Here is a 57,365-nt window from a genome sequence, read left to right on the forward strand (position 1 = left end):
ATCGAGTACCTGTTCATGACCGTCATCGGCGGCGCCGGCCAGGTGTGGGGCGCGCTGGTCGGGGCGGGCGTGTTCACGGTGCTCAAGCAATGGCTGCAGGACTGGCTGCCCAAGCTGCTGGGCCAGACCGGCAACTTCGAGGTGATCGTGTTCGGCTTCGGCATGGTGCTGCTGCTGCACCGCTTCCGCGGCGGCCTGTGGCCGGTGCTGGCGCGCTGCGTGCCGGTGCGCAGGCGCCAGCGGCAGATCGACAGCCAGGCCGAGCCGCTGCCGCGCAAGCCGATGCCGCCGCGCGGCGAGGTGGTGCTGAAGGCGGTCGACGTGACCCGCAAGTTCGGCGGCCTGGTCGCCAACAACGCCATGAACCTGGAGATCCGCGCCGGCGAGATCCTGGCGCTGATCGGCCCCAACGGCGCCGGCAAGAGCACCATGTTCAACCAGATCTCGGGCGTGGACACGCCCACCTCCGGCCAGGTCACGCTACTGGGCCAGCAGGTGGCCGGCGCCGGCGCGCGCCGCATCGCCCGCCTGGGCCTGTCGCGCACCTTCCAGCACGTGCGCCTGCTGGGCCGCATGAGCGTGCTGGAGAACGTCGCCATCGGCGCTCACCTGCGCGGCCATCGCGGCGTGCTGCCGGCCGCCTGGCGCCTGGACCGCGCCGAGGAGGCCCGCCTGCTGGCCGAGGCGGCGCGCCAGGTCGAGCGCGTCGGCCTGGGCAAACACCTGCACGACGAGGCCGGCTCGCTGGCGCTGGGGCAGCAGCGCATCCTGGAGATCGCGCGGGCGCTGGCGTCGGATCCCTGCATCCTGCTGCTGGACGAACCAGCCGCCGGCCTGCGCTACCAGGAAAAAGGCGAACTGGCCGAGCTGCTGAAGAAGCTGCGCGCCGAAGGCATGGCGATCCTGCTGGTCGAGCACGACATGGATTTCGTGATGGGCCTGGTCGATCGCGTGGTGGTGATGGACTTCGGCGAGAAGATCGCCGAGGGCCTGCCGGCGGAAATCCAGCACAACCCCGCGGTGCTGGAAGCCTATCTGGGCGGAGTGGAATGATGAGCGCGAAACTGCTGGAAGTGCGCGACCTGCGCGTGGCCTACGACAAGGTCGAGGCCGTCTCGGGCGTCAGCCTGTCGGTGGACGAGGGCAAGATCGTCACCGTCATCGGCCCCAACGGCGCCGGCAAGACCACCCTGCTGTCGGCCATCATGGGCGTGCTGCCCTCGCGCGGCGAGATCGTGTTCGGCGGCAAGCGCCAGGAGCACGCCGAGATCGAGGAAATGGTGGCGGCCGGCATGAACCTGGTGCCGGAGAAACGCGAGCTGTTCGCCGAGATGTCGGTGGAGGACAACCTGATGCTGGGCGCCTTCGACCGCTTCCGCCGCGGCCTGCGCGACCAGGACCAGACGCTGGCCGAGGTCTACGACCTGTTCCCGCGCCTGCGCGAACGCCGCGCGCAGTTGTCGGGCACGCTGTCCGGCGGCGAACGCCAGATGCTGGCGGTGGGCCGCGCGCTGATGGCCAAGCCGCGCCTGCTGATGCTGGACGAACCCAGCCTGGGCCTGGCGCCGCGCATCGTGCGCGAAGTGTTCCGCATCGTCGAGCAGTTGCGCGGCATGGGCGTGTCGATCCTGCTGATCGAACAGAACGCGCGCGCCGCGCTGCAGGTGGCCGATTACGCCTATGTGCTGGAAACCGGCGCCGTCACCCTGGAGGGTCCGGCCGCGCAGGTGGCGGAGGATCCGCGCGTGGTCGAAGTCTATCTGGGATTGGGCCACGCCGCGCCGGCCTCGGCGTAGCGAACGCCGCGGGCCGCCGCGGCTCAGGCCACGCCGCGGCGCCGGTCGCGGCGGTACAGCGCGTACCCGAGCGGCCACATCACGCCGACCATCAGGCGCGCCCACGGGTTCGTCAGGCGGTAGGCCTGCACCGCCGTCGGCACGCCGGAATGCTTCAGGTGCAGGCGAAAGCGGGTGTAGCGCGCGGCGGCCATGACGAATTCACGCGGCCGGAAGCGGAAGAATTCCAGGTGATGCTGCAGCATGTCCCAGGCCAGCAGGTACAGGCCCTGGGCGTTGTTGCCCACCGATACCGCGCCCTGGCTCAGGCCGCCCGGGGTGTCGTGGTAGGTGCGCACCACCTGATTGATGAAGCGGCTGAGGTAGCCGGCCCGGGCGATCGCCCACCACACCAGGCTCTCGGGGACGAAGCCGGCCACGTCCTCGGGAAAGGGAAACTTGCGCAGGATGTCCGTGCGCATACAGCCGAACTTCTCGCCCTTGATGCGATAGCGGAAATACACGTCGACCGCGGTGCTGTCGAACACGTCCTGGGGATAGCGGTCGCCCACGATGCTGCCGTCGGGACGCGCGCAAAGACCGGTCACGGCCACGTACGAATCGCGGCGGGCCGGCGGAATCGCCTCCCAGGCGGCCTTGAAGGTGGCCAGCGATTCGGGCGGCATTTCGTCATCGCTGTCCAGGGCGACGATCAGCTCGCCGCGCGCCTCGCGCACGCCGCGGTTGAAGGCGGTTTTCTTATGCTGGTTGTTCTGCCAGAAATAGCGGATGGGAAAATCGGCGCGCTGCTGCCAGTCGAGCACGGCCTCGTGCGTGTTGTCGGTGGAGCCATCGTCCACGATCACCCACTCGAAGTCCCGGAACGTCTGGCGGGAAAGCGATTCATACACCCGATGCAGCGTGCCCGCCCGGTTGTAGGTGGGCGTCAGAACGGTGAAGAACGTCGGCGTGTCGGTCATGCGAACTGGGCCCCTTTGCGATTTCCGGATAACCGCTGCGGTCTTGGTCTGTGTTGTTTTCGCCTGAAGTGTAGGGGATATGCCCGCGCCAACTGATGCCATGGCATGCAAATTTGCAATCAAATCTGACAATCCATGGATTTCCAGACTTATCCTAGGCGGCGGTCCTGGTCATTGGGTGACTGGCCGGAGTGGCGTAAACTCGGGCGGCCCAAACCGGAATGCCTATGGAAGCTTCGACCGTCCAGCTCAATGACATCGCCTTGTTCGTAGAGGTTGCCAAGCGCAAGAGCTTCAGCCTGGCCGCCCGGGCCCTGAACATGCCCACCTCGACGCTGTCACGCCGTATCAACGAGCTGGAACGGGCGATCGGGCTGCGCCTGATCAACCGCAACACCCGGCGCCTGGACCTGACCGAGGCCGGCGCGGCCTACATGAGCCGCTGCCAGGGCCTGATCGACGAGGCGCGCCTGGCGCACGAACAGCTGCAGGCGCTGTCGGGCGGCCCGTCGGGCAATCTGCGGGTGTCGATGCCCTACAGCCTGGCGATCTGGCTGCTGCCGGAGACGATCAACGATTTCACGGATCGCTATCCGGAGGTGGAATGCGAGTTCGACCTGAGCATGATGACGGCGTCGGACGCCCAGGGCACGCCGTTCGACATCGTGCTGCGATTCGGCCGCAACAGCGACTATCCGGTTGCCAGCATCGACAATGGCAACGGCAATGGCGGCGCGCCGGTGCCGCGCAGCGATGGCGCGGTGGTGCAGGAGCTGGTGTCGCTGGACAACTATCTTTATGCCTCGGACCGCTATCTGGAACGCTTCGGCGAACCGAAGACGCCGTCGGACCTGACGCGGCACCAATGCCTGCGCACGACGATCGATGACGCGCATTCGCATTGGACGCTGCACAATGGGCGGGTGAGCGAGCAGGTGCCGGTGAGCGGGCATCTGGCGGCGAACAACATGAGTATCGCGGGGACGCTGGCGGGGCTGGACCTGGCGATCACGCGGATGCCGCATTGCCAAGCGCTGGATCCGATCATCAAGCGCAATTCGTTGCGAAGGGTGTTGCCAGGCTGGTCGGTGGATCCGATTTCGATCTACGTGGTGTATCCGTCGAGTATTCAGCCGGCCAAGACGCGGGCGTTCATGGATTTCATTCGGCCTAAGTTGGGGCCGGCTGAGTAGTCTTTGTTTTTGGGCGATGCGGGGTTCTTGAGCCGCGCGTGGCGGGATCGGCGGGGATGGCGGGGCTACGATTGCGGTCCGGAGCCTTCGCTCCGGACTGCCCCTTCCTCATCTTCGTCCAGGCCTTCGGCCTTCCCTTCAGATTCCGTCGGGCGCATCTACACGCCCCGCCATCCCCGCCGATCCCGCCACGCGCTCACGATGAGACTTAGCCTCGGGCGTTGGGGCGTTCGGCTTGCTTGGCGTGCTGGCGACTATCAGGAGTGGAGCGGAGGATCTTGCGGGGTCCGCCTCAAACCGGCCGCGCGGGCGGCCTTTTGAGGCTTACGCGGTGTCTTGCGTCGGGATGATGGCGCTCTCGCGTGTGCGAAGGGGCCAATCAGCTGGCCTGTCGATGCATGTCCTGCACACGGAGCGGACCGAAAGGGGGCTTACCAAGCCAAATGCGTCCCTATTTTTTGACGCTCCCGGCTCTCCAGGCAAGCCCCCCAAATTGGCGCCCTCGCCACTTTCAGGCTAGAATGCCGAGTTACCCAATTTCCCCGCCAGCCCAGTTTCCGGTTGTGCGGCCGGGTCGAAGACACCCGCAAGCCAAGCTTGAAGGCGGCTTCGCCCCGCTAATTCGATTTCCGCAAATTCAACAGGAGAATCAACATGGCTGAACGCAAACGCGTGCGTCGCAACACCCTGGAACGCCGTTGCTTGGGCAAGGCCTTCAAGCGCTTGTTCGTCAAGTCGCCCAAGGGTGTGTTCAAGATGCTGGAAAAGATCAAGCGCGTCTAAATGACCCGCCCGCCGCGCCAGGTTCCTGGCATGCGGCCCGATCAAAAAAATCCCCGCTGGTGCGAACCGGCGGGGATTTTTGTTTGGGCGGCGGGGCACGCCAGCGCTAGACAAACGGCCCGGAGAGGCTGTCGGGAGGGCGACCCGCGCGTTGCCGGCAGGTCATTGTCGACGGGTCGCCCATGGCGCCGGCGGTGGGTGCCGGCCCCACTCGTTGGCGCCCCCCCTTCAGCCCCAGGCCTCAACCCCGCAGCTTCGCCAGCACCTGCTCGGCGCGGGGCAACGGGTCGACCGCGCCATAGCCCAGCGTCGACAGCGCCGCCGCCACGTTGGCATAGCGCACCGCGTCGGCCCAGTCGTCGCCCTGGCAGCGGCGCGCCAGCAGGCTGCCGGCGAAGCAGTCGCCGGCGCCGGTGGCGTCGACCGCGTCCACGCGCAGGGCCGCGACCGGGGTGCGGGTCTTGCCGTCGTCGATGATGGAGCCGTCCTTGCCCAGCTTCAGCACCACCACGCCGGTGGCGCCGGCGTCGCGGATCCAGTCGAGCGTGCGTTCGGGGTCGTCGTTGCCGGTCAGGTGCTGCATGTCGTCCATGCTCGGCAGGAACAGGTCGGCGTGGCACAGCGCTTCGCGCAGCACGGCGCGGGCGCGGTCCAGCGGCCACAGGCGCAGCCGCAGGTTCGAGTCCAGGCTGACCTGCACGCCGGCCGCGCGGGCGCGGGCGATGGCGGCGAAGACCGTGTCGCAGGCGCTGGTGCTGATCGCCAGGCTGATGCCGGAGACGTGCAGGAAGCGGGCGCGTTCGATCAGGCCGCCGTCGAGGCTGGCGGGCGTCATCAGGCTGGCGGCCGAGCCGCGGCGCAGGTAACTGAAGGCGTGGCCGTCGGGGCCGTGCTGCACGAAGTACAGGCCGGTGTGCGCAGCGGCATCGACCTCGACGCCCGAGGTGTCCACACCCTCGTCGCGCCACAAGGCCAGGAACTGCGCGCCGAAGGCGTCATCGCCGACGCGCGTCAGGTAGGCGCAGCGCGCGCCCTGGCGGGCGGCGGCGATGACGGCGTTGGAGGTGTCGCCGCCAAAGCCTTGCAGGTATTGGCGCTGGTCCTGGCTGGTCTGGTTCAGTTCGACCAGCGGTTCGCCTAGCGCGACGATATCGAAATCAGCCATGGGCGGCCTCGCGGGTGCGGGTGATCTGCGCCACCAGGGCGGCCGTGTCGCGCGCGGCGAAGGCGGCCTTGTCATAGAGGTTGCTGCCGATGCCGACCAGGCCCGCGCCGGCGGCGAAATACGCGGCCATGTTCTCGGCGGTGACGCCGCCGGTGGGGCAGAACACCGTGTCCGGATACACCGAATTGAGCGCCGCCAGATGCTTGGGGCCGCCGGTGTCGGCCGGGAACACCTTGACTACATCGACGCCAGCGCGGCGCGCGGCCAGCACCTCGGTGGGCGTGAAGGCGCCCAGCAGGCAGAGGGCGTCGGCGGCATGCGCCAGGTCGACGATTTCGGTGGCCAGTGCCGGCGACACCAGGAAGTCGGCGCCGGCCACCAGGGCCTCGCGCGCCTGGGTTTCATCCAGCACCGTGCCCACGCCCAGCAGCAGCGCGGGGCCGTGCTTGTCGCGCAGCGCGCGCACCAGGTCGGTCACGCCCGGAATGGTCCAGGTCAGTTCCAGCGTGGTGCAGCCGGCGGCCACGGCCACCTCGGCGGCGTAGGCCGCGGTGGCGGCATCCTGGTAGCGCAGCACGGGCACGACCCGGGCGGCGAGCAAGGCGTCGAGTTTCGAGGCACGGGGAGCAGCGGTCATGGCATTCCTTTCGGGATGGATCGTTCAGGCGCCGCCGGATGGCAGCACGGCGAGTTTGGCGGCGGCCGCATCGCGCAGCCGCAGCAGGGGTTCGATATAGGCCGATTGCGGATCGTCGCTGCGCCGGAACATCAGCGTGCTGACGCTGACGCATGCGACCGGCCGGCCGCCGGCATCGCGCAGCGCCACGCCGTAGCAGACGATGCCGGGCTCGTTTTCCTCGTTGTCCAGCGCATAGCCGCGCGCCGCCGTCTCGGCCAGCGCCGCGCGCAGCGCGGGCAGGCTCGCCACGGTGCCGGGCATGCGCGATTCCAGCGGCAGGTCGCGCAGCAGGTGTTCGCGCGCCGGCTCGCCCAGCGCGGCCAGGTAGGCCTTGCCGACCGCGCTCGAATGCAGCGCCACCGCCGCGCCCACGCGCGAGGCCATGCGCACCGGGCCGGGGCTTTCAAGCTTGTCGATATAGATCATTTCGGCGCCGGCCGGCACCGCCAGGTGCACGGTCTCGCCGGTGGCGTCGCGCAGCGCCTGCAGGTCGGCCGCCAGCGCGGCGCGCAGGTCGAACTGCGACCAGGCGCGGCTGGCCAGGGCCAGGAGGCGCGGTCCGAGGCGATAGGCGCCGTCGGCTTCGGCCACCATGCCCTGCTCGGCCAGCGCCGCCACGATGCGGTAGACGGTCGGCCGCGGATAGCCGCTGCTGCGCGCCAGCGCCGCCGCCGTGGGCGGCCGGGGCGCGTCGGCCACCGCCTGCAACACCGTCATGAACTTGGCGAACGCGGCCGCGCCCGCCACCTTGGATTCCGACACAACCGCCCCCACCTCGGGTAGATGCGCTGCGTTAACAACGCGCCGGCGGAAAGCACTCGGCAAACCGCGCTAATTTCAGACGAATCTGCGATACTGTTTATTTGTACAGCTTCGTCGCGCATGCTTGACCACATTGTGGACACATGCCTCACGATATAGGCAATTATTCCATATCGCCGCGCCCGGAACCAGCCATTGGCCGTCGTCCGGAGCCGCCCCCTCCCTCAGGCTACGATACCGTCCATGAGCTCCCAAATCCGCATCGTTGGCGCCCGCCAGAACAATCTCAAGAACCTGGACCTGACCATCGCCACCGGCGAACTGGTGGTCGTGACCGGCGTGTCGGGGTCCGGCAAGAGTTCGCTGGCCTTCGACACCCTCTACGCCGAGGGCCAGCGCCGCTACGTGGAAACCTTCTCGCCCTACGCGCGCCAGTTCCTGGACCGCATGGACAAGCCGCAGGTGGACCGCATCGAGGGCATCCTGCCGGCCATCGCCATCGACCAGACCAATCCGGTGCGCAGTTCGCGCAGCACGGTCGGCACGATGACCGAACTCAATGACCACATCAAGCTGCTGTTCGCGCGCGGCGCGCGCCTGCACTGCCGTGGCTGTGGCAAGGTGGTGCAGCGTGACACCCCCGAATCGATCTACCGCTCGCTGGCCGAGCGCTCGGCCGCGGCCGGCGATCCGCGCCTGGTGGTGACCTTCCCCATCGCCGTGCCGGCCAACTTCACCGAAGACGAAGTGCGCGGCTTCCTCGAGCAGCAGGGCTACACCCGCGTGCACGCCGAGGAAACCGCCGTGCCGAATGCCACCGCGCCGGCCAAGGGCGCCAAGAAGGAAAAGGGCAAGGCCAAGGCCGCCACCGAGGAACGCCGCATCCTGCACGTGATCCAGGATCGCTTCCGCTTCGCCGGCACCGAACGCGAACGCGTAATGGAAGCACTGGATACGGCATTGCGCATGGGCGCCGGCCACCTGGCCGTGTACGTCATGGACGCCGAGGGCGCCGACGCGCACACCTGGAAGTACAGCGACCGCCTGCACTGCGCCGACTGCAACATCGAATACACCGACCCGCTGCCCAGCAGCTTCTCGTTCAACTCGCCGCTGGGCGCCTGCGAGGCCTGCCGCGGCTTCGGCCGCGTGATCGGCATCGACTTCGGCCTGGTCATCCCGGACGAGAACAAGACCCTGCTGGAAGGCGCCATCAAGCCCTGGACCACGCCCTCGTACAAGGAATGCCAGGACGATCTGCAGAAGTACGCGCCGCGCGCCGGCATCCCGCTGGGCGTGCCGTGGAAGAGCATGAGCGAGGAGCACAAGCGCTGGGTGCTGTACGGCACGCCCGACTGGAAGGGCGGCAATGACGCCTGGAAGCACCAGTGGTACGGCGTGCAGCGTTTCTTCGATTGGCTCGAGACCAAGTCGTACAAGATGCACGTGCGCGTGCTGCTGTCCAAGTACCGCAGCTACACGCCCTGCCCCACCTGCAACGGCGCGCGCCTCAAGCCCGATGCGCTGCTGTGGCGCCTGGGCACCAAGGCCGAGGCCGACAGCGTGCTGCCGCCGGAAGACGGCCGCTACAAGCGCTTCATGCCGGTCGGCGCCAACTGGAGCCGCGCGCAGCTCGACAACCTGGACGGCCTGTCGATCCATGACGTCATGCTGCTGCCGATCGAACGGGTTCGCGCGTTCTTCGACCAGCTGTCGTTCGAAGGCGCGCTGGACGCCGCCACCGACCTGCTCATGACGGAGGTGCGCGCGCGCCTGAAGTTCCTGTGCGACGTCGGCCTGGGCTACCTGACGCTGGACCGCCAGAGCCGCACGCTGTCCGGCGGCGAAGTGCAGCGCATCAATCTGACCACGGCGCTCGGCACCTCGCTGGTGAACACGCTGTTCGTGCTGGACGAGCCGTCCATCGGCCTGCACCCGCGCGACATGCACCGCGTGGTCGAAGTCATGCACCGGCTGCGCAACGCCGGCAACACGCTGGTGGTGGTGGAGCACGACCCGCAGGTCATGGTGGCCGCCGACCGCATCATCGACATCGGCCCCGGCCCCGGCGAACGCGGCGGCCAGATCGTGTTCGACGGCACGCCGGCGCAGCTGCGCGCGGCCCGCACGCTGACCGGCGACTATCTCGGCGGACGCCAGCGCGTCGAAGCGCCGCGCCCCATGCCGGTGGCGGCCAACACGCCGCGCCTGCTGCTCGAAGGCGTCAGCGCCCACAACCTCAAGAATGTCTCGGTCGAACTGCCGCTGGGCCGCCTGGTGTGCGTGACCGGCGTGTCCGGCTCGGGCAAGTCGACGCTGGTGCAGGACGTGCTGTTCCCCGCCCTGCTCAAGCAGAAGGGCAAGCCGTCGGAAGCGCCGGGCGCCTTCGAGCGCCTGCTGGGCGCCGAGCAGATCGCCGACGTCGTCATGGTCGACCAGACCCCCATCGGCAAGACCGCGCGTTCCAACCCGGCCAGCTATGTGGGCGCGTTCGACGCGATCCGCAAGCTGTTCGCGCAGGCGCCGCTGGCGCGGGAACGCGCCTACACCGCCGGCACCTTCAGCTTCAACGGCGGCGACGGCCGTTGCCCGACCTGCGGCGGCACCGGCTTCGAGCACGTCGAGATGCAGTTCCTGTCCGACGTTTACCTGCGCTGCCCCGATTGCGACGGCAAGCGCTTCCGCCCGGAAGTGCTGGAAGTGCGCGTCGAGCACCTGGGCAAGAGCGCCTCGATCGACGAGGTGCTGGAAATGACCGTGAGCGAGGCGCTGGAGTTCTTCAAGGGCCTGCGCGACGTGCAGACGGGTCTGGCGCCGCTGGCCGACGTCGGCCTGGAATACGTGCGGCTGGGCCAGCCGGTGCCGACGCTGTCGGGCGGCGAGGCGCAGCGCCTGAAGCTGGCCGGCCACCTGGCCGAAGCCGCGCGCAGCGGCATCTCCACCGCCAAGGTCGCCAAGAAGGGCAGCCTGTTCCTGTTCGACGAACCCACCACCGGCCTGCACTTCGATGACGTCGCGCGCCTGATGCGCGCCTTCCGCAAGCTGCTGGCCGCGGGCCACACGCTGCTGGTCATCGAACACAACCTGGACGTGATCCGCGCGGCCGACTGGCTGATCGACCTGGGCCCCGAAGGCGGCGACGCCGGCGGCCTGGTGATCGGCGTCGGCACGCCGCAGGACCTGATGGCCAACCCCGCCTCGCACACCGGCGCGGCGCTGCGCGACTACGAGGTCAGCATCCTGCCGGCCGACGTGGTGGTCAGCAGCGACATCGACGCGCAGGAAGCCGAGCAGGCCGGCCTGACGGCCCGCATCGCCGAGCCGACCGCCGCCTATGGCGCCGGCGAAGGCACGCCGCTGCAATCGGTCATGCGCAAGCGCCGCCAGGACAACATGGCGATCGAGATCCGCAATGCGCGCGAGCACAATCTGAAGAACGTCAGCGTCGAGATCCCGCGCGACAAGTTCACCGTGATCACCGGCGTGTCCGGCTCGGGCAAGTCGACCCTGGCCTTCGACATCCTGTTCAACGAAGGCCAGCGCCGCTATCTCGAATCGCTCAACGCCTACGCCCGCGCCATCGTGCAGCCGGCCGGCAAGCCGGATGTGGACGCCATCTTCGGCATCCCGCCGACCGTGGCCATCGAACAGCGCACCAGCCGCGGCGGCCGCAAGTCGACCGTGGCCACGATGACCGAGATCCACCACTTCCTGCGGCTGCTGTACGTGAAGCTGGGCACGCAATACTGCCCGGACTGCAACGTCGCGGTGGAGCCGCAGAACACCGACCAGATCGTGGCGCGCCTGCTGCGCGAGCGCAAGGGCGAGCACATCGGCCTGCTGGCGCCGCTGGTCACCGCGCGCAAGGGCTACTACACCGACCTGGCCAAGTGGGCCGGCTCCAAGGGCCACACGCACCTGCGGGTCGACGGCGAATTCATCCCGGTGGCGCCGTGGCCGCGCCTGGACCGCTACAAGGAACACACCATCGAACTGCCGGTGGCCGACGTGGTGGTCGACCCGGCCAACGAGGCTGACCTGCGCGCCGCGGTCAAGAGCGCGCTGGAAAACGGCCAGGGCGTGATGTCGGTGGTGTGGCCGGTGGACAAGCTGCACGAGGCGCTGAACAGCGAACTGCAGCAGCAGCATTTCTCGGTCAAGCGCGCCTGCCCCTCGTGCGGCACCAGCTTCCCCGAGCCCGACCCGCGCCTGTTCTCGTACAACTCCAAGCATGGCTGGTGCACCGGCTGCTTCGGCACCGGCCTGCAACTGCAGGGCTTCGACGAAGAGCAGACCGGCGAGGAGACCGCCTGGAACGCCTGGTACGAAGGCGAGGCCAAGGTCTGCACACAGTGCGACGGCCAGCGCCTGAACCGGGTCGCGCGCGCCGTGCGCTGGCGTGACAAGTCGATCGCCGAGCTGGCCTCGCTGCCGGTGTCGGACGCGCACACCTTCTTCACCGGGTTGGTGGCGCGCGGCCGCGAAGGCGAGATCGCCCGCGACATCCTCACCGAGATCCGCGGACGCCTGAACTTCATGCAGGAAGTCGGCCTGAACTACCTGGCGCTGGACCGCGCCGCGCCCACCCTGTCGGGCGGCGAGGCGCAGCGCATCCGGCTGGCGGCGCAGCTGGGTTCGAACCTGCAGGGCGTCTGCTACGTGCTGGACGAGCCCACCATCGGCCTGCACCCGCGCGACAACCGCATCCTGCTGGACGCGCTGGCGCGCCTGGAAGGCAACGGCAACACGCTGGTGGTGGTCGAGCATGACGACGACACCATCCGCCGCGCCTCGCACATCATCGACATCGGCCCCGGCGCCGGCATCCGCGGCGGCCGCGTGGTGGCGCAGGGCAGCGCGCAGGACCTGATCGACGCGCCCGAATCCGTCACCGGCCGCTACCTGGCCAAGCCCTTGCAGCACCCGCTGCAGGGCCGCCGCCCGGTCGAGGCCGACACCCCCATGATCGAGATCAAGGGCGCGCGCCTGCACAACCTGCGCAGCGTCGACGCCAAGATCCCGGTCGGCCGCCTGAGCGTGGTCACTGGCGTGTCCGGTTCCGGCAAATCGACCCTGGCGCGCGAAGTGCTGCTGGACAACCTGATGCAGGCCGTCTCGCAGGGCAAGGCGCCCGGCTGGGCCGGCTGCGAAAGCATCAAGGGCTGGGAAGCGATCGACCGCGTGCTGGAAGTGGACCAGACCCCGATCGGCAAGACGCCGCGCTCGTGCCCGGCCACCTACGTCGGTTTCTGGGACGACGTGCGCAAGCAGTTCGCCGACACGCGCGAAGCGCGCATGCGCGGCTGGACCTCGGCGCGCTTCTCGTTCAATACCGGCGACGGCCGCTGCCCGATCTGCGAAGGCCAGGGCATGCGCACCATCGAAATGAACTTCCTGCCCGACGTCAAGGTGCCGTGCGACGCCTGCAACGGCGCGCGCTTCAACAGCGACACGCTGAGCGTGCAGATGCGCGGCAAGAACGCCGGCGAACTGCTGGCCATGGAAGTCGATGACGCGATCGAATACTTCGCCGCGCATCCCAAGATCCATCGCCCGCTGCAGCTGATGCAGGACGTCGGCCTGGGCTACCTGACGCTGGGCCAGCCGTCGCCGACGCTGTCCGGCGGCGAGGCGCAGCGCATCAAGCTGGTGACCGAGCTGTCCAAGGCCCGCCTGACCGACGGCCTGATCAAGACCGGCCGCGCCTCGCGCATCCCGCACACGTTGTACGTGCTGGACGAGCCGACCGTGGGCCTGTCGATGGCCGACGTGGAAAAGCTGATCCACGTGCTGCACCGCCTGGTGGAAGCCGGCAACACGGTGGTGGTGATCGAGCATAATCTCGACGTCATCGCCGAGGCCGACTGGCTGCTGGACCTGGGCCCCGAGGGCGGCACCGGCGGCGGCAAGCTGGTGGCGCAGGGGTCGCCGGAACACGTCATGACCTTGCGCGACCACTCCCACACGGGCCGGGTGCTGACGGAGTTTCTGGCACAACAATAAAGAGCGTCATGCATTGTCGTTTTGAAGACCGGCTGGCCGGCCGCGCCCTGCGGCTGGACGGCTTCCTGGCCCGCATCGAGGCGCGCGCGGCGGCCGAGGTCGGCCCCGCGCTGGCCGCCATCGACGCGGCACGCCGGCGCGGACATTGGGTCGCGCTGCTGCTGGACTACGAACTGGGCGAATGGCTGCTGCCCGAAGCCACCCGGCCCGCGCCCGCCGGTCCCTGGACGCCGCCGCGCGACGACGGCCGGGCGCGCCTGACGGCCCTGGTATTCGAACGCAAGATCGACGAAGCCCCGTGGGACGCGCCAGCGGCCGACAGCCCCCCGGCCGCCCTCAGCATTCCCGCGCCGCGCATGACCGAGGCCGGCTACACGCGCCAGATCGAGGCCATCCGCGCGCTGATCGGCGCCGGCGAGCTGTACCAGGTCAACTACACCCAGCCGCTCGACGTGCAATACCAGGGCGACGCGGCCACGCTGTATCGCCGCATCGCCGCGCGCAATCCGGTGGCGCACGGCGCCTATATCGAGGACGGCGCGCGCACGGTGCTGTCGTTCTCGCCAGAGCTGTTCGTGACCCGCCGCGGCGCGCGACTGACCACCCGGCCGATGAAGGGCACCGCGCCGCGCCACCCCGATCCGGCCGAGGACCAGCGCCTGGGCCAGGCGCTGCTGGTCAGCGACAAGAACCGCGCCGAGAACCTGATGATCGTCGACCTGCTGCGCAACGACCTGGGCCGGCTGGCCGAGCCCGGCTCGGTCAAGGTCGAGGCGCTGTTCTCGCTGGAACGCTATCCCACGGTCTGGACTATGACCTCGACCGTGTCGGCGCAGGCGCCGCACGCCACGCTCGAGGACGTGCTGCGCGCGCTGTTCCCGTGCGGCTCCATCACCGGCGCGCCCAAGGTCGCCGCCATGCGCCGCATCCGGCAAATGGAGGCCGCGCCGCGCGGCCTGTATTGCGGCAGCATCGGCTGGCTGGCGCCGGACGGCGACTTCTCGCTCAACGTCGCGATCCGCACGCTGGTGCTGGACGCGGCCGGCCATGGCGTCTACAGCGTCGGCGGCGGCATCGTGCACGACTCCGATCCGGCCGAGGAATGGCAGGAATGCCACTGGAAGGCCCGCATCCTGCGCGCCTGAGTGCGCAATCCGCGTCCGCGGGGTAGGATAGATCCCGGCCCCGCCCTCCTTCGCCCGCCGTTTACCAGGAGCCCGCATGCAACCCGAACTGATCGAGACCATCCTGGTCGATGCCGAGCGCCGCGTGCCCCTGCTGGCGCGCCACCTGCATCGCCTGGAGCATTCCTGCAAGGCGCTGGGCTACACCTGGGGCGGCAACGCGGTGCAAAGCGACATCATGATCGCTTCGCTCAGCCTGAACACCCCCGGCGCGCACCGCTTGCGCCTGTTGGTGGCGCGCGACGGCAGCCGCCACATCCAGACCGCCATGCTGCCACCGTTGCCGGCGGTGCAGGAAATCATGCTGGCGCCCGAGGCGCTGCGCTCGTCCGAGCCGCTGCTGCGCTACAAGACCACCTATCGGCCCTGGTACACCAAGACCATCGAGTGGCTGCCGGCCCATCCGCACATCTTCGACCTGGTCTACCTGAACGAACGCGGCGAGCTGTGCGAAGGCAGCCGCAGCAACGTCTACCTGCGCCTGGATGGCGACTGGTACACGCCGCCGGTCGACAGCGGCTGCCTGCCCGGCGTGCAGCGCGCCGAACTGCTGGACACCGGCAACGTCAGCGAACGCGTGCTGACCCTGGCCGACCTGCACGCGGCCGACGAAATCCGGCTGTCCAACGCCCTGCGCGGCTGGTTCACGGTCACCCTGCGCGAAACCTGATCCCGCCCGCCCCGGGACGACGCCGATGGCCGGACCGGCGGCCCTGCCACGCGATGACGCGCCACGCCGCCAGACCAGCGCCCGGGAGCCTGGCCGGCCGAACCGTCGCCGCGCGCCGCCCTAATCCGCGAACTGCTCCACCACCACCTGCCGCAGCCACTGGTTGGCCGCCTCGCGGTGATTGCGGGCGTGCCAGAACACGTTGATGACGGACTCGGGGATCTTCACCGGACAGGGCGCGGTGGCCAGGCCAAAAGGCTTGCAGGCGCAATCGGCGAAGCGCCGCGGCACCACCGCGATCATGTCGGTGGCCTGCAGCACCGGCCCCACCGCCATGAAGTGCGGCACCGTCAGCCGCAGGCGCCGGCGGATGCCGGCCTGCTCGATCACCTGGTCCACCACCCCGTGGCCGGTGCCCTCGGACACGATGGCGACATGCTCGGCGGCGCGGAACTGCCGCGCCGACACGCCGGTGCGCGCCAGCGGATGATCCTCGCGAAAGATGCACACATAGGGCTGGCGGAACAGCCGGCGCTGGAAGAAGCCGTGTTTCAGGCCCGGCAAAAAGCCCATCGCCAGGTCGATGCGGCCGCGCTCCATCTCGTCCTTCACATCGATCGAGGTGGTGCGCACGGTGCGGATGGTGACGCCGGGCGCGGCGTCGTCCAGCGCCCGCATCAGGCGCGGCAGGAAGTAGGTCTCGCCGACGTCGTTGACGCCGATGACGAAGGCGCGCTCGCTGCGCGCCGGATCGAAGCTGGCGCGCGCGTTGAGCGTGCCGTGCAGCGCCGCCAGCGCCTCGGCGATCGGCTGCGCCAGCGCCTCGGCATAGGGCGTGGGCACCATGCCGCGCGAGGTACGCAGGAACAGCTCGTCGCCCAGCAGCTTGCGCAGCCGCCCCAGCGCGTTGCTGACCCCCGGCTGCGAAATGCCCAGGTTCTGCGCCACCGCCGACACCCGGCCGTGCTTGCACAGCTCGTTGAACACGACCAGCAGGTTCAGGTCCATGTCTTGCAGGTTCATGCTTGTCTCCACCAATATTTATTTTGGTGATTGTTGTCATCATCCAGATTCTATTTATTTATTTCATACCCTGGCCGATGATGCAACAAACGCCTGCGCCCATGTCGCGCCGGCTCCGATGGATGAAGGAGACAACCATGCGCCATCCCCCCGTCACGCCCTGTAGGCGCGGCCGCCTCGCCGGAGGCCGCCGATGAACGCTCCCCTGGATACCGCGCCGGACGCGATCCCCGGCGCCCGCGCGAACTCTGCCTGCCCCGCCAGCGCCGCCCCCGAACAGCCGCTGTCGTTCATGCCCCCCTGGCAGGGCGACGGCAGCCACCGCATTCCCTTCGGCGTCTACACCGACGCCGCCCTGCACCAGCGCGAGCTGGAGCGATTTTTCTATCGCGGCCACTGGAGCTACGTCGGCCTGGAAGCGGAAATCCCCAATCCCGGCGACTTCAAGCGCACCGCCGTGGGCGAGCGCTCCGTCATCCTGCTGCGCGACAACGACGGCCAGGTGCGCGTGGTGGAAAACGTCTGCGCCCATCGCGGCGTGCAGTTCTGCCGCGAACGTTCCGGCAACCGCAGCGAGTTCGTCTGCCCCTACCACCAGTGGAACTACGACCTGCAGGGCAACCTGATCGGCGTGCCGTTCCGCCGCGGCGTCAAGCAGGACGGCCGCGTCAACGGCGGCATGCCGCCCGACTTCAAGCCGGAAGAGCACGGCCTGACCAAGCTGGCCGTGGCCTGCCGCAACGGCGTGGTGTTCGCCTCGTTCGATCACGACGTCGAGCCGCTGGAAGACTACCTGGGCCCGGACATCCTGCACTACTTCGACCGCGTCTTCGACGGCCGCCAACTGGTCATCCACGGCTACAGCCGCCAGCGCATCCCGGGCAACTGGAAGCTGATGCAGGAGAACATCAAGGACCCGTACCACCCCGGCCTGCTGCACACCTGGTTCGTCACCTTCGGCCTGTGGCGCGCCGACAACCGCTCCGAACTGAAGATGGACCGCCACTTCCGCCACGCGGCCATGATCTCGACCCGCGGCCAGGGCGGCAAGGGCAGCGTCACCAGCGGCGTGTCCAGCTTCAAGGAACAGATGACGCTGAACGACGACCGCTTTCTCGACATCGTGCCGGAACCCTGGTGGAACGGCCCCACCGCCGTGCTGATGACGCTGTTCCCCAGCGTCATCATCCAGCAGCAGGTCAACTCGCTGTCCACGCGCCACATCCAGCCGGTCGGCCACGACGCCTTCGACTTCGTCTGGACCCACTTCGGCTTCGCCGACGACTCCCCCGAGATGACACAGCGCCGCCTGCGCCAGGCCAACCTGTTCGGCCCGGCCGGCTTCGTCTCGGCGGACGATGGCGAAGTGATCGAGTTCTCGCAATCCGGCTTCGCGCAGAAGCCCTGGCACCGCAGCGTGGCCGAACTGGGCGGCAAGACCGCCGAGAACACCGACCACATGGTGACCGAAACCCTGATCCGCGGCATGTACGCCTACTGGCGCCGCGTGATGGAAGCGGAGGCGTGAACATGCTGGACTTCCCCCTCTACTACCAGTTGACCCGGCTGTACGCCGACTACGCCGCCGCGCTCGACGCCGAACAGTGGGAACAATGGCCGGAGTTCTTCCTGGAGGACTGCGTCTACAAGGTGCTGCCGCGCGAGAACCACGAGCGCGGCTATCCGCTGGCGACCATGTCGTTCGAGAGCCGTGGCATGCTCAAGGACCGCATCTACGGCGCCACCGACACCATCTTCCACGACCCCTACTACCAGCGCCACGTGGTCGGCGCGCCGCGCGTGCTGTCGGTGCGGGGCGACCGCATCGAATCGGAAGCCAACTACGCGGTGTTCCGCACCAAGCCGAACCAGCTGACCACGGTCTACAACGTCGGCCGCTACCTGGACGTGATCCGGCAGACGCCCGACGGGCTGAAGTTCGAGTCGCGGCTGTGCATCTTCGACAGCGAGCTGATCCCGAATTCGCTGATCTACCCCATCTGACCAGGACACCAAGACATGAGTACGAACTGGATCAAGGCCATCGCGCTGGCCGACGTGCCGGACGAAGACGTGATCGCCGTGCAGGCGGGCGACCGCGAGATCGCGCTGTACGGGGTGGAAGGCAACGTCTACGCCACCGACAACCTCTGTACGCACGGCAATGCGCGCCTGTGCGACGGCTTCCTGACGGGCCACGAGATCGAGTGCCCGCTGCACCAGGGCCGCTTCGACGTGCGCGACGGCCGCGCGCTCTGTTCGCCGCTGCGCGACAACCTGGCGACCTACCCGGTCAGGATCGAGGACGGCGTGGTGTTCGTGGCGCTGTGACCCGGGCGCGGCGGCGTTCCGTGACGGGCCGTCGCCGCCCAGCTAGCCTTGCAACGCCAGCCGCAAGGCCTCGTTGGCGGCCGCCATGCCCATGGCGGCGGTCACGGTGACCACCGAGCCATAGCCGGCGCAGGACAATCCTTGCGGCGCCACGGCCTGCGCCGAGGCGCCCATATCGTCCTCGGCCTCGGCCTGCCGCGTCCATTCATCGGGCAGGATGGCGGGCTGATCGAACCACAGGGCATGAATCCCCATCTTCGGTACGCGCTTGAGCGCCTTGCCGTTCTTGTCCGATGCGCGCGGAAACCCATGCTCGCGCCGTAGCTTGTTGCGCAGCTTGGACAGCAAGGCGTCATTGACCGCGGCCGACAGGTCGCCGGCGCGCAACGCCAGCGGATCGGTCTTGCCGCCGGCGCCGCCGCACAGCAGCATCGGAATCCCCAGCGCCCGCGCATGCAGGATCATGGCGATCTTGGCCGCGGCCTGGTCGGTGCAGTCGATGATGGCGCTGTAGGGGCCGGGCAGCACTTGCGCGACGTTTTCCGGAGAAACGAAATCGTCCACACGGGTCAGGCGGCATTCGGGATTGATGGCCAGGATGCGTTCGGCCATGGCATCCACCTTGGATTGCCCCAGGGTCTGCGTCAGGGCGTGGATCTGCCGGTTGACGTTGGATTCGGCGATGTGGTCCAGGTCGATCAGCGTCAGCGCGCCAACGCCGCAGCGGGCCAGCGCTTCGACCGTCCACGAGCCTACGCCACCCAGGCCGGCGACGGCGATGTGGGCGTTCTGGAGGCGGGCGGGAGCCTCGGGGCCGTAGAGGCGGGACAGGCTGCCGAAGCGGCGGGCGATGTCGGCTTTTTCTTCTGGAGCGGTCATGGGGGGGTATTTTATATGGGCGCGGGGTTGGGTTCTTGAGCCGCGCGCTGCCGGGCAGGGGGGGGGATGGCGGGGCTACGATTGCGGTCCGGAGCGTTCGCTCCGGACTGCCCCGGCCTCAACCTCGTACGCCTTCGGCTCCCTTCGGTTTCCGGCGGGCGCATCTACACGCCCCGCCATTCCCCGCCTGCCCCGCAGCGCGCTCATGAGGAGGTTTAACCACGGTTGCCGTGGAGGGCGGAGTGCTTGGCGTGGTTGCGCACATTGGGGGGAAATGGAGGATATTGCGGGGCCCGCCTCAAGCCGGCCGCGCCGGCGGCCTTTGGAGGCTTACGTGGTGTCTTGCGTCGGGCGCATTCAATGGCTCCGACGTTCCAGGATAATCAGCGCCCATTGGTATCGACGGAGCCGTTCATTGCCAGGACAGCATCGTCGCCGCCTAGCGCCTGGTAGACCTTTACCTGGTTGATCAGGCGGTTCAACGCGTTCTCATCCCGCGCAATCTCCGCCGTCCGCCGCTTCTCCTGGGCGTCCAGCCAGAACCTCAGCGACACCGATCCCGCTCGGTAGCGCACCTCGTACAGGCGCTCCGCCTCGCGCGCCGCCTTCAACGACGCGTCCAGCTGCTCTGCCTGCAGACGCAACTGCGTCCGGTTCGACAACGCGTTTTCCACATCCGCCATGGCCTGGTACAGCGCCTGGCGGAAGCTCACCACCCGTTCGTCGAAATCCGCGCGCGAGACCTTCAGGTTCAGGTTCAGGCGGTTGAACTGCAGGAACGGCAGCGTCAGCGCTCCCGTCAGCGTGCCCACGGGGTTCTGCAGCACATTCGACAGCGTCGGGCTGGAGCTGCCCAGCGCGCCGGTCAGGTTCAGGGTCGGATAGAAACTGGCGCGGGCCGCGTCGATGTTGGACAACGACTCCCGCAGGCGCAGTTCGGCGGCGCGCAGGTCCGGACGGCGGCCCAGCAGTTCGGCCGGCACGCCTTCGCGCGCCTGCGGCAGCGGGTACTGCGGCAGGCGTTGCGGGTCGGCCATGGTGCGGTCGGGCGGGCCGTCGAACAGGATCGCCAGCGCGTTCACGTATTCCACCCGTTGCTGCACCAGCAGCGCGTGCGCCGCCTGCTGGCTGGCCACGGTCTGTTCGGCCTCGGCCACTTCCAGCGCCGAGGCGCCGCCGGCGGCATATTGCGCACGCACCAATTCCTGCGTCTTGCGGGCGTAGGCGATGCTCTCCAGGCTGCTGGCGATGCGCTGGTTGATGAAGGCGGTCTGCCAATACAGCGTGGCCGTGGTGCCCACCAGGGTCAACGCCGAGCTCTGGCGGTCCTGCTCGCTGGCCAACGCCTCCCACTCGGCGGCGTCGAGCTGGCGCGACAGCTTGCCCCACAGGTCGACCTCGTAGCCGATCGACAATTCGGCGCTGTTAGTGCGCGTGATTTCGCGTTCGCCGCGCAGGTTGCGCGCGCGCGTCACGTTGCCGGTGCCGGACAGTTGCGGGATCAGCTGGTCCTGCGCCAGCCCGGCCTGCAATTGCGCGCGGCGCACGCGGATGGCGGCGGCGGCCAGGTCGTTGTTGCGCGCCAGCACGCCATCGACCAGGCCGTCCAGCACCGGGTCGTTGAAATTGCGCCACCAGGCGCCGCCAGCGGCCAGCGCGTTGGCGGGCGCGTCGGCGCCCGCGCCGTGGCGCCAGGCGGCCGGCGACTGCGTCCGCGGCGTTTCGTATTCGCTCTTGAGCAGGCCGCCGCAGCCGGCCAGGGCCAGCACCAGAGCCAGGGCGGCGGGTTTGCGGATCAGGGAAACAACTTTCATCGTTCTCATTCCCGGGCCAGGGCCTCGACGGGATCCAGGCGCGCCGCGTTGCGCGCCGGGAGATAACCAAACAGCACACCAATCAGCGTCGAGCAGGTGAATGCCGCCACCATCGACGCGGTGGAATAGATCATGCGGAAGGACCCGCCGGTCGCTTTCGAGACCAGCACGCCCAGGCCCAGCGACAGCGCGATGCCCACGGCGCCGCCAATCAGGCAGACGAGCACGGCTTCGATCAGGAACTGCTGCATGATGTCGCTGCGACGCGCGCCCACCGCCATGCGCACGCCGATCTCGCGGGTGCGCTCGGTGACCGACACCAGCATGATGTTCATGACGCCGATGCCGCCGACCATCAGCGAGATCAGCGCGATCAGCGACACCAGCAGCGTCATGGTGGCCGTGGTGCGCTCGATAGTCTTGCGGATCGCGTCGGTGTTGAACACGAAGAAATCCTTCACCACGTGGCGCCGCAGCAGCACCTTGGTGATGGCCTGCTCGGCCGCCGCCGGCGGCGCGGCGTCGTTGACGCGCACGGTGATGCTTTTGAGATGCTGCTGCCCCAGCACGCGCGACAGCGCCGTGGTGTAGGGAATCCACACGTTCAGGGTCTCGTTGTTGCCGAACACGGTGTCGTTCTTCTTGGTGACGCCGATCACCCGCGCCGGCATCGCCCCCAGGAACACGATCTGGCCGATCGGGTCGGTGTGCGAGCCGAACAGGGTCTTGCGGGTGCTCTCGTCGATCACCACTTCCTGGGCGCGCCGCGCCACGCTGGTGGCGTCGAAGAACTTGCCCTGCGCCAGCTTGACGGCGCGCACCCGGAAATACTGCTCGCCCACGCCCTGGATCGAGCCATTCACCGCCACGTTGCGATAGCGCAGCGTGTTGCTGGTGGAGACCTCGGGCGTGACGCTGTCCACGTAGGACTCGCGTGACAGGGCCTCGGCATCGGCCGGCACCAGGGTGCGGATGGTCAGGGCCTTTTCGTCGCCGAAGTCCTTGCCCGGGAAGACTTCGACGGTATTGGTGCCGATCTCGCTGATGTCTTCCAGGATCTTCTGGCGCGAACCCTCGCCCAGCGCCACCACCGACACCACCGCGGCGATGCCGATGATGATGCCCAGCATGGTCAGCGAGGTGCGCAGGCGGTGCGCGTTCATGGCCAGCAGCGCCATGCGCAGCGCTTCGCCGCAGCGGTCCAGGTAGGCCTGCCAGGCCGGCCGCGGCGGCAGCGGCGCCGCCTCCTCCTCGCGCTTGACCTCGATGCGCGGCGCGTCGGGGTTGCGTCGGTCCGAGACGATCTCGCCGTCGCTGATCTCGATGATGCGCTGCGCGTGCCGCGCCACGTTCATGTCGTGGGTGACCAGGATGATGGTGTGGCCGGCGGCGTTCAGTTCCTCCAGGATGCGCAGCACTTCCTGGCCGGTGTGCGTGTCCAGCGCGCCGGTGGGCTCGTCGGCCAGGATGATGTCGCCGCCATTCATCAGCGCGCGGGCGATGCTCACGCGCTGCTGCTGACCGCCGGACAACTGGCCCGGGCGGTGGCCGGTGCGTTCGCCCAGCCCCAGGCGCTCGAGCAGGTCGGCGGCGCGTTCCAGCCGGGCCTCGCGGCGCTTGCCGGCGTAGACGGCCGGCACCTCGACGTTGCCCTGCGCCGTCAGGTCGGACAGCAGGTGATAGCGCTGGAAGATGAAGCCGAAATGCTCGCGGCGCAATTCGGCCAGTTCGTCCGGATCCAGTTCGCCCGTGCTGCGGCCGCTGACACGGTAGTCGCCGCTGGTGGCGCGGTCCAGGCAGCCCAGGATATTCATCAGGGTCGACTTGCCCGAGCCCGACGCGCCGACGATGGCCACCATCTCCCCGGCCTCGATGGTCAGGTTGATGTCCTTGAGGACGGCGATGGTCTGCTCGCCCGCGGGGAATTCGCGCCGGACCCCGGACAGCGAAATCAACGGTTCGGCCATGTCAGCGTCCCGCCGCGGCGGCCACCGGCGCGGCGTCGGCCGACACCACGCGCTCGCCCACCTCCAGGCCTTCCAGCACCTGCGCCTGCACGTTGTTATTCATGCCGATCCTGACCTGGCGGGTCTCGGTCTGGTTGTTCTTGCCGACCACCCGCACCTCGTAGCGCCCGTCCTCGCCGCGCTTGCCCAGGGCCGAGGCCGGCACCACCACGGCGTCGCGGGCCTCGCCCAGCACGATGGAAACCTGCGCGGTCATGGAGATGCGCAGCTTCTCGTCGGGGTTGGGCACGTCGAACAGCCCGTTGTAATAGACCGCCGCACTGGTGGAGGTGGAGCTGGAAGAGGTCAGCGATGCGGTGGCATCGTCCTTCTGGATCGAATCCGGCGCCGGCTCCACCGCGCGCAGCGTGGCGTGGTAACGCTGGTCTGGCTCGCCCAGGATGGTGAAATAGACGGGCAGGCCCGGCTTGACGCGGGTCACGTCGGCTTCCGAGATCTGCGCCTTGATGGTCATGGTGGCCACCTGGGCCACCTTGATGATGGTGGGCGCGCTCTGGATCGCGTTGACGGTCTGGCCTTCCTTGGTGACCACCGCCACCACCACGCCGTCGATGGGCGACACGATGCGGGTGTAGCCCAGGTTGACCTTGGCCTTGTCGACCTCGATCTCGGCCTGGACGATCTGGGCGTCGAGCGCGGCGATCTCCGCCCGCGTCACGCTCAGCGTGGCCTCGGCCGATTCATACGCCTCGCGCGAACTGGCGTCGGCCGCCAGCATCTGGCGCTGGCGGCGGAAAGCCAGCTCGGCCTGCTTCAGGGTGGCGACCTTGGCGGCGCGCTCGGCGCGGCGCGTCTGCAGCGCGGCCTGTGTATTACGCAATTCATTCTGCTGGGTCAGGTCGTCGATCTCGGCGACCAACTGGCCTCGGGTCACCCGATCGCCCAGCGCCACCTTGAGCGACTTCAACTGGCCGGTGGCTTGCGCGCCGACGCTGACACGCTCGATGGCATCCATCGTGCCGCTGGCCAGCACACTGTCTTCGAGATTGCCGCGGACGACCTCGGCCACGGCGAAAGTGGGCGGCGGCGGCGACGAGAAGAAGGCGGCGCGGACGCCAAAGGCGATGATCAGGAGAAAGACGGCGATCAGGACGTAACGCTGGACTTTGCTACGAGGCTTTTTCATTGAACCAGTTCGGAGGAGGCGGCGGAGGCATCGTCCACCACTCGAATAACTCGATACGGATCGGGCCGGCTGTGCGTACCCATACTGCCCGCTCATCCTAAACGGGGGGCCGCGTCAAAGCATGGCCAATCTGTGGCGAAAGGGTGAAAAACGGTAAAGGCCCCGGCATTGGGTCCTGGGCGGGCAAAATTGTTCCGTTGCACGAACGATACATCTGTTGCGGCGCATTAGCGTTTCCATTCTACGGAACCGTGCCGCCAACATGGTGCCATCTTGCCGCATCCCTATCCCAGATGGGCCATAGGTGGCGCCTATCTTGTCGCCACTGGCGATCGCGGAATGCGGCGGCGCAAAAAAACCACGCCTCGACATAGGGCGACGATAGGGACAGAATGAATGCAGTTAAGCCGTATCCGTGTCCAATCCGCCCCCCTCCCCCTCTTCAAACAGCGCCGCCCCGGAATTTTCCGGGGCGGCGCTGTTGTGCGTGCTGGCCATGCTGAACCACGTGGCGCTGACCGGAGGGCGCATCACCGTGTCCCTGACGGCGCTGCAGATGGGCCTGTCGACCTTCAAGGTCGGCACCCTGGTGGCCGTGTTCGCGGTGCTGCCCATGCTGTTCTCGGTGCGCGCCGGCCGCTGGGTGGACCGGGTCGGCATCGTCCGGCCGCTGGTCATCGGCACCACGCTGGTGGCGGTGGGCACGGCGCTGCCGTTCCTGTCGCAGACCCAGTTCGCGCTGCTGGTGGCGTCCTGTTGCATCGGTATCGGCTTCATGCTGCACCAGGTGGCCACGCAAGACCTGCTGGGCCATGCCGAGCCAACCCAGCGCCTGCGCAATTTCTCGCTGATGTCGCTGGCGCTGGCCGGTTCGGGTTTCTCGGGTCCGCTGATCGCCGGACTGGCGATCGACCATCTCGGCACCCGGCTGGCCTTCGGCCTGCTGACGCTGGGCCCGCTGCTGTCGGCCGCCGGCCTGTACGCGCTGCGGCACCAATTGAAGGCGGTGGATTCGCAACTGGCCGGCGCCAAGGAAGCGCAGCGCCGCCGCGTGACCGAGCTGCTGGCGGTGCCCGCGCTGCGCCGCATCCTGATGGTCAACACCATCCTGTCCGGGGCCTGGGACACCCACCTGTTCGTGGTGCCCATCTTCGGCGTCGCCATCGGCCTGTCCGCCACCACCATCGGCGTCATTCTTGCCTCCTTCGCGGCGGCAACGTTCATCATCCGCCTGGTTCTGCCCCTGATCCAGCGCCGGGTGCGTTCCTGGACGCTGGTGCGGGTGGCGATGGCCACCGCCGCCATCGACTTCATGCTTTACCCGCTGTTCACCGACGTTGGCGTCCTGATCGTGCTGTCCTTCATCCTGGGGCTTGCGCTGGGATGCTGCCAACCGAGTATGCTTTCACTACTGCACCAGCATTCGCCGCCGGGCCGCGCCGCTGAGGCCGTGGGGCTGCGGATGGCGCTGATCAACGGTTCCCAGGTGTCCCTGCCGCTGACCTTCGGCGCGCTGGGTGCGGTCATTGGCGTCGCTCCCCTGTTCTGGGCGTATTCCGTGGCCCTGATGGCTGGGGGCTGGGCCAATCGCAACCTCCCGCTCGAGCCTGACCGGAAACCGTAGTCGTGAACATGCAGTCCTCCCCTCCCGTGGCCGGCGCCAGCCTGCCTTTCCGCCTCTGGACCCCTGAAGAACGGCAGGCATCGTTGCAGGATGCCTTGCGCCATTGGCGCGACGGCGAGGACGTCTGGGTATATGGGTACGGATCACTGATCTGGCGCCCCGACTTCGATTTCGAAGAGCGCCGCCTGGCCACCCTGCGCGGCCACCACCGCGCGCTGTGCCTGTGGTCGCGGGTCAACCGCGGCACGCCGGAATGCCCCGGGCTGGTGTTCGGCCTGGATCGCGGCGGCTCCTGCCGCGGCGTGGTCTACCGCCTGGCCGGCCGCCAGGTGCCGACCTATTTCCCCGCCCTGTGGGACCGGGAAATGTCCACCGGCGCCTACCTGCCCCGCTGGATCAATTGCAGCACCGAGGCCGGCCCGGTCCGCGCCCTGGTCTTCATCATGAACCGCGACAACCCGGCCTACATCCGCGCGCTGCCCGAAGCCGAACTGCTGGCCATCGTGCGGCGGGCCGCCGGCCGCTACGGTCCCTGCACCGACTACGTGGTGCAGACCGCCCAGGCCCTGCGCGCCGCCGGCATCCACGACGCCCGCCTGGACGCCATCGCCCGGCGCCTGGAACAGGACAGCCACACCCTGCCCGAGGGCGCCTGAAGCGAGCCCGGCGCGGGGCCGCCCGGCCTGGCCGAAAGGCGCCGGAGGCCCTCGCGGCGCAAAAACTTGCCCGGACCCTGCGCGGGGTCAATGAGGGGAGCGTTTCTTCGGCGGTATAAACTGCTTGTTATCAACGCTGAATCAAACGTCCCATGTCTGTCTCCGATCTGCGTCAAAGCTACGAAAAGAACGTGCTGCTGGAAAGCGAGGCCGCCGCGTCCCCGTTCGAGCAGTTCACCCGCTGGTTCGACGAGGCCCTGGCCGCCAAGGTGCCCGAGCCCAACGCCATGACCCTGGCCACCGTCGACGCCGCCGGCCAGCCCAGCGCCCGCATCGTCCTGATCAAGGGTTTCGACGAACACGGCTTCACGTTCTTCACCAACTACGAGTCGCGCAAGGGCGCCGACCTGCTGGCCGAGCCGCGCGCCTGCCTGCTGTTCTTCTGGCAGCCGCTCGAGCGCCAGGTGCGCATCGAGGGCGTGGTGGAAAAAGTGCCGGCCGAGGAATCGGACGCCTACTACCACAGCCGCCCGGCCGGTTCGCGCATCGGCGCCTGGGCCTCGCGCCAGAGCCAGCCCATCACCCGCGCCGAACTCGAAGCCCGCGAGCAGGAATTCCGCGCCCGCTACGGCGACCAGCCGCCGCGCCCGCCGCACTGGGGCGGCTACCGCCTCAAGCCCACCTCGATGGAATTCTGGCAAGGCCGGCCCTCGCGCCTGCACGACCGCCTGCGCTACGTCGCCGACGGCCAGGGCTGGAAGATCGAGCGCCTGTCGCCCTGACGCCGCCGGGCGCCGTCCCCGGCGCCCGCCCCATTTCTCAATTGCATGCCTGCCTCCTCCCCTGATTTCGACGCTGCCTTCTTCCGCACCGCGCTCGGCCGCTACGCCACCGGCGTCACGGTCGTGACCACCGCCGACCTCGATGGCGCCCCCATCGGCCTGACGGTCAGCTCGTTCAATTCGGTGTCCCTGAACCCGCCGCTGGTGCTGTGGAGCCTGTCGCGCAACTCCTCGTCGCTGGCCGCCTTCGAGCAGTGCCAGCGCTACGTGGTCAATGTATTGAGCGCCGACCAGATCGCGCTGGCGCGGCGCTTCGCCACCGGCAAGACGCCGGACCGTTATGCCGGCCTGACCGTGCACCACGCGCCGGGCGGCACGCCGATGCTGGACGGCCATTGCGCCGCCTGGTTCGAATGCCACAACCGCAGCCGCTATGTCGAGGGGGATCACGTCATCATGGTGGGAGAAGTCGAACGTTGCGGCCATAGCGGCGAACCGCCGCTGGTCTTCCACGCGGGCGGTTTCGACCTGACGCCCGCCGGCGCCCGCGCGGAAGGCGGAAAGCCATGAGCGCCGACATCGATTGCGTCGTCATCGGCGCGGGCGTGGTCGGCCTGGCCATCGCCCGCGCCCTGGCCCAGTCGGGCCGCGAGGTGCTGGTGGCCGAGGCCACCGAGGCGATCGGCACCGGCACCAGCTCGCGCAATTCCGAAGTCATCCACGCCGGCATCTATTACCCGGCGGGCAGCCTCAAGGCCCGCCTGTGCGTGCGCGGCAAGCATCTGCTGTACGCCTATTGCGCCGAGCGCGGCATTCCGCACAAGCGGCTGGGCAAGCTGATCGTGGCCACCAGCACCGAGCAGGCCGCCCAGCTCGAAGGCATCGCGCAGCGCGCCCGCGCCAACGGCGTGGACGATCTGCAGTTCATTTCCGGCGAAGACGCCATGCGGCTGGAACCGGCGCTGCGCTGCACGGCGGCGCTGGTGTCGCCGTCCACCGGAATCGTCGACAGCCACGCGTTGATGCTGGCCTACCAGGGCGATGCCGAGAACGCCGGCGCCCAGTGCGTGTTCCACACCCCGCTGGTGTCCGGCCGGGTGCGCCCCGAAGGCGGCTTCGATCTGCAGTTCGGCGGCGATGACGCCATGAGCCTGAGCTGCAACGTGCTGATCAATTCGGCCGGCCTGCAGGCGCCGGCGCTGGCGCGCCGCATCGAGGGCGTGCCGGCCGCCACCATCCCCACCGATTACCTGTGCAAGGGCAGCTATTTCACGCTGTCCGGCCGCGCGCCGTTCTCGCGCCTGATCTACCCCGTGCCGCAACACGCCGGCCTGGGCGTGCACCTGACGCTCGACATGGGCGGCCAGGCCAAGTTCGGCCCCGACACCGAATGGGTCGGCACCGAGGACTACACCATCGACCCGGCCCGCGCCGAGGTCTTCTACGCCGCCGTGCGCAGCTACTGGCCGGCCCTGCCGGACGACGCCCTGGCGCCGGGCTATACCGGCATCCGCCCCAAGATCTCCGGACCGCACGAGCCGGCCGCCGATTTCGTCATCGCCGGCCCGGCCGCCCATGGCGTGCCCGGCCTGGTGAACCTGTTTGGCATAGAATCGCCCGGGCTGACCTCCAGCCTGGCGCTGGCCGAGGAAACCCTGGCGCGGCTGGCGGACGACGCTTCTTCTCATTCTTCCCACTGAATCATGCAGCACAACGACTACATCCTGACCCTGTCCTGCCCCGACCGCACCGGCATCGTCTTCCGCGTCAGCGGCCTGTTGTTCGAATCGGGTTGCAACATCCTCGATTCGCAGCAGTTCGGTGACGAGGAAACCGGCCGCTTTTTCCTGCGGGTGCACTTCGACCTGCCGGCCGGCGCGGCCCCGGACGCGCTGCGCGCCCGGCTGGACGAGATGGCGGCCGAGTACGACATGGATTTGCAGCTGCATGACGCGCGCCGCAAGGAACGCCTGCTGATCATGGTCAGCAAGCAGGGCCACTGCCTGAACGACCTGCTGTTCCGCGTGCACAGCGGCCAGCTGCATGCCGAAGTGGCGGCCATCGTCTCGAACCACAACGACTACGCCAGCCTGGCGGCGTCCTACGGCATCCCGTTCCACCACCTGCCGGTCACGCCCGACACCAAGGCGGAACAGGAGCAACAGGTGCTGGCGCTGGTGGACCGCTACGAGATCGACCTGGTGGTGCTGGCGCGCTACATGCAGATTCTGTCGGCCGACATGTGCCGCGCGCTCAATGGCCGCGCCATCAACATCCACCACAGCTTCCTGCCCAGCTTCAAGGGCGCCCGCCCATACCACCAGGCGCATGCGCGCGGCGTCAAGATCATCGGCGCCACCGCCCACTTCGTCACCTCGGACCTGGACGAAGGCCCGATCATCGACCAGGACATCGAGCGCGTCGACCACACCATGACGGCGCAGGACCTGACCCAGGTCGGCAGCGACATCGAGTCGCTGGTGCTGTCGCGCGCCGTGCGCAGCCACGTCGAGCACCGCATCCTGCTGAACCGCAACAAGACCGTGGTGTTCCGCTAGCACGGCACCGGCGCCCGCATTCCTTGGCGGGGCCCCGCCCGCCTCATGAACGCCGGCCACCGTGCCGGCGTTTTGCTTGACCCGCCTCGGCCGCGGGAAACTGGCGCTCGACCAGCGCCAGCGCCTTTTCCTGCAGCGGCGAACGATCCTCGTCCGGCCAGATCACCTGGCTGACCGAGCGCGCCTCGTGCTCGAACGCGATGAACCGGGTGCCCGCCAGGCCGCTGCGCGACAGGCACGACGGCACGATCGACACGCCCAGCCCCTGCGACACCAGCGAGGCCACGCTGAGCCAGTGGCGCACCTCGTGCCGGACCACGGGCATGAAGCCCGCCGCCACGCACAGCGACAGCACGGTCTCGTAATAGCTGGGCGAAGCGGCGCGGGCGAAGAACACGAAATCGTCGCCGGCCAGGTCCGCCAACGCCAGCGAACGCCGCCCGGCCAGCGCATGGCTTTGCGGCAGGCACACCACGAAAGGTTCGGCCAGCAGGTCGCGCGCCGCCACGCCGGCCGGCACCGGGTTGGCGTGGATGAAGCCCAGGTCCTGCTCGCCGCGCCGCACCGCCTCGATCTGGTCGTGCGAATTCAATTCGGTCAGCACGTGTTCCACGTCCGGCAGTTCGGCCCGCATCGACGCCAGCAGCGCCGGCAGGCCGCGGTACAGCATCGAGCCCACGAAGCCGATGCGCAGCCGGCCGCGCAGGCCGGCGTCGACCCGCTGCACCAGCATGCGCACGTCCTCGGCCTGGCGCAGCAGCGTCAGGGCCTCGCGGTACAGCACCTGGCCGGCGGCGGTCAGTTCGACGTGGCGGCTGGTGCGCGCCAGCAGGCGCGCGCCGACGTTGTCCTCGAGCTGGCGGATGGCGTAGCTCAAGGGCGGCTGGGAAATGTGCAGGCGCGCGGCGGCGCGGCTGAAATGGCGCTCTTCGGCCACGGCGATGAAATAGCGCAGCAAGCGCGGATCCAGGTCCATCGGTCTCCTCCCGGGGCGCGCCTGCCGGCGGCGCCCGAGATCCATATTTTTATTGGATAGGTCTACACCAAAACGGTATTTGTATAGATTAATCCATCATCGCACCATGCCGGAAACTCCCCTTTTGCGCAGGATGCCGCCATGGATACCCCCGCCCAGCCCCCCGTCGCCCCCGCCCACGCCGCCACGCCCGTCCCGGACGCGCGCGGCCTGAACCTGTTCCGCGCCGATCCGTACGCCGCGCCGCTGGCCCGACGCTACCTGCCGGCCGCGCTGCACGCGCACCTGCTGCCGCACCTGGACCGCCTGGGCGGACTGGCCGGCGGCCTGATGGACGAGCTGGCGGCCACCGCCGACAAGCATCCCCCCACCCTGTCGGTGCGCAGCCGCGCCGGCGCCGACGAGTCGCGCATCGACAAGCATCCGGCCTATATCGAGCTGGAGCGCCTGGCCTACAGCGAATTCGGCCTGGCGGCGCTGTCGCATCGCGGCGGCGTGCTGGGTTGGCCCGAACCGATGCCGGCCGCCGCCAAGTACGCGCTCAGCCATCTGTTCGTGCAGGCCGAGTTCGGCCTGTGCTGCCCGGTCAGCATGACCGACTCGCTGGCGCGCACGCTGCGCAAGTTCGGCGACCCGGCGCTGGTCGAGCGGGTGCTGCCGCAGGTCACCAGCCAGGACTTCGACGCCCTGCGCCAGGGCGCCATGTTCATGACCGAACAGGGCGCCGGCTCGGACGTCAGCGCCACCGAGGTCACGGCCACGCGCCAGGACGACGGCAGCTGGCGCATCCACGGCGACAAGTGGTTCTGCTCCAATCCCGATGCCGGCTTCGCCATGGTGCTGGCGCGCAGCGAAAGCGAGCCCGGCCTGAAGGGCGTGTCGCTGTTCCTGCTGCCGCGCGACCTGGCCGACGGCACGCACAACCACTACCGCATCCTGCGCCTGAAGGACAAGCTCGGCACCCGCTCCATGGCCAGCGGCGAAATCCGGCTGGAAGGCGCGGTGGCGTGGCTGGTGGGCGAGCGCGGCAAGGGCTTCAAGCACATGGCCGACATGATCAACAACTCGCGCCTGTCCAACGGCATGCGGGCGGCCGGCCTGATGCGCCGCGCCGTCACCGAGGCCACCTACGTCTCGCAGCACCGCCGCGCGTTCGGCAAACGCCTGATCGACATGCCGCTGATGCAGCGCCAGCTGGTGAAGATGACGGTATGGGCCGAACAGGCCCGCAGCGTCATGTTCCAGACCGCCCGCGCCCTGGCGGACGCCGACCAGGGCCAGGGCGACCCGGCGCTGGCGCGCATCCTGACGCCGCTGATCAAGTTCCGCGCCTGCCGCGATGCGCGCAAGGTCACCGGCGACGCCATGGAAGTGCGCGGCGGCTGCGGCTACATCGAGGAATGGACCGAGCCGCGCCTGGTGCGCGACGCGCACCTGGGCTCGATCTGGGAAGGCACCAGCAACATCGTGGCGCTGGACGTGCTGCGAGCCATCAAGAAGGAAAGCTCGCTGCCCGCGCTGCGCCGCCATATCGACCAGTTGCTGGCCGACGGCCTGCCCTGCCCGCCCGCGCTCGCCGCCACCCAGGCCGATGCGCTGGAGCGGACCTATGCGCTGGCCGAACATGCCGCGCAGGGCGACCACGCCGAACTGGCGCGCCAGGCCGCCTCGCTGCTGTACCACGCGGTGTCGATGGCGGCGCTGCGCTGGGAAGCCGCTGGCGAGGGCCTGGCCAGCCGCGCGCTGCTGGCCGACCAGGTGCTGCAGCACCGCCTGGCGCCGCGCGATCCCTACGCCATTCCCCCCGACGAAAGCGCCGCCTGCCGCGGCATCCTGCAACACGCGCTGTAGCCTGGCGCCCCCGACGCCGGCGGCACAGCCGGCGCGCCCCCACTGGAGACAACCATGAAACGCCTGTTCACCCCCCTGCTGCTGCTGGCGGCCGCCGCCATCGCCGCCGTCCCTCCCGCGCTGGCGGCCGACGCCTATCCGTCGCGCCCCGTCACGCTGGTGGTGCCGTTCCCGCCCGGCGGCCCGACCGACGCGCTGGCGCGCCGCCTGGCCGAAAAGCTCAAGCAGCCGCTGGGCCAGACCGTCATCGTCGAGAACCGCGCCGGCGCCGGCGGCAACATCGGTTCCGAATACGTGGCCGCCGCCAAGCCGGACGGCTACACCATCCTGTTCGGCACCTCGGGACCGCTGGCCATCAACGTCAGCCTGTACAAGAACCAGGGCTACAACCCCGAGACCAGCTTCGCGCCCATCATCCGCATCGGCCACTTGCCCAACATCCTGGTGGTGAACCCGTCGGTGCCCGCCAACAACGCGCAGGAACTGATCGCCTACGCCAAAAAGAACCCGGACAAGCTCAGCTATGCCTCGTCCGGCAACGGCGCGTCCTCGCACCTGGCCGGCATCCTGTTCAACCAGATGGCCGGCACCCGCATCATGCACATCCCGTACAAGGGCACCGGGCCGGCGCTCAACGACCTGCTGGGCGGCCAGGTGTCGATGTCGTTCACCGACATCCTGACCGCGCTGCCGTACATCAAGGCGGGCAAGCTGCGCGCCATCGGCCTGGCCAGCGCGCAACGCTCGGACGCGCTTCCCGACCTGCCGACGCTGTCCGAACAGGGCCTGTCGGGCTATGACGTCAGCGTGTTCTTCGGCATCGTCGCGCCCAAGGCCACGCCGCCCGAGACCGTGGCCAAACTGAACCAGGCATTCCAGGCCGCGCTGTCGGACCCCGCGATCGAACAGACCCTGCGCAGCCAGGGCATCGTGCGCGCCCAGGACCAGACGCCGCAGGGACTGTCCCGCTTCATCACGACCGAAGTGCCCAAGTGGCGCACCCTCATCAAGAGCGCCAACGTTTCCATCGACTGACCGCAGAGGCTCCATGGCTCCCAAGCTTCCCGACGCCCGCGCCCTCGCCGGCTGCAAAGTGATCGACCTGTCGCGCGTGCTGGGCGGTCCTTATTGCACCCAGATCCTGGCCGACCACGGCGCCGATGTGCTCAAGATCGAGCCGCCCGGCGGCGACGAGACGCGCGGCTGGGGCCCGCCGTTCCTGGGGGATACGGCGTCGTACTTCGTCGGCGTCAACCGCAACAAGCGCGGCATGACGCTGGACCTGTCGCAGGCGGCCGGACAGGAACTGCTGCGCCACCTGCTGGCCGACGCCGACGTGCTGGTCGAGAACTTCAAGCCGGGCACGCTGGAGAAGTGGGGGCTGGGCTACGACACCTTGAAAGAACGCTTCCCGAGACTGATCCACTGCCGCGTCAGCGGCTTCGGCGCCGACGGCCCGCTGGGCGGCCTGCCGGGCTACGATGCCTGCGCGCAGGCCATGTGCGGACTGATGAGCGTGAACGGCGAGGCCGATGGCGACGCCACCCGCGTCGGCCTGCCGGTGGTGGACATGGTGACGGGCCTGAACGCGGCAGTGGCGATCCTGCTGGCGCTGAACGAACGCGTGCGCAGCGGCCTGGGGCAGTTCCTCGACATCACGCTGTACGACTGCGCGCTGTCGCTGCTGCATCCGCACGCGCCCAATTACTTCTACAGCGGCAAGACGCCGGGCCGCAGCGGCAACGCGCATCCGAACATCGCGCCCTACGAAACCCTGCCCACGGCCAGCGGCCCGATCTTCCTGGCGGTCGGCAACAACCGTCAGTTCGCGCAGCTGGCGCAGGTGCTGGAGGCGCCGGCGCTGGCGACGGACCCGCGCTATGCCGCCAACGCCGACCGGCTGGCGCACCGCCAGGCCCTGCGCGACGACCTGTCCGCGCTGCTCGCGCAGCACGACGCCGCGGCGCTGGCGGACCGCCTGCTGCGCGCCGGCGTGCCAGCCGCGGCGGTGCAGACCGTGGACCAGGCGCTGGCCCATCCGCACACGAAGCATCGCGGCATGGTGCTGGAACAGGGCGACTACCGCGGCGTCGGTTCGCCGATCAAGCTGTCGCGCACGCCCGCCACGCTGCGCCGCCTGCCGCCCGACCTGGCGCCGTCCCAGCCATAGCGACCAGGGCAGCGCCCCCGCTCCGAGCGCCTTCCCGCCCGCCTCGCGCGGGCATTTTCATGCCCGCTCAAGCGGCAATCGCACCCGGGATTGCCGCCTTTCCCTACACGCGCTTGCATGTCTTGCATGCACAGACAATTCGTTGCATGACTGTTGCACTGCCGCGCGCGCGGCCGATTTAGACTTTTCCCCATCACACCGGCCCGCCCCTCCCGGCGGGCTCCGGGGGAGCGACGCGCGGCGACATCCGCGCAGCATGCCCGCTCCCTCGACGTTGCCCTGGCGCGACTCCCCCATCGAACGAGAACAAGGAGAAAGACTATGGCCACGAACGCCTCCAGCGGCGAGCCGCAACAGAACGCCCCGCTCAAGCGGGTGATGGGCCCCAAGCTGCTGCTGCTTTTCATCGTCGGCGACATCCTGGGCACGGGCGTCTACGCCCTGACCGGACAGGTCGCCAAGGAAGTCGGCGGCGCGGCCTGGCTGCCGTTCCTGGTGGCCTTCGGCGTGGCGCTGCTGACCGCGCTGTCGTACCTGGAACTGGTCACCAAGTACCCGAAAGCGGCGGGCGCCGCGCTTTACGTGCACAAGGCGTTCGGCGTGCATTTCCTGACCTTCATCGTCTGCTTCACCGTGATGTGCTCGGGCCTGACCTCGGCCGCGACGGCGTCGCAGGCTTTCGCGGCCAACCTGTTCGCGGCCTTCGGCATCGAGGCCAGCAAGGCGTGGATCACCATGGGCGCGCTGGGCTTCATGGCGCTGGTGATGCTGGTGAACCTGCGCGGCGCGTCCGAAAGCGTGCGCGCCAATGTGGTCCTGACGCTGATCGAACTGTCGGGCCTGCTGATGGTCATTCTGCTGGGCTTCTACGCCATGTCGGAAGGCCAGGCCGATTTCTCGCGCGTCATCGCTTTCGACACACCGGAAGACAAGAGCGTGTTCCTGGCCGTCACCTCGGCCACGGCGCTGGCGTTCTTCGCCATGGTCGGCTTCGAGGACTCCGTCAACATGGCCGAGGAAACGCACAACCCCAGCCGCATCTTCCCCAAGGTGATGCTGACCGGATTGGGCCTGACGGCGGTGATCTACGTGCTGGTGTCGATCTGCGCGGTGGCGCTGGTGCCGGTGGGCGAACTGGCCAGCAGCAGCACGCCGCTGGTGCTGGTGGTCAAGCGCGCCGCGCCTGGCCTGCCGGTGGAATACATCATGCCGGTGATCTCGATGTTCGCCGTGGCCAACTCGGCCCTGATCAACATGATGATGGCCAGCCGCCTGCTGTACGGCATGTCGCGCCAGGGCGTGCTGCCGGCCTTCCTGGCGCACGTGCATCGCCGCAACCAGACCCCGTGGACGGCCATCCTGTTCACCACCGCGCTGGCCTTCGGCCTGATCATCCTGGTGGCGCTGGCCGATTCCGAGGCCATCCGCGCCCTGGGCGGCACCACGGCGCTGCTGCTATTGGGCGTGTTCGCCTTCGTCAACGTGGCGGTGCTGGTGCTGCGCCGTGACCAGGTCAAGCACGAGCATTTCCGCATCAACCGCATCGTGCCGTGGCTGGGCGCGGCCGCCTGCCTGTTCCTGGTCACGCCGCTGACCGGGCGCGACCTGATCCAGTACCAGGTGGCGGGCTGGCTGCTGTTGCTGGGCGTGGCAATGTGGGGCGTGACCTACCTGGCGCGCAGCCGCGAGGACAAGATGCGGCTGGATCCGTCGGCGCTGGAATGAACCGTTGCGCCCGGCCCCGCCGCTCGCGGGGCCGGGCGGCCAGCGTTTCGGAAGCCGGGCGGCAGGCCCCGCAATGAAAAGCTTCAACCGCCTTGGGCCAGGCCCTCGCGGCGCGGATCGACACCGCCCTGCAAGCCTTCGGCATCGATCACGATGCCGTGGATACCGCTGGGGAACTCGGTGATCTTCACCGGATGCCCCATGCGTTCGAGGGCCGGCGCCAGCGCTTCCAGCGCGGTGCCCTTCTCCAGCTCGGTCTCCTTGTTGCGGCTGCCCAGGTTCGGCAGGGCCGCCGCCGCCTGGATGTCGAGTTTCCAGTCCAGCACCGCCACGATGGTCTTGGCGACGTAGTTGATGATGGCGCTGCCGCCCGGCGATCCCACCAGCAGGTAGGGCTTGCCGTCGCGCAGCACGATCATCGGCGCCATGGCGCTGCGCGGGCGCTTGCCGGGTTCGACGCGGTTGGCCACCAGCCGCCCTTCGGGATCCTTGAACGACGACGAAAAATCCGTCATCTCGTTGTTCAGCAGGAAGCCGCGCACGAAGATCTTGCTGCCGAATTCGTTCTCGATGGTGGTGGTCATCGACAACGCATTGCCGTCCGCGTCCACCGCCACCAGATGACTGGTGGAGGGTTGCTCCAGGGCGTTGTCCCGGCCCAGCGACAGCAGCTTGCCTTCGGGGTCGCCGGGCAGCGCCACCTTCATGCTGCGGTCGGGCCGGATCAGCGCCCCGCGGGCGCGCAGGTACGTCGGATCCAGCATCGCACGCACCGGCACGCGGACGAAATCCGGGTCGGCCACGTAGAAATCGCGGTCGGCGAAGGCCAGCCGGCCGGCCTCGGCGAAGTAGTGCACCGCCTCGACGCTGCCGGGCGCGAAATCGCCGATCGGATATTGCTCCAGTTCGCCCAGCATCTGCAGCACCGCGATCGGGCCGCTGCTGGGCGGCCCCATGCCGCACAGCTCGTAGCCGCGATAGGCGCCGCAGACCGGCTCGCGCTGCCGCGCCTGATAGCCCGCCAGGTCGGCCAGCGTCAGATCGCCCGGCTTGGGATGCGCATGCACCGCGGCCACGATGTCGCGGGCGATATCGCCCTGGTAGAAGGCGTCCGCGCCGCCCTGCGCCACGGCCCGCAGCGTGGCGGCGAAGGCGGGATTCTTCAGCACGTGGCCGACCGGCCAGGCGCTGCCGTCCGGCGCATAGAAATAGGCCGCGGCGGCCGGCTGGCGCGGCAATTCCTTGTTGCCCGCCAGCAGCTTGTGCAGGCGCGGCGACACCGCGAAGCCCTGCTCGGCCAGCCGGATGGCGGGCTGGAACAGGTCGGCCCACGGCAGCTTGCCCTGGCGCTTGTGCGCCATCTCCAGGCCGCGCAGCAGGCCCGGCACGCCCACGGCCATGCCGTTGTTGACCGCCTGCGCGAACGGCAGCGGCTTGCCCTCGGCATCCAGGAAGCGATCGGGCCGCGCCGCGGCCGGCGCGGTTTCGCGGCTGTCGTAGGTGACGATGGCGCGGTCCTTGGCCGAATACACCACCATGAAGGCGCCGCCGCCGATGCCGGAGGATTGCGGCTCGACCAGGTTCAGCACCAGCTGCGTGGCGATGGCGGCATCCACCACGCTGCCGCCGCGCTTGAGCATTTCGTTGCCGGCGGCAGTCGCCAGGGGGTTGGCGGCGACCACCATGAAATGCGCGGCGCGCGCCAGTTCGCGGGCCTGGCTGCCCGTGGCGGCCTCGGGATTCCGGTCCTCCGTGGCCGCCGGCGAACGCGCCCAGGCGGACGGCGTCGCGGCCAGCATGACGGCGAGCAGGAGGGCGGCGGAGGAACGGCGCACGCGCATGGGACAAGCTCCAGGATGACGCCGGACGCCCGGCTCGGATGTCCATGATAGACAAGACCCGCGCCGCTGTCGCACGCGCGCCGCCGCGCCGTAGAATGCGGGATTGCGCCGATACCCTCCTTTGCTCCATGCGCCTGCGCCACATCGAGATCTTCGAAGCGATCCGCCGCACCGGTTCCCTGACCCAGGCCGCGGCGGCGCTGCACATCACTCAGCCCGCGGCCAGCAAGCTGCTGGCCAGCGCCGAGTCGCAACTGGGCTTCAAGCTGTTCGAGCGGGTCAAGGGCCGCCTGGTGGCCACGCGCGAGGCCGACATCCTGACGCCCGAAGTGGCGCGCCTGAACCAGGACCTGGACAGCGTGCGCCGGCTGGCCGCCAGCCTGCGCGACCGGCCCCATGCGCACCTGCGGCTGGGCTGCGCCCCGGCGCTGGGCCTGGGCCTGCTGCCCGGCGTGGTGCGCGACAGCCGCGATGCGCAACCCGGCCTGACCTTCGACATCCACACCTATCACAGCAGCGAGCTGGTGCGCGGCATGCTGACACGCGAGCTGGACCTGGCGGTGACCTTCGACACCGGCGAGACGCCGGGCCTGACGCGCACCGAACTGGGCCAGACCGAACTGGTCCACCTGGGTCGCGGCCCCGGCGGCGGCCCGCTGGCGCTGGCCGACATCGCCGGCGACAGCCTGATCCTGCTGGACGCCAGCGACGCCGCCGGCGCCCTGCTCCAAATGGCGCTGGACGCGCAGGGCGTGGACCCGCACGCCGCGATCCGGGTGCAGACCCACTACGTCGCCTGCGCGCTGGCGCAGGCCGGCGCGGGTGACGCCATCGTCGACGCCATCACCGCCCAGGCCATGCTGCGACCCGACATGCGCCTGCGGCGCCTGTCGCCCACGCTGGGCGTGCCAATCAGCGTGCTGACGCGCAGCCAGGATCCGCTGACGGCGGTGCATCGCGACCTGATCGATCGATTGCGCGCGGCCTGCGAAGCAAGCCAGGCAGCGCTGGAACGCTGACCGCGCCGGCGCGGGTCCCGCGCGCCACAAAGCAAGAGGCGCCCCGCGGGGCGCCTCCTTTTCAGGCTGGTGGCGGGCGGCGGGCCGAAGCGCCCGCGCCCTCAGGCCATCAATCCAGCTTGATGTTCTGCTTCTTCACGACGTCCTTCGCCCAGTCGTACTGTTCCTTGATTTCCTTGGCGAACTCTTCCGGCGTGTTGCCCGACGGGGCCGAGCCCTGATCGTCCAGCGCCTTGATGACCTTGGGGTCCTTCAGGGCCACCACGGCGGCGTCGCGCAGCTTGTTCACGACTTCCATCGGCGTGCCCTTGGGCGCCAGCAGGCCGTACCAGACCGGCTGGTTCAGCACCGGGAAGCCGGCCTGCTTGAAGTTCGGCACGCCCTTGAGCGAGGCGATGTCTTCCGGCCAGGCGATCGCCATGGCGTTCAGCTTGCCCGCCTGGATCTGCGGCATGGAGGACGGCAGGTTGTCGAAGATGATTTCGATCTGGCCGCCAACGGCGTCGGCCACGGCCGGGCCCGAACCCTTGTAGGGCACGTGCACGATGTCGGTGCCGGTGGCCATCTTGAACGATTCGCCCATCAGGTGCAGCACGCCGCAAGTGCCCGAACTGCCGTACGAATACTTGCCCGGGTTCTTCTTCAGTTCTTCGACGAAGCCCTTGAAGTCCTTGGCCGGGAACTTCGGATTCACCGCGACCACGTTGGCGGTGTTGGCGAAGTTGGTGACCGGCTGGAAGTCCTTGATCGGATCGTACGGCAGGTCGTTGGGACGGCACGCCGGATTGACGGCCATGGTGGAGACGGTGGCGATCGACAGCGTGTAGCCATCCGGCGCCGCGCGCGCGGCTTCGGCCGCGCCGATGGCGCCACCGGCGCCGCCCTTGTTCTCGACCACCATGGGCTGGCCGAGTTCCTGGCTCATGCGCTGCGTCACGAGGCGCGCGATGATGTCGGTGGAGCCGCCGGGCGCGAACGGAACGATGACGCGGATCGGCTTGTCGGGGTACTTGTCGGCGGCATGCGCAGCCGAAGCGCCGATCGTGCCGGTGGCCAGTGCGATGGCGACAGCCAGGGAGCGAATTTTCATCATTGGTGTGTTTCCTCCAAATGTGCGAGCCCGAGTGTGAACGGACCGTCTTGTGGCGCCCCCGTCTGTGGACGGGACAGCAGTTAGCGTTGGCGGGGCATCGCTTGTATGCAGGGCCGGAAGCCGTGCTGTTTATTGAGTTGCTTGTGGCACACGCGCCCGCCAGAATGACGGAGAATAGCAGCAAATGCTTACAGTCGCATAGCGTGCCGATCCCCGGCGGGCGCTCTCGAAAAAACACAATCCCCATGTCGGTCGCACTGCTGGTTTTCCCTGATTTCATGCTGGTCGCGCTGGGTTGGGCGCTGCGCCACAAACTCAATTTCTCACGTGAATTCTTCGCGGGCACCGAGCGCCTGGTGTACTTCGTACTGTTCCCCGCCCTGCTGTTCCAATCCATCCTGCGCACGCCGATCAGCGCCGGCAACGCCGCAATACTGTTGCAGGCCACGGCGGCGGTGATCGTCTCGGGCGTGGCGCTGTCGTGGCTGGCGGGGCTGGTGCTCAAGCCGACGTCGCTGGGGCTGGCCTCGTCGGCGCAGTGTGGCTATCGATTCAACACGTATATCGGACTGGCCCTATCCGCCAGCCTGGGCGGCACGCAGGGGCAGACAGTGATGGCGCTGATCATCGGCTTCGCGGTGCCGATGGCGAACATCGCGGCGGTGTACGGGCTGGCGCGCCACAACGGCGGCAACCTGCTGCGCGAGCTGGCGCGCAATCCGCTGGTGGTGTCGACCCTGGCGGGCCTGGCGTGCAATCTCGCGGGGCTGCATCTGCCGGGGCCGGTGGACACGGTGCTGGCGCGCCTGGGCGCGGCGGCGATCGCGCTGGGGATCCTGTGCGTGGGCGCCAGCCTGGCGTGGGAAGGCGGCAAGGGCTATGGCGGACTGATCGCGTGGATGCTGGCAGTGAAGCTGGTGGCGTTGCCGCTGGTGGCGGTGGGCGTGGCCAGGTTGCTGGGGCTGGCGCCGCTGGAGGCGCGCATGCTGTTGCTGTTTGCGGCGTTGCCGACGGCTTCGGCGGCTTATGTGCTGGCGATGCGGATGGGGGGAGATGGGAGGATGGTGGCTGTGCTCATTTCCCTGGGGACGTTGTTTTCTGCTTTGACGATTCCTGCTTGGGTGTTGTTGGCGGGGAGCGCTTAGGGGCTTCCTTGGTTGCGTGGCTTGGGGGTTTTTGCGGCGGTTGCTTTCTTCGTAGGCCGCCCCTCGCGGCGGCGTTGGGCCGTGTGAGCGCCCACGATTGCGGTCCGGAGCGTTCGCTCCGGACTGCCCCGTTGTCATCCTCGTCCTCGCCTTCGGCGACTCCTTCGGATTCCCTCGGGCGCATCGAGGTTGCTCACTCGGCCCAACGCCGCCGCGAGGGGCTACGGGGGGTGAGAAATGTCGCGCTGCTGGGCCGAGGGACAGGGAGGGGATTTGCGTTGCCCGCCAGGTCCGGCCGCGCGGGCGGCTGGACCTGGCATACATGGTTGTGGGCGTCGGGGGGGTGTGCGCTGCGCGTCTGCGCGGACGGCGCGCTATGGCGGCGCGCGCAGTACGGCGTGATGAGAGATTGGAACGACGGGGGGGACCACATCCTCTGGGCGAAGAGGGGGGCGGTCAGCCGCGTGGTGCGGCCGCGCCATCAAGCGCGGCGCGAAAATAAAAGCCGCCCCTCTGAACTGCCCCCCGAAGGTTGAATCCATGTCCAACTCTCGGGGGGCAGTTCACTCGGGGCGGCGTTTTTTTTGCGGCGGGATTACTTGCCGGCGTTGGTCATGCTGCCGGGCACGACCCATTCTGCGAATTGGGCTTCGGTGACGTAGCCCAGGGCCAGGGCCGATTCCTTCAGCGACAGGCCTTCCTTGTGCGCCTTCTTGGCGATCTGGGCGGCCTTGTCGTAGCCGATGTGGGGGTTCAGGGCGGTGACCAGCATCAGCGAGCGGTCGACCAGTTCGGCGATGCGTTCGCGGTTGGGTTGGATGCCGGCGGCGCAGTGCTTGTCGAAGCTGGCCATGCCGTCGGTCAGGAGGCGCACGGACTGCAGGAAGTTGTGGATCACCAGGGGCTTGTAGACGTTCAGCTCGAAGTTGCCGCTGGCGCCGCCGATGTTGATGGCGACGTCGTTGCCCAGGACCTGGGCGGCCAGCATGGTGATGGCTTCGCACTGGGTCGGGTTGACCTTGCCCGGCATGATGGAGCTGCCCGGTTCATTTTCGGGGATGCTGATTTCGCCCAGGCCGGAACGCGGACCGCTGGACAGCCAGCGCACGTCGTTGGCGATCTTCATGAGGCCGGCGGCGAGCGACTTGAGGGCGCCGTGGGCGAACAGCAGGGCTTCGTGCGAGGCCAGGGCCTGGAACTTGTTGGGCGCGGAGACGAAGGCGGTTTCGGTGGCGTGGGCCAGCTCGGCCGAGACCTTGGCGGAAAACTGCGGGTGCGCGTTCAGGCCGGTGCCGACGGCGGTGCCGCCGATGGCCAGCTGGTGCAGGCCCGGCAGCGTGGCGCGGATCTGCTGTTCGGCCAGGTCGAGCTGGGCGACGTAGCCGGACAATTCCTGGCCCAGCGTCAGCGGGGTGGCGTCCTGCAGGTGGGTGCGGCCGATCTTGACGATGTCGTAGAACTCGGCGCTCTTGGTGGCGAAGGTGGCGCGCAGGGTCTTCAGCGCCGGCAGCAGATGGTGCTCGACCTGGACGGCGGCGGCCACGTGCATGGCGGTGGGGAAGGTATCGTTGGACGACTGGCCGCGGTTGACGTGGTCGTTGGGGTGCACCTTGCGTTCTTCGCCGCGCACGCCACCCAGCAGTTCCGAGGCGCGGTTGGCCAGCACCTCGTTCATGTTCATGTTGCTTTGCGTGCCCGAGCCGGTCTGCCACACGGACAGCGGGAATTCGTGGGGCCACTTGCCCGCGATGACTTCATCGGCGGCGCGGATGATGCCGTCGGCGATCTTGGGATCGAGTTCGCCCAGGTCGGCGTTGACCTTGGCGGCCGCGCGCTTCAGGCGCGCCATCGCGATCACCAGCGGCTCGGGCATCTTTTCGGTGGAGATCGCGAAAAAATGCAGCGAACGCTGCGTCTGCGCGCCCCAGAGGTGATCCTCGGGGACTTCGATGGGGCCAAAAGTGTCTTTTTCGATGCGGGTCTTCATGGCGCTTACTGCTCCGTGGCGGCGTCCGTCTCGGCCGGCGGAACCCGCCTGGCCGGACGTATTTGAGAATAGCAATCACTTATAAGATTAGCAGAAACCCGAATTCCTATAATTGCGTTCGAACCGTGTTCCCATCCTGACCTTTTACCACTCGCCCCGCGACCCGCGCCATGTCCGCTCCCCTTCGCAGCCTGACCCTGCACCTGCCCGACGAAGCCGCCACCGAGGCGCTGGCGCGACAGCTCGCCCCGCTTGTCTCCGGCCGCGAAACCGGCCTGGCAGGCGCATGTATCCATCTTCAGGGAGACCTGGGGGCAGGAAAAACGGCCTTCTCCAGGGCATTGTTGCGGGAATGCGGCATCACAGGCCGAATCAAGAGTCCCAGCTACGCGCTGCTTGAATCCTATAAAGTTTCTAACTTATACTTCTATCACCTTGATTTTTATAGATTTAGTGATTCGCGCGAATGGCTGGACGCCGGATTCCGGGATTTGCTGCGTGAGGATGCGGTCGTTTTGATTGAATGGCCGGAACGGGCCGAGGGCCTTTTGCCCCCTCCCGACCTGCAGATTTCCCTGTCGTACGCCGGCCAAGGACGCGATGTCACGCTGACCGCGCACACCGCTCGAGGACAAACATGGTTGAACGCGATTGTCCCCCCGCCCGACACGGCGCCCTCCCCGCGGCAGGCGCCACCCGACGTCGCCTGATCAGCGTCGCTGCCACCCTGCTCGTCCTGCCGGTGGTGCCGCGGCTGGCGCAGGCCGCCACCATCCTGGCCGTGCGCACCTGGCCGGCGGACGAATACACCCGCGTCACGCTGGAGCTGGACAGCGAGCTCAAGGCTGAACAGTTCACCCTGGAAAATCCCCACCGCCTGGTGGTCGATATCGAGGGACTGACCCTCAGCGCCGCGCTCAACGACCTGGTGTCCAAGGTCCGCCCCGACGATCCCTACATCCAGAGCCTGCGCGTAGCGCAGAACCGGCCCAACGTGGTGCGGCTGGTGTTCGACCTGAAGCAGGCCGTGGCGCCGCAGGTGTTCACGCTCAAGCCGGTGGCCGACTACCAGTACCGTTTGGTGCTGGACCTGTATCCCAAGGTCGCGCAGGATCCGCTGGTCGCCATCCTCAACAAGACCGGCCCCGACGCCGACGATCCGCTGGCGCGCATCCTCGAAGACATCCAGCGCAACCCGGCCACCCGCGCCGACCCGCCTGAGCCACCGCGCGTGCGCGGCCAGCAGCCGGCCGCGCCGCTGCCGGTGCCGAAGTCGCCGCCCGCCTCCGCCGGCCGTGGCAAGCAACGCATGCTGACCATCGCGCTGGATCCCGGCCACGGCGGCGAAGACCCCGGCGCCATCGGCGGCAGCGGCCTGCGTGAAAAAGACGTGGTGCTGCGCATCGCGCGGCGCCTGAAGGCGCTGATCGACGCCCAGCCCTACATGCGCGCCTACCTGACGCGCGACGATGACTTCTTCGTGCCGCTGCATGTGCGTGTGCAGAAGGCGCGCCGGGTGCACGCCGACCTGTTCGTGTCGATCCACGCCGACGCCTGGATCAAGCCCTCGGCCAACGGTTCCTCGGTATTCGCGCTGTCGCAGCGCGGCGCCAGCAGCGCCCAGGCGCGCTGGATGGCCGACAAGGAAAACGCGGCCGACCTGATCGGCGGCGTCAACCTCGGCAGCCACGACCGCCAGGTGGCCAAGGTGCTGCTGGACCTGTCCACCACCGCGCAGATCAACGACTCGCTCAAGGTCGGCAACGCCTTCCTGGACGAGATCAAGAAGATCAACCGGTTGCACAAGAACAGCGTCGAGCAGGCCGGCTTCGCGGTGCTGAAGGCGCCCGACATCCCGTCGGTGCTGGTCGAGACCGCCTTCATCAGCAACCCGCAGGAAGAGGCGCTGCTCAAGACCACCGCGCACCAGGAAAAACTGGCGCAGGCCATGTTGACGGGCATCCAGCGCTACTTCACCGCCAACCCGCCGCTGGCGCGGTTGGGCGACGTCAGCTGAGACATCGCCGGATACGAGAATGGCCATGCCTGCGCATGGCCATTTTCTTTTGCGGTGCGCCGTCAATGCATTCGGACGATCCGGCTTCGATTTGAATGCGATGCGGCTATCGCAAGCGCCGGGTTATCCCATCCTATATGCCGGCGAGTGCGAGACTTGTCTCTGGATTTTCAGACGGATCCATACAGAGGCCAAAAGGCGACCCCGGTAGATTAGCGGCCATCTTTTGGAAAGATCCATGGCCGTCCGCCTGTTATCCGCTCCGCGTTGCGTTCCAGCGCAATCCTGTATTCATCATGCAGGGATTCTGGAACATGAAACGCACCAACATATCGCTGGCAGCAGCCCTCCTGTTGTCCACAACCTCTTATGGCCAGACCATCCCGAACGAGGCCACGCCCGGCGAGGCCAGGCAAGACGCTCGTGACGGGCTGAAGGTTTTTTCGCCGATCACTGTTAGCGCAACCATCAGGCCGGAAGATGTCGCCACGCAATCGATTTCCGCCGATGAGCTGAAAAGGACGGGTGGCAACAACTTTGGCACCATCATGCGCTACCAACCGCTGATCAGCGCATCAGGCGTGAATAATGGTTCCCGCAACGGCAAATCGGGTTTTGACCGCGGCGGTTACAGCAGCTACAACATTCGCGGCCTGGATGGCAACCGGGTGGCGCTGGATGTCAACGGCATTCCCTTGCCGGACGCCACCGGGCGCAGTTACGCGGTCTCCAGCGGCGAAGATACTTTTGGCATAGGCCGCGACTACATCGACCCCTATCTTTACGGCCAGGTGAACATCACTTCCGGATCGGCGCGCCAGAATACGGTCAAGAACGTGGTCGGCGGCTCCGTGTCATTCATCAGCAAATCACCGGACGCCTATCTCACGGACGGTAAACGCAGCTACCTGGAATACACCGGCGAGTTCGACACCTCCGATCATGCCTGGCACAACGGCGCAACCACCGCGTTCGGCAATGACAGCGCCCGGGCATTGTTCGCCTACAGCCGCCGTGATGGCAGGCAAACGCAGAACAACAGCGGCTATCTGGATACTTATCCGATGCGCTGGCATTCCGATGCCGCGCTGATCAACGGCGTGATCGACACCGGCGGCAGCGGCCGGATCATAGGCACGCTGGATTTCTACCGTAAATCCAGCAGGGAGAGCGCGCCCATGTATAAAAAGCTGAACAGCAGCGCCCCCCGCGAGAGCATCGTGGGCTCACACGGGCAGAAGAACTCCACGCAACGCGACTCAATCAGCCTGGCGCACGTATTCACGCCACGAAACAACACCCTGATAGACACGATGGAAAGCAAGGTCTTCTATCAGCGCACTCGCGTTGGCGACGACACGGTGTCAGCGCAGGATATCGTCACTTCATCCAGGTGGAGGTCGACCGGCATGGAGACGGAGAACCCCTTGGAGAATGTTTCGACCTTCTCCCACATGAACACCAAGACGTATGGCCTGCAAAGCGAAATCACCAAGGACTATGGCGCCCAGGCATTGAATTACGGCGTGAATTTCTCGATAACGGATTTTTCCCGGCCGTTTGAACAAGTCGGCGCGAACTATCCCACCTTGCAGCCACAGGGCAACAACAGAACCTATGACACGAATGTGTGGCTGAGCGACACCATCACCATCGGCGCGTTTTCGGTGATGCCGGGACTGAAATATTCGTGGCACAAGATCAATCCGCAGGGCTTCGAGGCGCCATCCGACGACAACGCGCTGGGCGCTTTGACGCTGGCGGAAATCAACGAAATACATGGCAAGACGTTTACGGACGGCAAGCTATTGCCTTCGCTGACCGTCATGTATGCCTTCAACCCGGAGTTCCACACCTACCTGCAATACAAACGCGGCGTTTCGTATCCCACCAGCAGCCAGATAGCGGGAATCTGGCTGCATCCCAGGATTGGACGCGCCTCGCCGGCCATGGTCGGCAATTCCGATCTGAAGTCCGAAACCAGCAATCAGTTTGAACTCGGGGTGGCTGGCAAGGCAGCCCGTGGCCTCATGGTGCGCGGCAGTGTCTTCTACAACCGTTACGACAACTTCATCTATAACCGCAAGTACGCCTTGAGGGATTACCAGACAGGCGCGCCGAAACCTGGCGTGGAAAGCCTGCTTGCCAGGTTGCCGGCCTCGATTTCCAGCCTCACCATCGCCGAGAACCGCGACAAGGCCTATATTTATGGCGCCGAGGTGGTCACCCGGATCGATTATGGCGCGCTCTTCGGCGCAGCCCATGGGCTGAGCAGCACTTTCGCCCTGGGGTACAACCAGGGCAAATCGAAATCATCGTATTCGGGTGATGGCTGGGTGGAACTGGACAGCGTGCTGCCCGTCAAGGCCATTGCATCGTTGGCCTGGGATGACCCTGAAAACCGCTACGGCGCAAGCATTACCGCCACCTTCGTCAAGGGCAAGCAAGCCGTCGATCCCGTCCGGCAGAACTTCCCGAACAATGGCAGCCTGACGTTCGAGGAGTATTCCGGCAAATACGAAAAGAATTACATGCGCATTCCGGGATACAGCATTCTCGATCTGGCGGCTTATTACAACGTGAAGAAGCACCTGACGGTGGCGATGGGCGTCTACAACCTCACCAACCGCAAGTATTGGGAGTACGCCAGCAACAAGCGCATGACGATGGCCTCGGACCAGGACCAGCGTGATATCGCCCTGGGTGTCGCGCCTGGCAGGACCTACCAGTTAAGCGTCACCGCGATCTTCTGACCCCATCCTTTTCCGTTTCCGGTGGCGGCTGCGCGTCCGTCGGCGCCGCTAGCCGCCCCGGCGCGCGCGCAGCAGCTTGAACAGGGCCGCGCCGACCACCGGCACGATGGCCGCGGCCAGGCCGATCAGGACGATGGTGTTCAGGTGTTCCCTCACCAACGGGATGTTGCCGAAGAAATAGCCCGCCGCCACCAGGCTCACCACCCACAACAGCGCGCCCAGGATGTTGAACATCTGGAAGCGCGACAACGGCATGTCGGCCACGCCGGCCACGAACGGCGCGAACGTGCGCACCACCGGAATGAAGCGCGACATGACGATGGTCTTGCCGCCATGCTTCTCGTAGAACGCATGCGTGCGCATCAGCGCCCCACGATCCAGGAAGCGCAGGTTCATCGAGAACACGCGCGGCCCGAGGTAGCGGCCGATGGCGTAGTTCACGCTGTTGCCGGTAATCGCGGCCACGATCAGCAGCGCGCCCAGCAATACCGGATCCAGGCTGCCCGTGGCGCCGAAGGCGCCAGCGATGAACAGCAGGGAGTCTCCCGGCAGGAAGGGCAGCACCACCAGCCCGGTTTCCGCGAAAACGATCAGGAACAGCACCAGATAGACCCACACGCCGTACTGCTGGACCCAGACGCCAAGGGTCTGGTCGATGTGGAGCACCATTTGGAAAAAATCGAGCATCAATACGTCCCTGGAAGCGGAAGGGGAATCAGGCCACGACTATAGCCCACCGTGTCCAGAGGCTAAAATCCTCCCTATGGCTACACCGGAACCCCCCATGACAGAACGCCGCTCCATTCTTGCGCTGCCCGACCTGCTGATCAGCCAGATCGCCGCGGGCGAAGTGATCGAGAGACCCGCCTCGGTGCTCAAGGAAATCCTCGAGAACGCCATCGACGCCGGCGCCCGCGCGATCGAGGTGCGCCTGGAGGGCGGCGGCATCCGCCGCATTGCGGTGACCGACGACGGCGGCGGCATTCCACCGGAAGAACTGCCGCTGGCGCTGGCGCGCCACGCCACCAGCAAGATCCGCAACCTGCACGAGCTGGAATCGGTCGCGTCCATGGGGTTCCGCGGCGAGGCGCTGGCCTCGATCGCCTCGGTGGCGCAGGTTTCGATTATTTCGCGCACCCGCGATGGCGAGCATGCCTGGCAGATCCAGGCCGGCAGCATGCAGGTCACGCCCGCGTCGGGCCCGCCTGGCACCACCGTGGACGTGCGCCAGCTGTTCGACGCGGTGCCGGCGCGCCGCAAGTTCCTGCGCTCGGAAGCCACCGAATTCGGCCACTGCGTCGACGCCATGGAGCGCATCGCGCTGGCCCATCCCCAGATCGCCTTCCGCCTGTTCCACCACGACCGCGCGCAGCGCCAGTGGCTGCCGGCCGATCCGCCGCAGCGCATCCGCGACGTGCTGGGCGCGGAATTCGCCGAACATGGCCTGCTGCTGTCGCACAGCGTCGGCACGGTCAGCCTGGCCGGCATGATCACCCGCCCCACCGCGGCCCGCGCCCGCGCCGACCGGCAGTATCTGTACGTCAACGGCCGCTACGTGCGCGACCGCACCGTCAGCCACGCGCTGCGCGCCGCCTATGCCGACGTGCTGCATGGCGACCGCCAGCCGGCCTACGTACTGTTCCTGGACATCGACCCGGCCGCGGTCGACGTCAACGTGCATCCGGCCAAGCACGAGGTGCGCTTTCGCGACAGCGGCGCCGTGCACCGCTTCGTCAACCACGCGGTCAGTCAGACGCTGGCGCAGACGGGCGGATCGTCGGCGGTGGCGCCGACCGCGGCGACGCGCGATGACGATGACGGATTCGAGACCGTGGCGCCATCAGCGCCCACGACAACCGGCGGCTTGCCCGCCTCCGCGCCGGCCGACACGCCTCGCCCCGGCTATACCGGCGCCAGCCCGGGCGCCGCGCCCGCCTACGGCCTGCGGCCCTCGCCGGCGCCGCAGCGCCCGCACACGCAGGTGCCGTTCCGCCTGCACGCCGAGCCGGCCGGGATTCCCGCCGCCGACTGGCAATCGCTGTATCGCCCCCTGACCGAAGACACCGCCGCGCGCGTCGAGCCGCTGCGCGACGTGGCGGCGCTGGCGCCGCAGGCCGCGCCCGCGCCGACGCTGCCGGCCGACGAGGAACACCCGCTCGGCATGGCGCTGGGCCAGTTGCACGGCATCTACATCCTGGCGCAGAACCGCCGCGGCATGGTGCTGGTGGACATGCACGCGGCCCATGAGCGCGTGGTCTACGAACAACTCAAGCAGGCGCTGGACGCGCGCAGCCTGCCGCGCCAGGACCTGCTGGTGCCGGTGGTGTTCCACGCCCAGGAAAAGGATGTGGCGGTGGTCGAGGAATTCGAGGAACAGCTGGAAGACCTCGGCTTCCAGATGCGCCCCTCGGGCCCCACGTCGATCGCGGTGCGCTCGGTGCCCGCCATCCTGGCGCGCGGCGACATCGAGACGCTGGCGCGCGCCGTGCTGCGCGACCTGGCCGGCGTGGGCGTGTCGCGCCTGCTGACCGAACAGCGCAACGAACTGCTCTCGACCATGGCCTGCCATGGCTCGGTGCGCGCCAACCGCAAGCTCACGATCGAAGAGATGAACGGCCTGCTGCGGCAGATGGAAGCCACCGAGCGCGCCGACCAGTGCAACCACGGCCGGCCGACCTGGGTGCAGTGGTCGGTATCCGACCTGGACAAGCTGTTCCTGCGCGGGCAATAGATCTTGTCCGTGTCCGCCCCTCCCCTCGTCATCTGCCTGGCCGGCCCCACCGCGGCCGGCAAGAGCGCCTCCACCCTGGCGCTGGCCGAACGCTGGCCGCTGGAAATCATCAACGTCGATTCCGCCACCATCTACCGCGGCATGGACATCGGCACCGCCAAGCCGTCACCGGCCGAACAAGCGCAGGTGCCCCAGCACCTGCTGGATATCCGGGACCCGGCACAGTCGTATTCGGCGGCCGAATTCCGCGCCGACGCGCTGCGCCTGATCGACGCGATCCGCGCGCGCGGCCGCATTCCGCTTCTGGCCGGCGGCACCATGATGTACTACAAGGCGCTGCGCGACGGCCTGGACGACCTGCCGCAGGCCGACCCCGCGCTGCGCGCAGAACTGGAAGCGCGCGCCGCCCGTGACGGCTGGCCAGCGCTGCACGCCGAGCTGGCGCGGCTCGACCCCGTCACCGCCGCGCGCCTGGCGCCCAACGACAGCCAGCGGATCCAGCGCGCGCTGGAGATCTGCCAGTTATCGGGCCAGCCCATGTCGGCGCTGCTCGGCCGCCAGCGCGCCGCCGCCGGCGACGACGACCACCGCTACCTGACCATCAGCCTGGAACCCTCGGCGCGCGCCGCGCTGCACGCGCGCATCGAACAGCGCTTCGACGCGATGCTGGCCAGCGGCCTGTTGGAAGAAGTGCGCGGCCTGCATGCACGCGCCGACCTGCACCCGGGCCTGCCGTCGGTGCGCTGCGTCGGCTACCGCCAGATGTGGGCCCATCTCGACGGCGAGATCAGCCTGGAGGAAGCCCGCGAGCAGGGCATCGCCGCCACCCGCCAGCTGGCCAAGCGCCAGATCACCTGGCTGCGGGCCCAGCCCGAGCGCGTGATCGTCGACTGCCTGGCGGCCGACGCGGTGGCGCAGACCATCGACGCGGTGGCCGCGGCGCTGGCCGACGCATCCTGACGCAAGCGGCTGCGAGCCTTCGGGCCTGGCCGCTCGCCGCAACCGGCCGCCCGCGACGGCGACCAATCACTGGATATCGAGATGATGGACATCAACGAAGCAAGCACGTCTTTCGCCGCCATGCTGCGCAAGCAGCACGAGGCCTTGATCGGCGAAATCCAGCGGTTGCTCCGCGAACGTCCGTTCACGCTGGACCAGGGCGTTTCCAGGGAAACCGTGGACGCCATCCACTTCGAGTACGACTGGGAGTCGTTCACTCCCGTCGCGATTCCCCTGAACACACGCTCCGGCTACTGTGGACGGGGCCTGCGGCTGGCATTGCAGTACCCGTTGATTCCGCCCGATGTCGACGCCGCGTTGACCGAAGCCATGGACAACGAGGACGACGATTTCGGCGATGAACTGCGCGAAAAAATGACCGAGACCTACCTCGCCTGGTTCCAGGCGGCCTGGCGCGACGCGCGGGACGCCAACCGGCAGGTGCGCGGCTTTCTGTCCGTTCACGACACCATCTGGCGCACGGACCTGGATACGGGAGAAGCATTCCGCGAGGACGCGGGCCGGGTCAAGTTCTTCTAGCCGGACAGCGAAATAAAAAACCCGCCACCAGGGCGGGTTCTTCATTGCGAGGCCAGCCGGCTCAGACCACCACGGTCTGCGGCATGCCTTCGGTCTGGGCGACGATCTCGCCCAGCTTGCTGACGGTTTCGCCCTGCTCGCGCAGCGTGGCGGCGATGGCGTCGGCCTGGGCCGGATCCACCACCAGCACCATGCCGATGCCGCAGTTGAAGACGCGGTACATCTCGGTGTCCTCGACGCCGCCCTGCTCCTGCAGCCACTGGAACAGCTTGGGCATTTCCCAGCTGTCGCGCCGCAGGCGGGCCGACAGGCCGTCCTGCAGGATGCGCGGCACGTTGTCGAGCAGGCCGCCGCCGGTGATATGGGCCAGGCCCTTGATGGCGCTGCCGTGCTTGGCCAGCGCGGCCAGCACCTGCTTGACGTAGATGCGGGTCGGGGCCATGACCACGTCGACCAGCGGCTGGCCGTGGAAGTCGTCGTCGGGCTTGGCGCCGGCGCGTTCCAGGATCTTGCGCAGCAGCGAATAGCCGTTCGAGTGCGCGCCGCTGGACGCCAGGCCCAGCACCACATCGCCGACCTTGATCGACTTGCCGTCGATGATGGCCGACTTCTCGACCGCGCCCACCGCGAACCCGGCCAGGTCGTATTCGCCATCGGGGTACATGCCCGGCATTTCGGCGGTTTCGCCGCCGATCAGGGCGCAGCCCGACAGTTCGCAGCCCTTGGCGATGCCGCCCACCACCGACGCCGCCGTGTCCACCGAAAGCTTGCCGCAACCGAAATAATCCAGGAAGAACAGCGGCTCGGCGCCCTGCACCAGGATGTCGTTGACGCTCATCGCCACCAGGTCGATGCCGACGGTGTCGTGGCGGTTCCAGTCGAACGCCAGGCGCAGCTTGGTGCCGACGCCGTCGGTGCCGGAGACCAGCACCGGCTCCTTGTAGTGCTTGGGCACTTCGAACAGGCCGCCAAAGCCGCCGATACCGGCCAGCACCCCGGGGCGCATGGTGCGCGCCGCAAGCGGTTTGATACGGTCGACCAGGGCGTCGCCCGCGTCGATGTCGACACCGGCGTCACGGTAGGTCAGGGGAGCTTTGGGTTGATTCGTCATGAGAAATGCCGTGGGATATGTAACAATTGCTGGGAATTGGGGTGGAACGCCCTGCATTTTACGATGTTGCAGCCCGGTCCTGGCCAGCGCCCGGCGAAAGCCGCCGGCGGCGGGCGGGACGGCCCCGGCCCGGCGCGGCGCCATTTTGGCGCAAACCCAAGCCAGGCAAAGGGCTTGGACGCGACACCGGCGCCCCGGGTGGTTTAAAGTGTAGGGTTGGCCGATAGCGATTTTGCCAGTTTCTGGCGGGCAACGCCGCCGCCGGCCGTGGGCTCACCCTGGAGCCTGGCTCTACCCGCCTGATCGATAACCTCTCATGAACCGCCAGCTGCTGCTCGACGTTCTTCCCGCGCCAGCGCCCTCGCTGAACAACTTCATCGCCGGTCCCAACGGAGAGGCGCTGGCGGCCGTGCGCACGCTCGCTCCCGGCCGCGCGCTGTACATCTGGGGCGCGGCCGGCTGCGGCCGCAGCCACCTGCTGCGCGCGCTGACCGCGCGCCCCGACGCTGTCTACATCGAAGCGGCCAACAGCGCCAACATCCTGCGCGTGCTGGCCGAGGCCGATTCCAAGTCGCCCATGCCCAAGTTCGTGGCGGTGGACGACGTGCACCTCATGGACGAGCACCGCCAGGCGGGCCTGTTCGCCCTGTACAACCGCTGGCGCGAATCGGCCGCCACCGGCCGCGCCTTCGCGCTGGCCGTGGCGGGCGACCGCTCGACGCTGTCGATGCCGCTGCGCGAAGACCTGCGCACCCGGCTGGGCTGGGACCTGGTGTTCCGCCTCGATCCCCTTTCCGACGCCGACAAGCTGGCGGCGCTGGCGGCCCAGGCGGCCCAACGCGGCCTGCACCTGGCGCCCGAAATCATCAACTGGATGTTGACGCACCACGAGCGCGACATCCGCAAGCTGGCGGCCTTGCTGGACGCGCTGGACCGATACTCCCTGGCCACCGGCCGTCCCATCACCCTGCCCCTGCTGCGCGCCATGCTCGCAGACCCGGATTCACAACGCACATGACCTCCCGACGTCTCGCCCTGTTCGACCTGGATCACACCCTGCTGCCGCTGGACAGCGACTACCAATGGGCCGACTACCTGGCGCGCACCGGCCGCGCCGGCGATCCGGACGAGGCCCGTCGCCAGAACGACGACCTGATGGACCGCTACAACCGCGGCGAACTCACCGCCGAACAGGCCGCCGAGTTCATGCTGGGCCTGCTGGCGGCGCACGCGCCGTTCGACCTGGCCGCCTGGCACGAGGCCTTCATGGCCGAGGTCATCCGCCCGTCGATCACCCCCGCCGCGCGCGCGCTGGTCGAATCGCACCTGGAAGCCGGCGACCTGTGCGCCGTGGTCACCGCCACCAACAGTTTCGTCACCGCCCCCATCGCCCGCGCCTTCGGCATCCCCCACCTGGTGGCCACCGACGCCGAAGTCCAGCGCGGCCGCTACACCGGCCGCATCCTCGGCACCCCCAGCTTCAAGGAAGGCAAGGTGGTGCGCGTGAACGACTGGCTGGCCGCCATGGGCCTGGGGCTTGCGGATTTCCCCGAATCGTTTTTCTATAGCGATTCGGTCAATGATGTCCCGCTGCTCGAAAAGGTGACCCGCCCGATCGCCGCCAACCCCAGCCCCACCCTGCGCGCCATCGCCCAGGAACGCGGCTGGCAAGTGATCGATCTGTTCGACCACGTCATAGATGCCAAGTCCTAAATGATCACCGAAACCATAAAAAAATTCGTCGGCCGACTGTTCGCGCCGGCAGCCCGGGGGCCTTTGCGCATCGGACGCGACAAGCACGGCATCGACCGCCGCAATGTCTCGCGCCACGCCATCAAGGTATGCGAGGTGTTGCGCCAGCATGGCTATGAAGCCTATATCGTCGGCGGCGCGGTGCGCGACCTGATCGTCGGCCTGGAACCCAAGGACTTCGACGTCGCCACCAACGCCACGCCCGAACAGATCCGCCCGCTGTTCCGCCGCGCCCGCATCATCGGCCGCCGCTTCCAGCTGGTGCACGTGGTGTTCGGCCAGGAAATCATCGAGACCTCCACCTTCCGCGCCCCCGCCTCGGAAGACCAGGAAACCGACGCGCACGGCCGCATCCTGCGCGACAACGTGTTCGGCACGCACGAGGAAGACGCGGCGCGCCGCGACTTCACCATGAACGCGCTGTACTACGACCCGCACAACGAGGAAGTGATCGACTTCCACAACGGCGTGGCCGACCTGAAGAAGCGCCAGATCCGCATGATCGGCGACCCGGCCAAGCGCTACCGCGAAGATCCGGTGCGCATGCTGCGCGCGGTGCGTTTCGCCGCCAAGCTGAACGGCACGATCGACCCCGCCACGCGCCAGCCGATCCGCACCATGGCCGACCTGATCGAGAACGTGCCGGCCTCGCGCCTGTTCGACGAGATGCTCAAGCTGCTGACCTGCGGCCACGCCATGGACTGCCTGCGCCAATTGCGCGCCGACGGCCTGCACAACGGCCTGCTGCCGCTGCTGGACGTGGTGCTGGAACAACCGGGCGGCGAGCACTTCGTGGAACTGGCGCTGGAACGCACCGACGCCCGCGTGCGCGCCGGCAAGACCATCAGCCCCAGCTTCCTGTTCGCCGCGCTGCTGTGGCAGCAGGTGGAGGTGCGCTGGAAGCAGCTGCGCGCCCAGGGCGAACACACCATCCCGGCGCTGTCGCAGGCCGCCGACTCGGTGCTCGACGAGCAGACCGAGAAGCTCGCGATCCAGCGCCGCTTCTCGTCGGACATGCGCGAAATCTGGTTCATGCAGCCGCGCTTCGAGCGCCGCATGGGCAAGACCATCTTCCGCATGATCGAACAACCGCGCTTTCGCGCCGCCTGCGACTTCCTGCAGCTGCGCGCCGCCGCCGGCGAGTTCGACAGCGTGCTGGCGCAGTGGTGGATGGACCTGGCCAACGCCGACGATGCCACCCGCGCCGACATGATCGAGGAAGTCTCGCGCCTGCCGCGCGAAGCCTGCGACGGCCCGGCGCCGGCCGCGCGCAAGCGCCGGCCGCGCCGCCGCTCGTCCTCGCGTGGCGCGGGCAGCGCCGCGGGCGGTGCCGGCGGCGCCGAGTAAAGCCATGGCCGCCCCCGTGCGCACCTACATCGGGCTGGGCGCCAACCTGGGCGACAGCGCGGCAACGCTGCGCAGCGTGCTGGCCGAGCTGGCCGCCACCGACGGCATCGTCGCGGTGACGGCCTCGCCGTTCTATCGCACGGCGCCGGTGGAGGCCACCGGCCCGGATTTCGTCAACGCGGTCGCGGCGCTGGACACCACGCTGGCGCCTCTCGACCTGCTGGATCTGCTGCAGGCGCTGGAATTGCGCCATGGCCGTGAGCGGCCCTACCGCAACGCGCCGCGCACCCTCGA

At 68.1% G+C, this 57,365-nt stretch carries 48 protein-coding genes (2 of these 48 only partly in view); 33 read left to right on the forward strand and 15 right to left on the reverse strand.

The features are described from left to right. Both HV742_RS07975 and HV742_RS07980 read left to right on the forward strand, forming a co-directional pair. Positions 1-1,053 carry the 3' portion of a branched-chain amino acid ABC transporter ATP-binding protein/permease gene (locus HV742_RS07975; protein ID WP_175144769.1) on the forward strand. Its footprint begins 741 nt before the window's first position, so the window shows 1,053 of its 1,794 coding nt (coding positions 742-1,794); its start codon lies beyond the left edge, outside the window; the stop codon is at positions 1,051-1,053. Further along, positions 1,053-1,796, forward strand: coding sequence for an ABC transporter ATP-binding protein (locus HV742_RS07980; RefSeq protein WP_049071591.1), 744 nt, complete (start codon positions 1,053-1,055; stop codon positions 1,794-1,796). The genes HV742_RS07975 and HV742_RS07980 overlap by 1 nt, the downstream gene beginning before the upstream one ends. A gap of 23 nt (positions 1,797-1,819) precedes the next feature. Here the strand turns inward: HV742_RS07980 and HV742_RS07985 are convergent, their stop codons facing one another. After that, a complete protein-coding gene (locus HV742_RS07985; RefSeq protein ID WP_049071590.1) occupies positions 1,820-2,755 on the reverse strand; it encodes a glycosyltransferase family 2 protein in 936 nt (311 codons plus the stop codon). Positions 2,756-2,982: 227 nt separating this feature from the next. On the opposite strand from HV742_RS07985, the gene HV742_RS07990 reads away from it, so the two are divergent. Both HV742_RS07990 and HV742_RS32445 read left to right on the forward strand, forming a co-directional pair. Next, entirely contained in the window at positions 2,983-3,948 is a 966-nt protein-coding gene (locus tag HV742_RS07990) for a LysR family transcriptional regulator (RefSeq protein WP_054416487.1), read from the forward strand. 654 nt (positions 3,949-4,602) lie between these two features. Beyond that, complete coding sequence (locus HV742_RS32445; RefSeq protein WP_006226408.1) at positions 4,603-4,731, forward strand: hypothetical protein; 129 nt, start codon at positions 4,603-4,605, stop codon at positions 4,729-4,731. 241 nt (positions 4,732-4,972) lie between these two features. Here HV742_RS32445 and HV742_RS07995 read toward each other — a convergent pair whose 3' ends face one another. Genes HV742_RS07995 through HV742_RS08005 form a run of 3 tightly spaced genes read right to left on the reverse strand, consistent with a single transcriptional unit; the run spans position 4,973 to position 7,337 of the window. After that, positions 4,973-5,896 carry a sugar kinase gene (locus HV742_RS07995; protein WP_054416486.1) on the reverse strand — a complete coding sequence of 308 codons (924 nt, stop codon included), beginning with the start codon at positions 5,894-5,896 and terminating at the stop codon, positions 4,973-4,975. After that, positions 5,889-6,533, reverse strand: coding sequence for a bifunctional 4-hydroxy-2-oxoglutarate aldolase/2-dehydro-3-deoxy-phosphogluconate aldolase (locus HV742_RS08000; RefSeq protein WP_059269392.1), 645 nt, complete (start codon positions 6,531-6,533; stop codon positions 5,889-5,891). Before HV742_RS08000 ends, HV742_RS07995 begins: the two co-directional genes overlap by 8 nt. 24 nt (positions 6,534-6,557) lie before the next feature. After that, complete coding sequence (locus HV742_RS08005; protein WP_068956164.1) at positions 6,558-7,337, reverse strand: IclR family transcriptional regulator; 780 nt, start codon at positions 7,335-7,337, stop codon at positions 6,558-6,560. 243 nt (positions 7,338-7,580) lie between these two features. On the opposite strand from HV742_RS08005, the gene uvrA reads away from it, so the two are divergent. The 3 genes from uvrA to HV742_RS08020 all read left to right on the forward strand — a co-directional run bounded on the left by uvrA (position 7,581) and on the right by HV742_RS08020 (position 15,194). Continuing rightward, a complete protein-coding gene (uvrA, locus tag HV742_RS08010) occupies positions 7,581-13,340 on the forward strand; it encodes an excinuclease ABC subunit UvrA (protein WP_068980783.1) in 5,760 nt (1,919 codons plus the stop codon). 8 nt (positions 13,341-13,348) lie between these two features. Beyond that, positions 13,349-14,485, forward strand: a complete 1,137-nt coding sequence (locus HV742_RS08015) for an aminodeoxychorismate synthase component I (protein ID WP_175144770.1) — start codon at positions 13,349-13,351, stop codon at positions 14,483-14,485. A 76-nt stretch (positions 14,486-14,561) separates the two neighbouring features. Continuing rightward, complete coding sequence (locus HV742_RS08020; protein WP_049071583.1) at positions 14,562-15,194, forward strand: aminotransferase class IV family protein; 633 nt, start codon at positions 14,562-14,564, stop codon at positions 15,192-15,194. A gap of 120 nt (positions 15,195-15,314) precedes the next feature. On the opposite strand, the gene HV742_RS08025 is transcribed toward HV742_RS08020, so the two are convergent. Continuing rightward, positions 15,315-16,217: a LysR family transcriptional regulator gene (locus HV742_RS08025; RefSeq protein ID WP_175144771.1), complete on the reverse strand. Its 903-nt coding sequence runs from the start codon at positions 16,215-16,217 to the stop codon at positions 15,315-15,317. Here HV742_RS08025 and HV742_RS08030 point away from each other — a divergent pair. From HV742_RS08030 to HV742_RS08045, 4 genes are all read left to right on the forward strand, one after another. Then, positions 16,216-16,383 (forward strand): hypothetical protein, encoded by a 168-nt coding sequence (locus HV742_RS08030; protein ID WP_169536627.1) that lies wholly within the window; start codon positions 16,216-16,218, stop codon positions 16,381-16,383. The two genes, HV742_RS08025 and HV742_RS08030, sit on opposite strands and share 2 nt — an antisense overlap. Positions 16,384-16,509: 126 nt before the next feature. Further along, positions 16,510-17,745, forward strand: a complete 1,236-nt coding sequence (locus HV742_RS08035) for an aromatic ring-hydroxylating dioxygenase subunit alpha (protein WP_175144800.1) — start codon at positions 16,510-16,512, stop codon at positions 17,743-17,745. A gap of 2 nt (positions 17,746-17,747) precedes the next feature. Continuing rightward, a complete protein-coding gene (locus HV742_RS08040; protein WP_175144772.1) occupies positions 17,748-18,221 on the forward strand; it encodes an aromatic-ring-hydroxylating dioxygenase subunit beta in 474 nt (157 codons plus the stop codon). A 15-nt stretch (positions 18,222-18,236) separates the two neighbouring features. Next, positions 18,237-18,548 carry a non-heme iron oxygenase ferredoxin subunit gene (locus tag HV742_RS08045; RefSeq protein ID WP_024067829.1) on the forward strand — a complete coding sequence of 104 codons (312 nt, stop codon included), beginning with the start codon at positions 18,237-18,239 and terminating at the stop codon, positions 18,546-18,548. A 42-nt stretch (positions 18,549-18,590) separates the two neighbouring features. Here HV742_RS08045 and HV742_RS08050 read toward each other — a convergent pair whose 3' ends face one another. The 4 genes from HV742_RS08050 to HV742_RS08065 all read right to left on the reverse strand — a co-directional run bounded on the left by HV742_RS08050 (position 18,591) and on the right by HV742_RS08065 (position 24,394). Continuing rightward, on the reverse strand, positions 18,591-19,427 hold the full coding sequence (locus HV742_RS08050) for a tRNA threonylcarbamoyladenosine dehydratase (protein WP_026382667.1): 837 nt from the start codon (positions 19,425-19,427) through the stop codon (positions 18,591-18,593). A 383-nt stretch (positions 19,428-19,810) separates the two neighbouring features. Further along, the gene (locus HV742_RS08055; RefSeq protein WP_175144773.1) at positions 19,811-21,241 is read right to left on the reverse strand and encodes an efflux transporter outer membrane subunit; all 1,431 of its coding nucleotides are present in this window, start codon (positions 21,239-21,241) and stop codon (positions 19,811-19,813) included. A 5-nt stretch (positions 21,242-21,246) separates the two neighbouring features. Further along, entirely contained in the window at positions 21,247-23,208 is a 1,962-nt protein-coding gene (locus HV742_RS08060) for a MacB family efflux pump subunit (protein ID WP_175144774.1), read from the reverse strand. Between the two features lies 1 nt (position 23,209). Then, a complete protein-coding gene (locus HV742_RS08065) occupies positions 23,210-24,394 on the reverse strand; it encodes an efflux RND transporter periplasmic adaptor subunit (RefSeq protein ID WP_175144775.1) in 1,185 nt (394 codons plus the stop codon). A 496-nt stretch (positions 24,395-24,890) separates the two neighbouring features. Between HV742_RS08065 and HV742_RS08070 the strand changes: the two genes are divergently transcribed. From HV742_RS08070 to purU, 6 genes are all read left to right on the forward strand, one after another. Continuing rightward, entirely contained in the window at positions 24,891-26,018 is a 1,128-nt protein-coding gene (locus HV742_RS08070) for an MFS transporter (protein ID WP_437340586.1), read from the forward strand. A gap of 2 nt (positions 26,019-26,020) precedes the next feature. Continuing rightward, positions 26,021-26,674, forward strand: coding sequence for a gamma-glutamylcyclotransferase (locus tag HV742_RS08075; RefSeq protein ID WP_049071574.1), 654 nt, complete (start codon positions 26,021-26,023; stop codon positions 26,672-26,674). 152 nt (positions 26,675-26,826) lie between these two features. Continuing rightward, the gene (gene pdxH / locus HV742_RS08080; RefSeq protein WP_049071573.1) at positions 26,827-27,456 is read left to right on the forward strand and encodes a pyridoxamine 5'-phosphate oxidase; all 630 of its coding nucleotides are present in this window, start codon (positions 26,827-26,829) and stop codon (positions 27,454-27,456) included. A 45-nt stretch (positions 27,457-27,501) separates the two neighbouring features. Further along, the gene (locus HV742_RS08085; RefSeq protein WP_054501819.1) at positions 27,502-28,026 is read left to right on the forward strand and encodes a flavin reductase family protein; all 525 of its coding nucleotides are present in this window, start codon (positions 27,502-27,504) and stop codon (positions 28,024-28,026) included. Then, positions 28,023-29,156, forward strand: coding sequence for an NAD(P)/FAD-dependent oxidoreductase (locus tag HV742_RS08090; protein WP_175144777.1), 1,134 nt, complete (start codon positions 28,023-28,025; stop codon positions 29,154-29,156). Before HV742_RS08085 ends, HV742_RS08090 begins: the two co-directional genes overlap by 4 nt. A gap of 3 nt (positions 29,157-29,159) precedes the next feature. Then, positions 29,160-30,014, forward strand: a complete 855-nt coding sequence (gene purU / locus HV742_RS08095) for a formyltetrahydrofolate deformylase (RefSeq protein ID WP_049071568.1) — start codon at positions 29,160-29,162, stop codon at positions 30,012-30,014. Between the two features lie 43 nt (positions 30,015-30,057). Here purU and HV742_RS08100 read toward each other — a convergent pair whose 3' ends face one another. Further along, on the reverse strand, positions 30,058-30,990 hold the full coding sequence (locus HV742_RS08100; RefSeq protein ID WP_054501822.1) for a LysR family transcriptional regulator: 933 nt from the start codon (positions 30,988-30,990) through the stop codon (positions 30,058-30,060). Between the two features lie 141 nt (positions 30,991-31,131). Between HV742_RS08100 and HV742_RS08105 the strand changes: the two genes are divergently transcribed. From HV742_RS08105 to HV742_RS08120, 4 genes are all read left to right on the forward strand, one after another. After that, the gene (locus HV742_RS08105; protein ID WP_175144778.1) at positions 31,132-32,841 is read left to right on the forward strand and encodes an acyl-CoA dehydrogenase family protein; all 1,710 of its coding nucleotides are present in this window, start codon (positions 31,132-31,134) and stop codon (positions 32,839-32,841) included. A 54-nt stretch (positions 32,842-32,895) separates the two neighbouring features. After that, positions 32,896-33,876 (forward strand): Bug family tripartite tricarboxylate transporter substrate binding protein, encoded by a 981-nt coding sequence (locus HV742_RS08110; RefSeq protein ID WP_175144779.1) that lies wholly within the window; start codon positions 32,896-32,898, stop codon positions 33,874-33,876. Between the two features lie 13 nt (positions 33,877-33,889). Next, positions 33,890-35,011, forward strand: coding sequence for a CaiB/BaiF CoA transferase family protein (locus HV742_RS08115; protein WP_175144780.1), 1,122 nt, complete (start codon positions 33,890-33,892; stop codon positions 35,009-35,011). A 321-nt stretch (positions 35,012-35,332) separates the two neighbouring features. Beyond that, positions 35,333-36,736 (forward strand): APC family permease, encoded by a 1,404-nt coding sequence (locus HV742_RS08120; RefSeq protein WP_049071559.1) that lies wholly within the window; start codon positions 35,333-35,335, stop codon positions 36,734-36,736. A gap of 83 nt (positions 36,737-36,819) precedes the next feature. On the opposite strand, the gene ggt is transcribed toward HV742_RS08120, so the two are convergent. Next, positions 36,820-38,577 carry a gamma-glutamyltransferase gene (ggt, locus tag HV742_RS08125; RefSeq protein ID WP_175144781.1) on the reverse strand — a complete coding sequence of 586 codons (1,758 nt, stop codon included), beginning with the start codon at positions 38,575-38,577 and terminating at the stop codon, positions 36,820-36,822. 128 nt (positions 38,578-38,705) lie between these two features. Here ggt and HV742_RS08130 point away from each other — a divergent pair, with 128 nt between their 5' ends. Beyond that, positions 38,706-39,596 (forward strand): LysR family transcriptional regulator, encoded by an 891-nt coding sequence (locus HV742_RS08130; protein ID WP_100502946.1) that lies wholly within the window; start codon positions 38,706-38,708, stop codon positions 39,594-39,596. A gap of 109 nt (positions 39,597-39,705) precedes the next feature. On the opposite strand, the gene HV742_RS08135 is transcribed toward HV742_RS08130, so the two are convergent. Then, the gene (locus HV742_RS08135; RefSeq protein ID WP_049071555.1) at positions 39,706-40,689 is read right to left on the reverse strand and encodes a tripartite tricarboxylate transporter substrate binding protein BugE; all 984 of its coding nucleotides are present in this window, start codon (positions 40,687-40,689) and stop codon (positions 39,706-39,708) included. 245 nt (positions 40,690-40,934) lie between these two features. On the opposite strand from HV742_RS08135, the gene HV742_RS08140 reads away from it, so the two are divergent. Continuing rightward, entirely contained in the window at positions 40,935-41,834 is a 900-nt protein-coding gene (locus HV742_RS08140) for an AEC family transporter (protein WP_175144782.1), read from the forward strand. 595 nt (positions 41,835-42,429) lie between these two features. Here HV742_RS08140 and fumC read toward each other — a convergent pair. Next, positions 42,430-43,821 carry a class II fumarate hydratase gene (gene fumC / locus HV742_RS08145; protein WP_175144783.1) on the reverse strand — a complete coding sequence of 464 codons (1,392 nt, stop codon included), beginning with the start codon at positions 43,819-43,821 and terminating at the stop codon, positions 42,430-42,432. Between the two features lie 170 nt (positions 43,822-43,991). On the opposite strand from fumC, the gene tsaE reads away from it, so the two are divergent. The 3 genes from tsaE (at position 43,992) to HV742_RS08160 (ending at position 48,591) form a co-directional block, all read left to right on the forward strand. Beyond that, entirely contained in the window at positions 43,992-44,531 is a 540-nt protein-coding gene (gene tsaE, locus HV742_RS08150; protein WP_068980980.1) for a tRNA (adenosine(37)-N6)-threonylcarbamoyltransferase complex ATPase subunit type 1 TsaE, read from the forward strand. Continuing rightward, positions 44,459-45,838: an N-acetylmuramoyl-L-alanine amidase gene (locus HV742_RS08155; RefSeq protein WP_049071551.1), complete on the forward strand. Its 1,380-nt coding sequence runs from the start codon at positions 44,459-44,461 to the stop codon at positions 45,836-45,838. The genes tsaE and HV742_RS08155 overlap by 73 nt, the downstream gene beginning before the upstream one ends. A 314-nt stretch (positions 45,839-46,152) precedes the next feature. Next, on the forward strand, positions 46,153-48,591 hold the full coding sequence (locus HV742_RS08160; protein WP_254600997.1) for a TonB-dependent receptor domain-containing protein: 2,439 nt from the start codon (positions 46,153-46,155) through the stop codon (positions 48,589-48,591). A 48-nt stretch (positions 48,592-48,639) separates the two neighbouring features. On the opposite strand, the gene HV742_RS08165 is transcribed toward HV742_RS08160, so the two are convergent. Then, positions 48,640-49,278, reverse strand: a complete 639-nt coding sequence (locus HV742_RS08165; RefSeq protein WP_080977319.1) for a VTT domain-containing protein — start codon at positions 49,276-49,278, stop codon at positions 48,640-48,642. A 97-nt stretch (positions 49,279-49,375) separates the two neighbouring features. Here HV742_RS08165 and mutL point away from each other — a divergent pair, with 97 nt between their 5' ends. From mutL to HV742_RS08180, 3 genes are all read left to right on the forward strand, one after another. After that, positions 49,376-51,322: a DNA mismatch repair endonuclease MutL gene (gene mutL, locus HV742_RS08170; RefSeq protein ID WP_175144785.1), complete on the forward strand. Its 1,947-nt coding sequence runs from the start codon at positions 49,376-49,378 to the stop codon at positions 51,320-51,322. 3 nt (positions 51,323-51,325) lie between these two features. Next, complete coding sequence (miaA, locus tag HV742_RS08175; RefSeq protein ID WP_063583364.1) at positions 51,326-52,282, forward strand: tRNA (adenosine(37)-N6)-dimethylallyltransferase MiaA; 957 nt, start codon at positions 51,326-51,328, stop codon at positions 52,280-52,282. Positions 52,283-52,363: 81 nt separating this feature from the next. Beyond that, the gene (locus HV742_RS08180) at positions 52,364-52,861 is read left to right on the forward strand and encodes a hypothetical protein (protein WP_254600999.1); all 498 of its coding nucleotides are present in this window, start codon (positions 52,364-52,366) and stop codon (positions 52,859-52,861) included. A gap of 61 nt (positions 52,862-52,922) precedes the next feature. On the opposite strand, the gene purM is transcribed toward HV742_RS08180, so the two are convergent. Next, positions 52,923-53,972, reverse strand: coding sequence for a phosphoribosylformylglycinamidine cyclo-ligase (gene purM / locus HV742_RS08185; protein WP_049071544.1), 1,050 nt, complete (start codon positions 53,970-53,972; stop codon positions 52,923-52,925). 316 nt (positions 53,973-54,288) lie between these two features. Between purM and hda the strand changes: the two genes are divergently transcribed. The 4 genes in view from hda to HV742_RS08205 are tightly spaced (at most 4 nt apart) and all read left to right on the forward strand, a layout consistent with a single transcriptional unit that may run on beyond the window. After that, complete coding sequence (hda, locus tag HV742_RS08190; protein WP_049071543.1) at positions 54,289-54,990, forward strand: DnaA regulatory inactivator Hda; 702 nt, start codon at positions 54,289-54,291, stop codon at positions 54,988-54,990. Then, positions 54,987-55,685: an HAD family hydrolase gene (locus tag HV742_RS08195; protein WP_049071542.1), complete on the forward strand. Its 699-nt coding sequence runs from the start codon at positions 54,987-54,989 to the stop codon at positions 55,683-55,685. Before hda ends, HV742_RS08195 begins: the two co-directional genes overlap by 4 nt. Continuing rightward, a complete protein-coding gene (gene pcnB, locus HV742_RS08200; protein ID WP_175144786.1) occupies positions 55,686-57,071 on the forward strand; it encodes a polynucleotide adenylyltransferase PcnB in 1,386 nt (461 codons plus the stop codon). Between the two features lie 4 nt (positions 57,072-57,075). Then, positions 57,076-57,365, forward strand: partial view of a 2-amino-4-hydroxy-6-hydroxymethyldihydropteridine diphosphokinase gene (locus tag HV742_RS08205; RefSeq protein WP_175144787.1) — the 5' portion only. It continues 193 nt past the right edge of the window; only the first 290 of its 483 coding nucleotides appear in the window; its start codon is at positions 57,076-57,078; its stop codon lies off the right edge, out of view.

It is taken from the genome of Achromobacter ruhlandii (assembly GCF_902859695.1).
GTDB classification, from domain to species: Bacteria; Pseudomonadota; Gammaproteobacteria; order Burkholderiales; family Burkholderiaceae_B; genus Achromobacter; species Achromobacter ruhlandii.

Bases quoted from the DNA above. Each gene is read 5' to 3' on its own strand.
- HV742_RS07980 (WP_049071591.1), top strand. From the start codon at position 1,053: ATGAGCGCGAAACTGCTGGAAGTGCGCGACCTGCGCGTGGCCTACGAC.
- HV742_RS07985 (WP_049071590.1), bottom strand. From the start codon at position 2,755: ATGACCGACACGCCGACGTTCTTCACCGTTCTGACGCCCACCTACAAC.
- HV742_RS07990 (WP_054416487.1), top strand. From the start codon at position 2,983: ATGGAAGCTTCGACCGTCCAGCTCAATGACATCGCCTTGTTCGTAGAG.
- HV742_RS32445 (WP_006226408.1), top strand. From the start codon at position 4,603: ATGGCTGAACGCAAACGCGTGCGTCGCAACACCCTGGAACGCCGTTGC.
- HV742_RS07995 (WP_054416486.1), bottom strand. From the start codon at position 5,896: ATGGCTGATTTCGATATCGTCGCGCTAGGCGAACCGCTGGTCGAACTG.
- HV742_RS08000 (WP_059269392.1), bottom strand. From the start codon at position 6,533: ATGACCGCTGCTCCCCGTGCCTCGAAACTCGACGCCTTGCTCGCCGCC.
- uvrA (WP_068980783.1), top strand. From the start codon at position 7,581: ATGAGCTCCCAAATCCGCATCGTTGGCGCCCGCCAGAACAATCTCAAG.
- HV742_RS08015 (WP_175144770.1), top strand. From the start codon at position 13,349: ATGCATTGTCGTTTTGAAGACCGGCTGGCCGGCCGCGCCCTGCGGCTG.
- HV742_RS08020 (WP_049071583.1), top strand. From the start codon at position 14,562: ATGCAACCCGAACTGATCGAGACCATCCTGGTCGATGCCGAGCGCCGC.
- HV742_RS08030 (WP_169536627.1), top strand. From the start codon at position 16,216: ATGCTTGTCTCCACCAATATTTATTTTGGTGATTGTTGTCATCATCCA.
- HV742_RS08025 (WP_175144771.1), bottom strand. From the start codon at position 16,217: ATGAACCTGCAAGACATGGACCTGAACCTGCTGGTCGTGTTCAACGAG.
- HV742_RS08035 (WP_175144800.1), top strand. From the start codon at position 16,510: ATGCCCCCCTGGCAGGGCGACGGCAGCCACCGCATTCCCTTCGGCGTC.
- HV742_RS08040 (WP_175144772.1), top strand. From the start codon at position 17,748: ATGCTGGACTTCCCCCTCTACTACCAGTTGACCCGGCTGTACGCCGAC.
- HV742_RS08045 (WP_024067829.1), top strand. From the start codon at position 18,237: ATGAGTACGAACTGGATCAAGGCCATCGCGCTGGCCGACGTGCCGGAC.
- HV742_RS08050 (WP_026382667.1), bottom strand. From the start codon at position 19,427: ATGACCGCTCCAGAAGAAAAAGCCGACATCGCCCGCCGCTTCGGCAGC.
- HV742_RS08055 (WP_175144773.1), bottom strand. From the start codon at position 21,241: ATGAAAGTTGTTTCCCTGATCCGCAAACCCGCCGCCCTGGCTCTGGTG.
- HV742_RS08060 (WP_175144774.1), bottom strand. From the start codon at position 23,208: ATGGCCGAACCGTTGATTTCGCTGTCCGGGGTCCGGCGCGAATTCCCC.
- HV742_RS08065 (WP_175144775.1), bottom strand. From the start codon at position 24,394: ATGAAAAAGCCTCGTAGCAAAGTCCAGCGTTACGTCCTGATCGCCGTC.
- HV742_RS08070 (WP_437340586.1), top strand. From the start codon at position 24,891: ATGCTGAACCACGTGGCGCTGACCGGAGGGCGCATCACCGTGTCCCTG.
- pdxH (WP_049071573.1), top strand. From the start codon at position 26,827: ATGTCTGTCTCCGATCTGCGTCAAAGCTACGAAAAGAACGTGCTGCTG.
- HV742_RS08085 (WP_054501819.1), top strand. From the start codon at position 27,502: ATGCCTGCCTCCTCCCCTGATTTCGACGCTGCCTTCTTCCGCACCGCG.
- HV742_RS08090 (WP_175144777.1), top strand. From the start codon at position 28,023: ATGAGCGCCGACATCGATTGCGTCGTCATCGGCGCGGGCGTGGTCGGC.
- purU (WP_049071568.1), top strand. From the start codon at position 29,160: ATGCAGCACAACGACTACATCCTGACCCTGTCCTGCCCCGACCGCACC.
- HV742_RS08100 (WP_054501822.1), bottom strand. From the start codon at position 30,990: ATGGACCTGGATCCGCGCTTGCTGCGCTATTTCATCGCCGTGGCCGAA.
- HV742_RS08105 (WP_175144778.1), top strand. From the start codon at position 31,132: ATGGATACCCCCGCCCAGCCCCCCGTCGCCCCCGCCCACGCCGCCACG.
- HV742_RS08110 (WP_175144779.1), top strand. From the start codon at position 32,896: ATGAAACGCCTGTTCACCCCCCTGCTGCTGCTGGCGGCCGCCGCCATC.
- HV742_RS08115 (WP_175144780.1), top strand. From the start codon at position 33,890: ATGGCTCCCAAGCTTCCCGACGCCCGCGCCCTCGCCGGCTGCAAAGTG.
- HV742_RS08120 (WP_049071559.1), top strand. From the start codon at position 35,333: ATGGCCACGAACGCCTCCAGCGGCGAGCCGCAACAGAACGCCCCGCTC.
- ggt (WP_175144781.1), bottom strand. From the start codon at position 38,577: ATGCGCGTGCGCCGTTCCTCCGCCGCCCTCCTGCTCGCCGTCATGCTG.
- HV742_RS08130 (WP_100502946.1), top strand. From the start codon at position 38,706: ATGCGCCTGCGCCACATCGAGATCTTCGAAGCGATCCGCCGCACCGGT.
- HV742_RS08135 (WP_049071555.1), bottom strand. From the start codon at position 40,689: ATGATGAAAATTCGCTCCCTGGCTGTCGCCATCGCACTGGCCACCGGC.
- HV742_RS08140 (WP_175144782.1), top strand. From the start codon at position 40,935: ATGTCGGTCGCACTGCTGGTTTTCCCTGATTTCATGCTGGTCGCGCTG.
- fumC (WP_175144783.1), bottom strand. From the start codon at position 43,821: ATGAAGACCCGCATCGAAAAAGACACTTTTGGCCCCATCGAAGTCCCC.
- tsaE (WP_068980980.1), top strand. From the start codon at position 43,992: ATGTCCGCTCCCCTTCGCAGCCTGACCCTGCACCTGCCCGACGAAGCC.
- HV742_RS08155 (WP_049071551.1), top strand. From the start codon at position 44,459: ATGGTTGAACGCGATTGTCCCCCCGCCCGACACGGCGCCCTCCCCGCG.
- HV742_RS08160 (WP_254600997.1), top strand. From the start codon at position 46,153: ATGAAACGCACCAACATATCGCTGGCAGCAGCCCTCCTGTTGTCCACA.
- HV742_RS08165 (WP_080977319.1), bottom strand. From the start codon at position 49,278: ATGCTCGATTTTTTCCAAATGGTGCTCCACATCGACCAGACCCTTGGC.
- mutL (WP_175144785.1), top strand. From the start codon at position 49,376: ATGACAGAACGCCGCTCCATTCTTGCGCTGCCCGACCTGCTGATCAGC.
- HV742_RS08180 (WP_254600999.1), top strand. From the start codon at position 52,364: ATGATGGACATCAACGAAGCAAGCACGTCTTTCGCCGCCATGCTGCGC.
- purM (WP_049071544.1), bottom strand. From the start codon at position 53,972: ATGACGAATCAACCCAAAGCTCCCCTGACCTACCGTGACGCCGGTGTC.
- hda (WP_049071543.1), top strand. From the start codon at position 54,289: ATGAACCGCCAGCTGCTGCTCGACGTTCTTCCCGCGCCAGCGCCCTCG.
- HV742_RS08195 (WP_049071542.1), top strand. From the start codon at position 54,987: ATGACCTCCCGACGTCTCGCCCTGTTCGACCTGGATCACACCCTGCTG.
- pcnB (WP_175144786.1), top strand. From the start codon at position 55,686: ATGATCACCGAAACCATAAAAAAATTCGTCGGCCGACTGTTCGCGCCG.